At 43.0% G+C, this 57671-nt stretch carries 43 protein-coding genes and 1 pseudogene (1 of these 44 running past the window's edge); 24 read left to right on the top strand and 20 right to left on the bottom strand.

Translation table 11 applies throughout. From position 1 onward, the window contains the following. Window positions 1-506 carry the end of a pentapeptide repeat-containing protein gene (locus tag HWQ39_RS05100; RefSeq protein ID WP_292842267.1) on the top strand. It extends 1267 nt beyond the left edge of the window, so only the last 506 of its 1773 coding nucleotides appear in the window; its start codon lies off the left edge, out of view; its stop codon occupies window positions 504-506. Here HWQ39_RS05100 and HWQ39_RS05095 read toward each other — a convergent pair. After that, entirely contained in the window at window positions 480-824 is a 345-nt protein-coding gene (locus HWQ39_RS05095; RefSeq protein ID WP_292842265.1) for a hypothetical protein, read from the bottom strand. The genes HWQ39_RS05100 and HWQ39_RS05095 overlap by 27 nt on opposite strands. A 258-nt stretch (window positions 825-1082) precedes the next feature. Here HWQ39_RS05095 and HWQ39_RS05090 point away from each other — a divergent pair, with 258 nt between their 5' ends. The 5 genes from HWQ39_RS05090 (at window position 1083) to HWQ39_RS05070 (ending at window position 9196) form a co-directional block, all read left to right on the top strand. After that, entirely contained in the window at window positions 1083-3245 is a 2163-nt protein-coding gene (locus tag HWQ39_RS05090; RefSeq protein WP_292842263.1) for an NACHT domain-containing protein, read from the top strand. Continuing rightward, window positions 3214-4224, top strand: coding sequence for a pentapeptide repeat-containing protein (locus HWQ39_RS05085; protein WP_292842261.1), 1011 nt, complete (start codon window positions 3214-3216; stop codon window positions 4222-4224). The genes HWQ39_RS05090 and HWQ39_RS05085 overlap by 32 nt, the downstream gene beginning before the upstream one ends. Window positions 4225-4754: 530 nt before the next feature. Beyond that, the gene (locus HWQ39_RS05080) at window positions 4755-5825 is read left to right on the top strand and encodes an LOG family protein (protein ID WP_292842259.1); all 1071 of its coding nucleotides are present in this window, start codon (window positions 4755-4757) and stop codon (window positions 5823-5825) included. Between the two features lie 562 nt (window positions 5826-6387). Further along, entirely contained in the window at window positions 6388-7710 is a 1323-nt protein-coding gene (locus tag HWQ39_RS05075; protein ID WP_292842257.1) for a D-alanyl-D-alanine carboxypeptidase, read from the top strand. Window positions 7711-7981: 271 nt separating this feature from the next. Beyond that, complete coding sequence (locus tag HWQ39_RS05070) at window positions 7982-9196, top strand: HhoA/HhoB/HtrA family serine endopeptidase (RefSeq protein WP_292842255.1); 1215 nt, start codon at window positions 7982-7984, stop codon at window positions 9194-9196. Between the two features lie 251 nt (window positions 9197-9447). Here the strand turns inward: HWQ39_RS05070 and HWQ39_RS05065 are convergent, their stop codons facing one another. From HWQ39_RS05065 to HWQ39_RS05035, 7 genes are all read right to left on the bottom strand, one after another. Then, window positions 9448-9585 (bottom strand): hypothetical protein, encoded by a 138-nt coding sequence (locus HWQ39_RS05065; protein WP_292842253.1) that lies wholly within the window; start codon window positions 9583-9585, stop codon window positions 9448-9450. A gap of 150 nt (window positions 9586-9735) precedes the next feature. Beyond that, window positions 9736-10638: an MBL fold metallo-hydrolase gene (locus tag HWQ39_RS05060; protein WP_292842251.1), complete on the bottom strand. Its 903-nt coding sequence runs from the start codon at window positions 10636-10638 to the stop codon at window positions 9736-9738. A 12-nt stretch (window positions 10639-10650) separates the two neighbouring features. Beyond that, a complete protein-coding gene (gene panD / locus HWQ39_RS05055) occupies window positions 10651-11034 on the bottom strand; it encodes an aspartate 1-decarboxylase (protein ID WP_292842249.1) in 384 nt (127 codons plus the stop codon). Between the two features lie 139 nt (window positions 11035-11173). Then, window positions 11174-11686 carry an inorganic diphosphatase gene (locus HWQ39_RS05050; RefSeq protein WP_292842247.1) on the bottom strand — a complete coding sequence of 171 codons (513 nt, stop codon included), beginning with the start codon at window positions 11684-11686 and terminating at the stop codon, window positions 11174-11176. 440 nt (window positions 11687-12126) lie between these two features. Next, window positions 12127-12315, bottom strand: a complete 189-nt coding sequence (locus HWQ39_RS05045) for a hypothetical protein (protein WP_292842245.1) — start codon at window positions 12313-12315, stop codon at window positions 12127-12129. 991 nt (window positions 12316-13306) lie between these two features. Next, a complete protein-coding gene (locus tag HWQ39_RS05040; RefSeq protein ID WP_292842243.1) occupies window positions 13307-14278 on the bottom strand; it encodes a DUF362 domain-containing protein in 972 nt (323 codons plus the stop codon). A gap of 168 nt (window positions 14279-14446) precedes the next feature. Next, a complete protein-coding gene (locus tag HWQ39_RS05035) occupies window positions 14447-15862 on the bottom strand; it encodes an aspartate ammonia-lyase (RefSeq protein ID WP_292842241.1) in 1416 nt (471 codons plus the stop codon). A gap of 180 nt (window positions 15863-16042) precedes the next feature. Here HWQ39_RS05035 and pgsA point away from each other — a divergent pair, with 180 nt between their 5' ends. Together pgsA and HWQ39_RS05025 are read left to right on the top strand one after the other, a co-directional pair. Beyond that, window positions 16043-16561 carry a CDP-diacylglycerol--glycerol-3-phosphate 3-phosphatidyltransferase gene (pgsA, locus tag HWQ39_RS05030; protein ID WP_292842239.1) on the top strand — a complete coding sequence of 173 codons (519 nt, stop codon included), beginning with the start codon at window positions 16043-16045 and terminating at the stop codon, window positions 16559-16561. A gap of 102 nt (window positions 16562-16663) precedes the next feature. After that, window positions 16664-16888, top strand: a complete 225-nt coding sequence (locus tag HWQ39_RS05025; protein WP_292842237.1) for a type II toxin-antitoxin system HicB family antitoxin — start codon at window positions 16664-16666, stop codon at window positions 16886-16888. A 199-nt stretch (window positions 16889-17087) separates the two neighbouring features. Here HWQ39_RS05025 and HWQ39_RS05020 read toward each other — a convergent pair whose 3' ends face one another. From HWQ39_RS05020 to HWQ39_RS04990, 7 genes are all read right to left on the bottom strand, one after another. After that, window positions 17088-20222, bottom strand: a complete 3135-nt coding sequence (locus tag HWQ39_RS05020) for an efflux RND transporter permease subunit (RefSeq protein ID WP_292842235.1) — start codon at window positions 20220-20222, stop codon at window positions 17088-17090. A gap of 229 nt (window positions 20223-20451) precedes the next feature. Then, window positions 20452-23574, bottom strand: a complete 3123-nt coding sequence (locus HWQ39_RS05015; RefSeq protein ID WP_292842233.1) for an efflux RND transporter permease subunit — start codon at window positions 23572-23574, stop codon at window positions 20452-20454. Continuing rightward, on the bottom strand, window positions 23571-25148 hold the full coding sequence (locus tag HWQ39_RS05010; protein ID WP_292842230.1) for an efflux RND transporter periplasmic adaptor subunit: 1578 nt from the start codon (window positions 25146-25148) through the stop codon (window positions 23571-23573). Before HWQ39_RS05010 ends, HWQ39_RS05015 begins: the two co-directional genes overlap by 4 nt. 191 nt (window positions 25149-25339) lie before the next feature. Beyond that, window positions 25340-26317: an RNA polymerase sigma factor, RpoD/SigA family gene (locus HWQ39_RS05005; protein ID WP_292842228.1), complete on the bottom strand. Its 978-nt coding sequence runs from the start codon at window positions 26315-26317 to the stop codon at window positions 25340-25342. Between the two features lie 20 nt (window positions 26318-26337). After that, complete coding sequence (locus HWQ39_RS05000; protein ID WP_292842226.1) at window positions 26338-27246, bottom strand: hypothetical protein; 909 nt, start codon at window positions 27244-27246, stop codon at window positions 26338-26340. A 195-nt stretch (window positions 27247-27441) separates the two neighbouring features. Beyond that, window positions 27442-28722 (bottom strand): S41 family peptidase, encoded by a 1281-nt coding sequence (locus tag HWQ39_RS04995; RefSeq protein ID WP_292842224.1) that lies wholly within the window; start codon window positions 28720-28722, stop codon window positions 27442-27444. 124 nt (window positions 28723-28846) lie between these two features. Further along, window positions 28847-29227, bottom strand: coding sequence for a hypothetical protein (locus HWQ39_RS04990; RefSeq protein WP_292842222.1), 381 nt, complete (start codon window positions 29225-29227; stop codon window positions 28847-28849). A gap of 455 nt (window positions 29228-29682) precedes the next feature. On the opposite strand from HWQ39_RS04990, the gene HWQ39_RS04985 reads away from it, so the two are divergent. The 8 genes from HWQ39_RS04985 (at window position 29683) to HWQ39_RS04950 (ending at window position 39665) form a co-directional block, all read left to right on the top strand. Then, window positions 29683-30903, top strand: coding sequence for a sensor histidine kinase (locus HWQ39_RS04985; RefSeq protein WP_292842220.1), 1221 nt, complete (start codon window positions 29683-29685; stop codon window positions 30901-30903). Window positions 30904-30906: 3 nt separating this feature from the next. After that, entirely contained in the window at window positions 30907-31554 is a 648-nt protein-coding gene (locus tag HWQ39_RS04980; RefSeq protein ID WP_292842218.1) for a response regulator transcription factor, read from the top strand. Between the two features lie 263 nt (window positions 31555-31817). After that, the gene (locus HWQ39_RS04975) at window positions 31818-32738 is read left to right on the top strand and encodes a polysaccharide deacetylase family protein (protein WP_292842216.1); all 921 of its coding nucleotides are present in this window, start codon (window positions 31818-31820) and stop codon (window positions 32736-32738) included. A 125-nt stretch (window positions 32739-32863) separates the two neighbouring features. Then, window positions 32864-33805 (top strand): XdhC family protein, encoded by a 942-nt coding sequence (locus HWQ39_RS04970; protein WP_292842214.1) that lies wholly within the window; start codon window positions 32864-32866, stop codon window positions 33803-33805. Between the two features lie 200 nt (window positions 33806-34005). After that, the gene (locus HWQ39_RS04965) at window positions 34006-34287 is read left to right on the top strand and encodes a hypothetical protein (RefSeq protein WP_292842212.1); all 282 of its coding nucleotides are present in this window, start codon (window positions 34006-34008) and stop codon (window positions 34285-34287) included. A gap of 105 nt (window positions 34288-34392) precedes the next feature. Then, complete coding sequence (locus HWQ39_RS04960; protein WP_292842210.1) at window positions 34393-35580, top strand: TRC40/GET3/ArsA family transport-energizing ATPase; 1188 nt, start codon at window positions 34393-34395, stop codon at window positions 35578-35580. A 256-nt stretch (window positions 35581-35836) separates the two neighbouring features. Further along, window positions 35837-39139 (top strand): GAF domain-containing protein, encoded by a 3303-nt coding sequence (locus HWQ39_RS04955; RefSeq protein ID WP_292842208.1) that lies wholly within the window; start codon window positions 35837-35839, stop codon window positions 39137-39139. A gap of 202 nt (window positions 39140-39341) precedes the next feature. Further along, a complete protein-coding gene (locus HWQ39_RS04950; protein WP_292842206.1) occupies window positions 39342-39665 on the top strand; it encodes a hypothetical protein in 324 nt (107 codons plus the stop codon). A gap of 72 nt (window positions 39666-39737) precedes the next feature. On the opposite strand, the gene dnaN is transcribed toward HWQ39_RS04950, so the two are convergent. Then, window positions 39738-40901 carry a DNA polymerase III subunit beta gene (gene dnaN / locus HWQ39_RS04945; protein WP_292842204.1) on the bottom strand — a complete coding sequence of 388 codons (1164 nt, stop codon included), beginning with the start codon at window positions 40899-40901 and terminating at the stop codon, window positions 39738-39740. Between the two features lie 397 nt (window positions 40902-41298). Here dnaN and ada point away from each other — a divergent pair, with 397 nt between their 5' ends. Then, window positions 41299-42366, top strand: a complete 1068-nt coding sequence (ada, locus tag HWQ39_RS04940) for a bifunctional DNA-binding transcriptional regulator/O6-methylguanine-DNA methyltransferase Ada (RefSeq protein WP_292842202.1) — start codon at window positions 41299-41301, stop codon at window positions 42364-42366. 213 nt (window positions 42367-42579) lie between these two features. Continuing rightward, the gene (locus HWQ39_RS04935) at window positions 42580-43263 is read left to right on the top strand and encodes a DNA-3-methyladenine glycosylase 2 family protein (protein ID WP_292842200.1); all 684 of its coding nucleotides are present in this window, start codon (window positions 42580-42582) and stop codon (window positions 43261-43263) included. A gap of 84 nt (window positions 43264-43347) precedes the next feature. Here the strand turns inward: HWQ39_RS04935 and HWQ39_RS04930 are convergent, their stop codons facing one another. After that, entirely contained in the window at window positions 43348-43599 is a 252-nt protein-coding gene (locus HWQ39_RS04930; RefSeq protein WP_292842198.1) for a hypothetical protein, read from the bottom strand. Window positions 43600-43784: 185 nt separating this feature from the next. Between HWQ39_RS04930 and HWQ39_RS04925 the strand changes: the two genes are divergently transcribed. The 5 genes and pseudogenes from HWQ39_RS04925 (at window position 43785) to HWQ39_RS04905 (ending at window position 48223) form a co-directional block, all read left to right on the top strand. Then, complete coding sequence (locus HWQ39_RS04925) at window positions 43785-44381, top strand: sigma-70 family RNA polymerase sigma factor (RefSeq protein WP_292842196.1); 597 nt, start codon at window positions 43785-43787, stop codon at window positions 44379-44381. 90 nt (window positions 44382-44471) lie between these two features. After that, window positions 44472-44819, top strand: a complete 348-nt coding sequence (locus tag HWQ39_RS04920; protein WP_292842194.1) for a hypothetical protein — start codon at window positions 44472-44474, stop codon at window positions 44817-44819. A gap of 12 nt (window positions 44820-44831) precedes the next feature. Further along, window positions 44832-45296, top strand: coding sequence for a Spy/CpxP family protein refolding chaperone (locus HWQ39_RS04915; RefSeq protein WP_292842192.1), 465 nt, complete (start codon window positions 44832-44834; stop codon window positions 45294-45296). Window positions 45297-45300: 4 nt separating this feature from the next. Further along, a pseudogene (locus tag HWQ39_RS04910) lies at window positions 45301-46836 on the top strand (DUF1800 domain-containing protein). A gap of 154 nt (window positions 46837-46990) precedes the next feature. Further along, window positions 46991-48223 carry a DUF1501 domain-containing protein gene (locus tag HWQ39_RS04905; protein ID WP_292842190.1) on the top strand — a complete coding sequence of 411 codons (1233 nt, stop codon included), beginning with the start codon at window positions 46991-46993 and terminating at the stop codon, window positions 48221-48223. Between the two features lie 238 nt (window positions 48224-48461). Here the strand turns inward: HWQ39_RS04905 and HWQ39_RS04900 are convergent, their stop codons facing one another. Continuing rightward, complete coding sequence (locus HWQ39_RS04900) at window positions 48462-50618, bottom strand: polyribonucleotide nucleotidyltransferase (RefSeq protein ID WP_292842188.1); 2157 nt, start codon at window positions 50616-50618, stop codon at window positions 48462-48464. A gap of 101 nt (window positions 50619-50719) precedes the next feature. Next, complete coding sequence (locus HWQ39_RS04895) at window positions 50720-51265, bottom strand: N-acetyltransferase (protein WP_292842186.1); 546 nt, start codon at window positions 51263-51265, stop codon at window positions 50720-50722. A 146-nt stretch (window positions 51266-51411) separates the two neighbouring features. Between HWQ39_RS04895 and HWQ39_RS04890 the strand changes: the two genes are divergently transcribed. Further along, window positions 51412-54672, top strand: coding sequence for a DEAD/DEAH box helicase (locus HWQ39_RS04890; protein WP_292842184.1), 3261 nt, complete (start codon window positions 51412-51414; stop codon window positions 54670-54672). A gap of 156 nt (window positions 54673-54828) precedes the next feature. Here HWQ39_RS04890 and HWQ39_RS04885 read toward each other — a convergent pair whose 3' ends face one another. Further along, on the bottom strand, window positions 54829-56979 hold the full coding sequence (locus tag HWQ39_RS04885) for a calcium-binding protein (protein WP_292842182.1): 2151 nt from the start codon (window positions 56977-56979) through the stop codon (window positions 54829-54831). Window positions 56980-57671: the final 692 nt, after the last annotated feature.

The following is a 57671-nucleotide window of genomic DNA, read 5'->3' as shown; positions in this document are numbered from 1 at the left end:
GTAGTAACCTCAGCGACACAATTCTTTTCAGTACCAACCTGAGTGATGCCATCCTTGTTGCAGCAGACCTCAGCTACGCCAAACTTAACGGTGCCAAACTTAACAATGCCAGACTTAACGGGGCAATGTTCTTAGGCGCTGACCTCAGCGGTGTAGACCTCAGTCGGGTAATTCTCAACGAAGCCGACCTCAGCGGCGTGATTCTTAACGACGCCGACCTCAGTGGTGCCGACCTCACCGACGCCATCCTGTTCGGTACAGACCTTAGCTATGCCAACCTTAAGAGTGCTAACCTCAGTGGCAGTAACCTCAGTGGTGCTATTCTCAACGGCGCGGATCTTAGCCATAGCAATCTCAGCTATGCCATTCTGGGTGGTGCAGACCTCAGCGACGCCAATATGGAACAAATGAACTGGGGTAAAAAGCAGCAGTGGGAAGGTGTACGGGGATTAGAGACAGCAGTGAATGTGCCAGAGGCATTAAAAGAAGAACTGGGACTGAATTGAGATGAAGGGGACGTTGCAGAACAGTGGGATGAATTGGAGCAAGCTCTGGAGGTTCTTGAGGCTCTTGAAGCAGGGGGGAATGAAAGGAAGTTGCCAAATCACCCCGCAATTATGCAATGCCACGAGGGGAAAAGTAAAACCCAAGCTTTGAACACCAACTTCCGAGTTCAAAGGTGCAACTTCCGAGTTCAAAAGTGCAACTTCCAAGTTCAAAGGTGCAACTTCCGAGTTCAAAGGTGCAACTTCCGAGTTCAAAGGTGCAACTTCCGAGTTCAAAAGTGCAACTTCCGAGTTCAAAGGTGCAACTTCCGAGTTCAAAGGTGCAACTTCCGAGTTCTGAACACGACTTTCCGAGTTCCGAAGACCATCTTCCGAGTTCTGAACACCATCTATGGATATCTTAGCTTGAATGATGAACTCAGAAATAGCTAATGCCTAATTATTAGCACGATGCGATCGCCTTTTCTCTTCCTCCGTGTCCTCTGCGCCTTTGCGGTTCGTCATTCTTTCTACACCCATCAACCCCAAATTTTACACTAGACTCTAAATAATCAGTAATTACAAGAGTCCCAGCGAATGAACAAGCGTTTATCGCAAACCTGGCAGAAATTTCGGCAATCCTTCTCAGTCGGAGAGACTTTAACCACCACAGTTGAGACTGGCAAAGCAGTTTTAGAAGCTGCAAACACCTTTAAAGAACAAGGTGCCAGCCTAGAACTATTGAAACCTCTGTTACAAAACTCATCTTCACTGCTAGATGTGTTGTGTTCGCCCTTAGCGCAGGTAGTGGGTGCGGGTTTGCCATTCGTGCCGCTTGGAATAGCCTTGCTGAAGTATTCCCGCGACATAACTAAACAAGATCCTTCTCTAGAAGACTGTGTATTTATAGTTAGTCAAGCTGCTTATTTAGAAAGTATCAAAGAAATTTTATCCTTATATCCATCTATTAACTGGGATGCTGATCCCAATATTAAGAAAACACTAACCAAACAACTACAAAAGCTCAATGATCTTGAATTAGATTATGAAAGTGCCAGCAATGTTATAGCCTGTTTCCACGATTCAGAATTAGCGAAAGTATTTAATCAAGTTTTATTAGCGCAGTTAGCAGCAGCAAACATCCCTAAGGCTAATGCTAATATTTTGACGCAACGAGTAGCTTGGAATACTCACCGCTACATAATTAAAGCCTGGATAGAATCAGGCGATGCTATCAAAAATATAATTCAACCTTCCTTTGGAGACTGGCAGAAAGAACAGCAAAAATTCTCCAGCATTGATGAATATCTAAAAACTCATATTTCTAGCAAGCCTTTAGACTTAGTTTTTGACGAAAGTTTCTCATTTCAAGATATTTACGTACCTTTAAAAGCCAAACCTGTAGATAAAAATGGTGAGATAGATCAAAAATCAGACTCCTTAGATTTAGAAACATGGGCTAAGGAAAATCTACTAAATCCAAATAATCTAGAACAAGTGATATTTGTTCAAGGAGGCCCAGGAAGAGGCAAAAGTGTCTTCTGTCGGATGTTTTCTGATTGGGTGCGGCAGCATTTGCATCCCATCTGGACACCGATTTTAATTCGTTTAAGGGATTTAGACTCCTTTGAATCGCGTTTAGAAAACACTTTAGAAGCAGAACTAAAAATTAGTTTTATTCAAAGCGATAAAAACTGGTTGACAAATAAAAACACCCGTTTCTTGTTTATCCTTGATGGATTTGATGAACTGCATATTGAGGCTAGAACTAACCTCAACCTGGAAGCATTTATCAAACAAGTCTCTGGATTTCAACAGGAATGTAAAAGTTACCGCGAAATGGGACATCGGGTGATCATCACTGGTAGGTCGATGTCTTTACAAGGTATCCCTCACTTGCCTCGCAATTTAGAGCGAGTGGAAATTGTCGAAATGGATGGACAACTCCAACAAAAATGGTTGGATAAGTGGGAAGAATTACCAGCTAATAAAGGCAAAACCGCGGCATTTTGGCAGTTTTTACAAAGTGATAAATGTCCATCTGAGGTGACAAAATTAGCCCAAGAGCCGCTCTTGCTTTATTTGTTAGCGGCAATGTATCGAGATGGTAAATTGGCAATTGATAAATTAGAGCAAGCCAGCCATAGCACAGCCAAAATTGTGATTTACCAGGAGGCTTTAAACTGGGTACTGACAAAACAGCGATCGGAAGCGGATGGGACTAATTTAAATATTGAATTAACCCAACAAAAACCCGAAGATTTAAAACGTATTCTCACAGAAGCGGCTGTTTGTGTTGTGCAGTCGGGAGGTGAATTTGCTTCCATGTCAATGTTAGAAGCACGTTTGCAAGACGACGAAACAGCAAAAGCCTTAATTGAAAAAGCTAAAGAAAAACTGGGTAACGAAGCGCTCAAGACAGCTTTAGCTGCTTTTTACATTCGTCCTGCTGATAAACAGGAGGGTGGGGTTGAGTTTTTTCATAAGAGTTTTGGCGAATTTCTCTTTGCTGAACGCCTGAAAACCCGTCTGAAAGCTTGGACACAATACTACGAAGCAGAAGACGGAAAACAACTAATTATTCCTGAAGCTCAAATGAATTGGCAAATTTATGATTTGCTAGGTTTTGGCAGACTCACATCAGAAATTGTGGAATATTTGATGGGGTTGTTGACTGAAAGTCAAGATTTTCCTTGGGAGCAGTTATTTAAGCGCTTAGAAAAGTTTTATGGTAACTGGTGTAAAGGGAAAATTTATTGACTCTGCTGAAGAGACTTTGCCCCAGAAAAAGCTGCGACAGTTGCAAAACTATGGAATTCAAGGGCTAGGTCAGCGTCAGGTGGATATTTATGCTGGGTTGAATGTGATGATTTTGCTTTTGGAGTTGCACCGCTTTGCTAAAGGGCGAGATGATCTTAAACAACAAATTATTTTCTATCCATCTGGTCAACCAGAAAGAAATTCTTGGACAGTCCAACTGCTTCGCATCATTAACTACAGTGATTGCGTTCAGTTTGGAACTTTTAATAGTGTAGTTGGACAATTCCTCAGCAGCGCAAACCTCAGCGGCGCAGACCTCAACCGCGCAGACCTCAGCCGCGCAAACCTCAGCCGCGCAAACCTCAGCCGCGCAAACCTCGGCGGCGCATACCTCAGAGACGCATACCTCAGGGGCGTAAACCTCAGCCGCGCAGACCTCAGGGGCACAGACTTCAGGGGCACAGACTTCAAGGGTACAGACCTCAGGGGCACAGACCTCAGGGGCGCAAACCTCAGTGACACAGACCTCAGGAGCGCAAACCTCAGGGGCACAGACCTCAGTGGCGCAGATCTTAGGGGCACAGACCTCGACGGCGCAGACCTCAGGGGCACAGACCTCAGCCGCGCATACCTCAGCGGCACAGACCTCAGGGGCGCAAACCTCAGCCACGCAAACCTCAGCCACGCAAACCTCAGCCACGCAAACCTCAGGGGTACAGACCTCAGCGGCACAGACCTCAGCGGCGCAGACCTCAGCCACGCAAACCTCAGCCACGCAAACCTCAGCGGCGCAGACCTCAGCCACGCAAACCTCAGCCACGCAAACCTCAGCCACGCAAACCTCAGCCACGCAAACCTCAGCGATGAATTTTTTGGAAATATCCGCTGGGATGAAAATACAAATTGGGAAAATGTGAAAGGGCTGGATACAGCAAAGAATGTGCCAAAAGCCTTAAAGCAACAGTTGGGGTTGAGTTAAGAACAGGTGGGAGCAAAGGAGCAGGAGAGAATCGTTATATAACTGTATTGAACGTGATTCGACGGCTCATATAGTGTCCGCCTAATTAGCTCAATGAAAGAAAAGACCTCTCCCTGGTTTTACTACGCAAAACCGTCCCTCTCCGACTCGGAGAGGGACAGACTTGAACTAAAGTTCAAGACAGGGAGAGGTTCGTCAAACTCACGGTGAATATCATCTTCCGAGTTCCGAACACGACTTTCCGAGTTCCGAACACCAACTTCCGAGTTCCGAACACCAACTTCCGAGTTCTGAACACCAACTGCCGAGTTCCGAACACGACTTTCCGAGTTCTGAACACCAACTGCCGAGTTCCGAACACCAACTGCCAAGTTCCAATCTCAAAAGATGGGCATCTCAGCTTGATTAATGAGCAATACTACCTCAAAGCCAGTTCTGAGCTTGCTAACTCTACATCAGAGGGTTATATCGCGCTTGCTAGAGTGTGAGTAGTTCACGTAGAATATAGTGCCATTGTTGTAGCAGTTCTCATGACCTCATCTGCGTCGTTTGACACATTAGAGTCTTTACAGGCGGATATCGCTGAATTAATCGCTCGTTTACCGACATTAAAAAATCGGCAATTTATTCAGCAAGCACTTGCTACTATTATTCGTCTTGCTGATACCGAAATTGAGCGTCTCGATTGGAAAATCTTGTCGGCTGCATTAGCAGATATGGAGCGCGGTTTCCAGCTTTTTTACGATTACCGACACGTTCGCAAAGTCACCATTTTCGGCTCTGCTCGTCTAGCGCCAGATACACCAGAGTACCAAATGGCCCTTGAGTTTGCTCGTGCTATTTCGCAATTAGGATTTATGGTGATGACTGGCGGCGGTGCTGGAATCATGCAGGCGGGTCATGAAGGGGCTGGGCGAGAAAATTCCTTTGGATTAAACATTCAACTACCCTTTGAACAGGAAGCAAACCCTTTTATAGAAGGTGATCCCAAGCTAATTAACTTCAAATATTTCTTTACCCGCAAGCTGTTTCTCCTCAAAGAAAGTGATGCTGTCGCCTTGTTTCCAGGAGGCTTTGGCACTCAAGATGAAGCTTTTGAATGTATGACATTGACCCAGAATGGTAAATTTGGCCCAGTACCTCTAGTTTTAATCGATCGCCCTGGTGGTGATTACTGGCGCTCTTGGAGCGAATATATCGATAAGCAACTAGTAAAAAACCGCCTTGTCAGTCCTGAAGATCCCAGCCTTTACACGGTGACAGACAAACTGGATGTGGCTTGCGACGCTATCACCCGTTTTTACCAGGTTTATCACTCCTCTAGATATGTCGGCAATAAGTTAGTCATCCGCTTGAAGACAGATATATCAGACGCACTTGTAGAGCGACTCAATGCTGATTTTAGCGACATTATTGTTCAAGGACGAATTGAAAAAAGTCAGGCATTACCTCAAGAAGCCCAAGATGAAACTGTTGGACTACCCCGCCTGATTTTGCACTTCAATCAACGCGACTTAGGGCGCTTGTATCAAATGATTGCCATAATTAACCAGATGGGTACTCCTTCATCAGAGGATGCAGCGCATCCAGAAAGAAAGTAGTAGTCTGTCCCAAAAGTTTTGAGAGGTTAGTGGTGTTCAGATCCCCGACTTCTTGAAGAAGTCGGGGATCTAGCAGCCCCGAAAAATTAATCTTAAGAGGATGTTTTAAAAGTTTTTCACTGTGATTTTAGGCACGTTTAGATCCCCCCTAACCCCCCTTAAAAAGGGGGGAACCGGAATCAAAGTCCCCCTTAAAAAGGGGGATTTAGGGGGATCTAGAATGTTTTGTTACCGACAAAAGGACTTTTCAAACATCCTCTAAGTATTTTTTTGAAAAATCTCATGCGGATAGGTTCATGAGCAATGGACACTTTGGCATTTTCCAAAGAGCCACAAAAACAATATTATTCACCTTACTGGTCTGTCAAGAACTAATTTACGGATAAATTACCTGTAGAGACGGCGATAAATCGCGTCTCTCTAACCGTCAAAATGAATTTGACAGACCACTACTTACAGATGGGAAAAACACCAGTTATTATGACTCAATACTGATTGTCTTAAAAAAACTTGTATATTAGCACAGTAAACAACGTTTCAAATCCTGACAGAGGAATAAAAGATGCTGGAATTATTGGGTTCAGGTTTGGTGTCGCTTTGGCTGGAAATGGCTGGGGTACAAATCAAGCCTCTAGATGCCTTAGATGCACTAACTTGGCAAAGTAGCCCTGGCTTGGTTCTTGCCCCCGATCCAAATCCAGCTGGTGCGACTACGGTGCAGGAATATCTGAAAAAGCTCATAACCTCAAAGGTGGTGGCGCAAAATCTGGCTGAGAGTCAGGGCATTTGGATGCAGTCGGGGCCGATGCTGATGGCGAATCACCAAGGTACGACTCCTCTACCGGCTGCTTCTTTAACCAAAATTGCCACTTCACTAGTTGCTTTGAAAACTTGGGGGCCAGATTACCAATTTGATACTTTGGTAAGCGTAACTGGGCCTGTGGTAAATGGAGTTGTGCAGGGCGATTTGGTCGTTGCTGGCCGTGGCGATCCTTTGTTTGTTTGGGAAGAAGCGATCGCTCTTGGTAATACTCTCAATAAAATGGGCATTAAGCAGGTAAAGGGGAATTTGATCATTAGTGGCAATTTTGCCATGAATTTCCAACGTCAGCCGATGCTGGCGGGTTTAATGCTCAAGCAAACCCTAAATCGCGCGACTTGGGGTCGTCCCGCTCTTTATACATACTCAATCATGCCCAAGGGAACGCCCAAGCCTCAAGTTGTGATTTCCGGCGGCGTGAAAGTTGAGGCACAACCAAACCCTCAACAAACTTTGTTACTGCGTCATCGCTCATTGCCCTTAAAGCAACTGCTTAAGGAAATGAATGTTTACAGTAATAACGATATGGCAGAGATGCTGGCCGACTCAGTAGGAGGAGCAGCTGTAGTGCAATCAACTGCTGCTAACCTGGCTAGAGTGCCACAGGTGGAAATTCAGTTAATCAATGGTTCTGGACTGGGCCCCGAAAATCGCATTTCTCCCAGGGCTGTTTGTGCCATGTTTATGGCTATTCAAGCTGAGGCATCTGCCCATCAATTGAATCTAGCTGATTTGTTCCCCATGTCTGGATTCGATCACCGAGGGACATTACACACTAGACATATTCCCCTGGCGACTGTGATCAAAACTGGTACTCTCCGGGATGTAAGCGCCTTAGCAGGAGTGATGCCTACACGCGATCGCGGTTTGGTTTGGTTTGCGATTATCAACCGTGGGACAAATGTTTGGGGTTTCCGTACTGGACAAGACCAACTACTGCAAAGTGTTGTCAAACAATTACAACAACCTCCCACCGTTCCTATTGCCCTGACTCCCCACTCAGTCATCAATACTTTACCCCAGCTAGGTGCAGCTAATCGGAATGAAATCTTATACAAAAGTTAGTTCATTCATAGTCCACAGTTAGGATAGACAGTGAGTCCGTCTTGTAGCAATCCAAAAGTTTTATTGATGGGTAAAAACCGAACTTGTAAAGGGGAAATGTCCATAATAGCTTTTGGGTGAAATTTTCTATTAAGTTGATTACAGGTAACTCGCAAAATGCCCTAACCTAACCCCAGTCTTGGAAAGAGCAAGCGAGGCCTGAAGTAAAAATAACTGTAAATAGATTTGTCACAACTAAGCAACAATTAGGCTTATAAATTAGGTTCTGATTATGCGATTTCCCAAATTATCTCGGTCTTTACGTAAACTCAGTACTCATGTTTTAGCGATCGCGCTAGGAGTTCTGCTAACCGTTAGCACATTGCAGGTATTACCCTCCCAAGCCGAGCCAGCACCCACAGGAACTAGTGGAGATACTTCAAACCTCATTGCTCAACGGCAATCACCAGCTAGTGCTGCCATCGGTAGCACTAGCTTTGTGACCGCAGCAGTAAACCGTGTTGGTTCAGCAGTTGTCCGTATTGATACTGAGCGAACAATTACTCGCCGCGTCGATCCATTTTCAGAAGATCCCTTTTTCCGTCGGTTTTTTGGTGAAGGTTTTTCTCAACAGGTTCCTTCTGAGCAGTTACGCGGTTTAGGCTCAGGTTTCATTATCGACAAAAGCGGGTTAGTTCTGACTAATGCTCATGTGGTTGATAAAGCTGATAAAGTAACAGTCCGACTCAAAGATGGCCGCACCTTTGAAGGGAAAGTTCAAGGTATTGATGAAGTCACAGATTTGGCAGTAGTCAAGATTAACGCTGGTAACGATTTACCAGTGGCGCCCTTAGGTTCTTCTAGTAATGTACAAGTAGGAGACTGGGCGATCGCAGTTGGTAATCCTTTAGGATTTGATAATACCGTTACTTTGGGAATTGTCAGTACCCTGAAACGTTCTAGCGCCCAAGTCGGCATTAGTGACAAACGCTTAGACTTCATTCAGACAGACGCCGCTATTAACCCTGGTAACTCTGGCGGGCCATTATTAAATGGTCTAGGTGAAGTGATTGGCATTAACACAGCCATTCGCCCTGACGCAATGGGTATTGGGTTTGCCATTCCTATTGATAAAGCTAAAGCGATCGCTGCCCAACTGCAACGTGATGGCAAAGTTGCTCACCCTTATCTAGGTGTGCAAATGCTAACTTTAACACCCGATCTCGCCAAGCAAAATAACATCGATCCCAACTCTCCGATTCAGATACCAGAAATTAATGGTGTTTTTGTCATGCGAGTTGTCCCCAATTCTCCAGCGGCATCTGCGGGTATCCGGCGCGGGGATGTCATTCTGCAAGTTGATGGTAAAGCAATTACCAGTGCTGAACAATTGCAGAATCTTGTGGAAGACAGTCGCCTTGGTCAAATATTACAGGTGAAACTGCAACGAGGTAATCAGACACAGCAGCTTTCAGTCCGCACAGCTGAGTTGCAAAATGCTTCTTAGTTAAAAGGGCGGTTACAAACCGCGTCTACACAAACAAAACCCACCTCCGTGGGTTTCAAACCCTTAATTTTTTCCTAGTCCGCGGAGGCGGAGAATGCCAATGTAGCTGCGAATTCTATGAGACTGTTGGCGAATTAATAGGAGGTCTAACCCATCATTCCTGATTACTCTGATTTCAGTCCGTTGAAACGGACTTGAGCTATTAGCCCGAAATTTATTTCAGGGCGGGAAAGCAACGCCAAACCAATGTTTTAGGGGTGAGGAGTCAAACCCACCGTGAATTGAGCAACAGTCTCATTCCATTCGCTTAAGGCTGGGGCAAATACATCTGCTTCCATTTGTTGAAGAGTGTCTTCAATGCGTTGCTGGAGTTCAGTATTTCGCTTCACAAACCTACGAAATGCTCGTTTGAGACAATCCGCCTTTATACACCAGATCGCGCGATCTCAACAGAAAAGTGAATTGACAAATCAGTGCTTGTGGGTAGCTTGCCACCGTAAGCATCACTCTACCACTGATTAAAAAATGCCAATAAATAATCACTTACCAACAACTAATACTAGACCTTCACGGGCTATTATGGCTTGAGGAAAAGCAGATTTAACATCTACTTGAACCTGGTCAAGAAAATCATCATGGTCATCTGGGTGATGATGAGAAATGGCTAGCCGTTTAACGCCAGCATTCAGAGCTGCATTCACCGCAGCTTGCCAGAGTAAATCAGCAGAGTCATGGTTGTGAGATGTCGGTGGAGTATAAGTAGCATTGGCAATCAGCAAGTCAACACCTTTAATAAACTCTAAAATCCGCTCTCGCTCCACTTGATCGGCATTCTGGTGCAAATCCGTGATGTAAGCAACATTACATTCTTGCCAAGTAACTCGGTAGCCAACTGACCGCTGAGTTTGATTAATTAATGCAGTTGTAATAGTGATATCATCTAACTTCACATCACTGTCTGGAGTCAAATTGTAAAACTGCAATTCTGACTGCATTACCTGTAAAGGGTAAGGAAAGTGTGGCTGGAGCATCTGATCGTACAGGCATTGTTTGATTGAGGCTCCATTTGAGGCAGCTGTGCCGTAAATATGGAAGCAATTTTCTCCAATAAATGCAGGCGCAAAAAAGGGAAACCCTTGAATTCGGTTTGATTGGCAGTTGGTAAAAAATAAATAGGCTTCTAATGGCTGTTGTAGTTCTTGCCAAGTTTTACCCAGTATCCGTAAACCAGTGCCGCCATCAAAAATTAAGCGTTTTCCAGCTACCTGCATTTCTACACAAGCAGTATTACCACCATAACGGTTAGTGTCGCTACTTGGGGTGGGAATCAAGCCTCTTACACCCCAGAATTGCACGAGAAATTCACCTGCTTGACTACTCGACAGGGTAGCAGACTTTTCAGGTATGTAGCTTTGGGAACCCAACAACTCAAAATTTGACATTTTTCTTGAAAATTAGACCTTACTGAGCAGGTCATCGTAGCGCCGTACTTCCAATAACCTGTTTTTTTCGTCCACAATGACTACCGTAGGAGAGTAACTTTTTACCTCTTCTGGAGGGAACTGCCCGTAAGTCATTATAATCAAGCGATCGCCAATAATGCCTAGACGTGCCGCACCCCCATTTAACTCAATTACTCCTGAATGGGCTGGAGCCGGGATCGCATAGGTAATAAAGCGCTGACCGTTGGCACTATTAACTACTTGCACCTGTTCATAAGGTAAAATACCAGCTTTTTCTAAAAGGATTTCATCAATGCTGATACTACCCACGTAGTTGATATTCGCCCCTGTGAGGGTGCAATTATGAATTTTTGCCAAAAGGAGAGTACGCTGCATTCTGGTTTGGGGTTGGTGGCAGATTTTAAAATCCGTAACAAGGGAAAGTTATCAAAGTGAAGTGAGGAGTGAACAGTGAGAAGTTAGGAGTTAGGAATAAAAATTTATAACTCTTAACTCCTAACTCCTAACTCCTCTATTATCCTCTATAAGCTTTGACGGATTTTTCTACTAAAGCTGCAACCTTGTCCACATCTTGCCAACCGAGAATTTCAGTCACCTTTTTTTCCAAATTTTTATAACTACGGAAAAATTCAGCAATTTCATCTAAGCGGTGTGGTGCTACGTCTTTCAGGGATTTTACTTGAGTGTAGCGCGGATCTTTGTCAGGAACACAAAGGATTTTTTCATCGCGATCGCCACCGTCAATCATCTCCAAAAAGCCAATCGGTCGCGCGGCAATAACACAACCTGGAAAGGTCGGCTCGTCAATTATGACTATACCATCTAGGGGATCGCCATCATCAGCCAAAGTATTGGGTACAAAGCCGTAGTCATAAGGATATTGTACCGAGGAATAAAGTACTCGGTCTAGAGCAAAAGCTTGTAGTTCCTTATCGTATTCGTATTTATTTTTACTTCCGCCAGCAATTTCAATCAGAACGTTGATTAGACCAGGTTTCGGTTGGGCAGGAATACGAGATAAATCCACAAAAAACTCCTCTGATAACAGTGAATCATGGGGGCACTCAGTCAGCTTCGCTCCCCGTGTAGAATTTTAGGGCAATATGGCTTTCTTCCCAAGGTATTTATTTCTGGGGGCTGGGGAATGAAACTTTGGGAGCATCCAGTTTTGAAGCTGTAACCTATTCTCTTGAATTAGCCAAAAGATGGAAAAAGCGTTGCGAGGAAAGTTCGCAACGCTTTTTCCAAGAGGGTATTTATGGATATCCTCCGCCTTTGATTACTGTTAGAGGACGAAAGCCCTCTATTCTGTCAAGATTTCTGAAATCTGGAGTTACACAATACAGATTCAGCTTATTGGTTCAGCTTATTTCTGATGAACTACATTCACATCTACAGAGGTCGTCTCAAAATCAGTGTTCTGCTTTTTGTAGCTCTCCTGCTGGGAAAAGCTACTAGAAAGCTTTATCAATCTTTACTTCCTTGTAGGTTTTGGATCAGTGGTTGCGGGTTATTTTGAACATTAGTTGAAGAATAGTGGGCGATGACAAATACGGGTAGGGTAAGAGTCAACAGAGCGATGGCAGTTCCCACAATGTCTGCCAAACGTTGGGAATATGTGTCGGCAGAATTGGCAGACTGGCTATTTGAATTCATACAAAATTGAAGTTATTTCGTAACACTATGTAGGTCTACTCTCTGAGTGAGAGTCTTGATGCTATTGTAGCTATTTTTAAACGGTAAAATGTGTAGCATTTTACAAGCTAAACCAGTTTTACAATTGTCATAATAGCGTTTTTATACATGAAATTCTTAATACCAAGTTACAAGTCAACAAATCATGTTTTCTTTTGTGATTAATATTTTCAGATGTTTCCCTGTATGGTGTAAGGGTTCGCATACCTAAAGCTAACTTTAACAGCATTATAAACTACATTTTTTCGCTGCTTAAAGATTAATTAGCAAAATGTATTTGTCTGATACTTCATAATTATAACATCTCTGTAAAGGCTTTGATAAGGTCATTTTACTGGAATTACTAATTTGTGATACAGGATACAAAACCGCAAAGATACTGATAAATATTCAGTATTCTCGATTGTTATACGGTAGTTATACACAACAATATTTGAAGCTAGAGAAGAAATGGGCAGGAATGATTTTTGTAACCAATCATGACTACCGAATAAATACAGATACATTAACTGTGTTGTGTAGCATGGATTAAGTGATAATACTAAACAAATATTTCAAAAATATTTCAGATTTAAATTTTCAAATCTGCGTAATATCACAGTATTTTTGTCAATCTATATATAGGTAGAGTAAAAAATGTTTTAGAAAGTGGTCTAGAGGGTTATCCCCAGACTTTGCTCATATTTGAACAAAATACCCAATTCCAATTTCTAGATCCTAAATCTGTATAACTTTTTAGATAAATCAAAATCTCAAAAGATAACCTGCATAACAAATTAATCAACTAAAAAAACCGCCACTAACTATCATAGGGCGGTCTGGTTAAGCAATCGGAGGGTAATTACAGATTACTCTGCTAATAAATGGAATTGCTGTAACGAAGTTTGCATTAGATTGGGCATGGTGCATGGGCAGAGGGGAAAACTCTTTTCCCTCTGCCTCTTCCCATTCCCTACTCCCTTCCATAAACACTCATAGGTTCCTTGATAAATCGGGTGTAAAGATGCTTAAATGTAGATTTAATGACGCGGGGCATACCAAAATCGATGGGCATTAAATTGTCTGGTAGCCGCCAATCTTGTATTTTTAATAAGTCAGGATTTAAATGCGGAAACTCGATGGCAGCAAGTTCTGGACAAACTCCTAGTCTTTGGGAAGCTGCAACTGTAGGCACTTGTTCTGGAAGAACATTGAGGATTTCTACCATTGCCCGATCTAAGGCAAAGATATCTGATGCGGCTGCTAAAATGCCTAGTTGGCGAGGTTCTCCATTACTGGGGCCATTTCCTTCATGACCAATGATCCCATCTAATATGGTTAAGTTAGGGTTAATTGCCCTGGCAGTTTCTACTAACATTTCACCAAATCTATCCGCGTCTTTTCCAGCTTCCATGTGCCACCAAGCTTTCATTTTGCCGGGGACACAACCAAATAAGTTTTTTACGCCCAGTGTTAATGTCAATTGGGCATGAGATTTCACTTTCGGTAGGTTAATTACTACGTCTGCTTCCATTGCTTCTTTAGACAGCCGCAGATGGTTAAAATTCTCACTAACGGTTTGGTAGCGCTGACCATGAAAATCGATAATGGGAAGATTGAGTTCTTCTAAAATAGGTAGATAGCCATTTGCCACTGCTACGCCCTTGGCACTGCCAAAAGCAGGACTATCGCCCAAAAATGGCTTACCACCAACCTCAATTACCATCTGGGCAACTTCGTAAACTAGTTCGGCACGGGTGATACACTCTTTACCAGGACGCGAGCCTGTAAGTAGATTTGGTTTGAGTAAAACGCGATCGCCTTTTTTCACAAACGCCGCCATACCTCCAAAAGGTTCTAGCAGTGTAACTAAGGATTCTCGTAAAGCCTCTTGTTCGTAAGATGTAGCCCGAATTAGACTAACAGATGGTTTTTGAGTCTGCATAGATGGATGGGGATAAGGGATTGGGGGAGCAGGGAGCAGGGAGCAGGGAGCAGGGAGCAGGGAGCAGGGAGCGGGGAGCAGGGAGCAGAGGAGAAGGAGGTAATTTTTCATTCTTCCCCTTGCCCCCTGCACCCCGCCCCTCTGCCTCTTCCCAATGCCCCATAAATATTATTCTGTTTTAAGCGGTAAGATACCACTCATTTGTTCTAGATTTAAGACTGTGGCTAAGTCTGTTTCACTCATCAATCCTCGTTCTAAAACAATCTGCCGTAAAGATTTACCAGTTTCTAAAGATTCTTTGGCCACAGCTGCGGCATTTAAATAACCGATGTGGGTATTTAGTGCGGTTACTAAGGCTAAACTACCTTCGGCATAAGCTAAACAACGTTCCTGGTTCGCAGAAATTCCCTCAATGCAACGTTCTGTAAGGACAGCGATGGTATTACCCAGAATTTCGATGCTGTGAATTAGGTTATAAGCAATCAGTGGCATCATCACATTTAATTCTAATTGTCCGGCTTGGGCGGCTAATGCGATCGCACTGTCATAACCCATCACCTGAAAACACACCATTGATGTCATCTCTGCCATGACTGGGTTATATTTACCTGGCATAATCGAGGAACCAGGTTGCACTGGAGGCAGTTGAATTTCTTTCAAGCCCGTTTTTGGCCCCGAATCCATCAGCCGCAAGTCGTGAGATATTTTGACTAAATCCTGCGCTAAGTTGCGTAAAGCACCAGAAACGTTCACAAATGGGGCCATACTCTGCATAGCTGCCATGAGATGGGGCGCAGGTTCTAAAGGAGTATCAATCAATTCTGAGAGAACTTCTACCACACGGGCGCGATATAAGGGATGAGTATTTAAACCCGTTCCGGCTGCACTACCTCCTAAACCCAGCACCATTAAATCACCAGAGGCGGTGTAAATCCGGTTTTGGTGCTCTGTAAGAATGTGCGCCCATGCGCGAAAATTTTCACCCAAACGCACGGGTACAGCGTCTTGCAAGTGGGTTCTGCCAGATTTGACGATATCTTGAAATTCTACAGCTTTGTTTTCTAAAGATGCGATCGCCTTCTCTAAAGCTGGGTGTAATGTCTTAGATAATGCTAATAATCCACCAATGCGAATTGCCGTAGGGATCACATCATTGGTAGACTGTCCATAATTAACATGATCATTGGGACTAACATGTTTGTAATTGCCCTTTTCTTCACCAAGAATTTCTAAGGCGCGATTTGCCAGAACTTCATTGACATTCATGTGGTGGGATGTTCCAGCACCAGCCTGATAAACATCCACAACAAATTGATCCCGGAACTTCCCAGCTAAGATTTCATCAGTTGCTTGGACAATTGCCTGACTAATATCTTGGGGAATGCAATTTAGTTCTCCATTCACAATTGCTGTAGCTTTTTTAATTATCAATCCCGCATCTACGTAAGTAGGTAAAGGTTTGATGCCGCTAATGGGGAAGTTTTCGATAGCCCGCAGCGTTTGAATACCGTAATAAACGCTACTAGCAATTTGGCGATCGCCCATCGAATCGCGTTCGATGCGGAATTCTGTGTGTTCAGTCATAGTATTCTTTTAAAAGAGCTTCAGAAAACAGATTTTCCCACGCTTAGGGGGAAAGTGGGGAGAGAAAGAGAAGTTGTAGTAAGTTTGTCCCCCTGCCTCTTTCTGATAACAGGGCAACTAAATTTATTTTTGGAGATTATTAATTTTTAATTTTTAATTTTTAATTCGGAGCGAAGCGACGTGACTTTACCCAACTGGATTACTTTCTCTCGCCTTCTGGGTGTACCATTTCTGCTTTACGGTTTATATAATCCCACACCCGAAGCTAGATGGATCTGTTTGGCGATTTTTATCGTTGCTGCATTGACTGATTGGTTAGACGGCTATTTGGCGCGAAAACTCAACCAAATTAGTGAATTGGGTAAATTTCTTGATCCCTTAGTAGATAAATTTCTGGTACTTGCGCCATTGCTGGTTTTTATTGAACTAGGAAAAGTGCCAGCTTGGGGAGTGTTTTTGATTTTAGCGCGGGAACTAGCGATCGCAGGTTGGCGGGTGAATCAAACGACAATTACCGGGGCGAATATTTGGGGTAAACTCAAAACTGTTAGTCAAATAGTGGCGATCGCACTTCTGATCGCACCCCTACCTGAAGTTTGGCAATTTCCCTCTTTGATTGCTTTTTGGATTTCTGTTGGCTTGACTTTAATTTCTGGAGTCATTTATCTTTTGCCACAAAAAGCTAGCATGGCTGATTGAAAACATCTACTGTATCGTTCCTAATAGGTCTGGGATTTTTCCAGATAATCAGCTTATAGAAATAAAACAATTAGAGGAAGAAGACATCAAAGGAGAACAGGAGTGAAACCACAATATAGTGTTCTAATTCAGTGGTCGATAGAAGATAAAAAATACATCGTCAGCCTACCTGAGTTTGGCCCTTATGCACACACTCATGGAGATACCTACGCAGATGCTCTCAATAATGGTGAGGAAATACTAGAACTTTTGATTGAAGATTACCAAGCACAAGGAAAACCACTGCCAGAGCCTTTGACTGCAAATGTTTCCTTTCAGTTTGTGTAATCCTCATCCTATAGCGTCTCCCCTTGGGAGAAGGCAGGAGGCAGGAAGGAGAAGAATAATTTGATTTGTGAATTCTTGGTTCTGTACCTCATTTAGTTGCAAACTGCTGTAATCTCTGGGGGTATTTATCTTTTGCCCCAAAAAGCTAGCAGTGAACAAAAATGAAACCACAATATAAGTTTTCGTTCAAAATTCATTCTTAATTTTGGTTTCTGATTCCTGAATTCTTTTTCGAGAAAGAGCGGTAAAACTTCGGTTGTCCGAGCTTCTTCCGTAATGCCTCCATGTAAATGTAAAAAACTGGAGTCAAATAGAGAGTCAATATCTGAGAGAACAGCAACCCACCAACGATCGCAATTCCTAAAGGACGACGCGCTTCTGAACCGACTCCTGTCCCCAGAGCAATGGGGAGTGTGCCAATTAAAGCTGCCATCGTGGTCATCATAATTGGGCGGAAACGAATCAAGCAAGCGGCATAAATGGCATCAAAGGAATTTTTACCTTCTTTTCGCTGCGCTTCAATAGCGAAGTCCACCAGCATAATCCCGTTTTTCTTGACGATGCCCACTAGCAGGATGATGCCGATGAAAGAATAAAGATTTAAATCAACCTGGAAAATCAGCAGCGTCAGTAATGCACCAAAACCCGCCGAAGGTAGACCGGAAAGAATGGTGATTGGGTGAATAAAATCCTCATAGAGGATACCGAGAATTAGATAGATGACTAAGATGGACACCAACAACAGTGCCCCTAAATCATTGAAGGACTGTTGGAAGGTTTGGGCTGAACCCTGAAAGCTGGGGGTAATTGTTGATGGTAGCAACTCACTGGCTGCTTGCTTGATAGCATCTGTAGCCTGACTTAGAGACGTTCCTGGGAGGGTGTCAAAAGAGATAGTCGCAGAGGGGAGTTGAGCAACGTGAGTAACCGTGAGAGGGCCGACATTCTGAGTAATATTAGCGATCGCACTCAGGGGAACAAGTTTCCCAGTACTCGATTGCACATAGAGCATCGATAGGGCGCTGGGATCTCGCTGAAACTCCGGTTTCACTTCTAAGATTACATAAAATTGGTCATTTGGAGTATAGATAGTGGAAACCTGGCTAGAACCATAGGCAGCGCTGAGGGTTTGTTCAACTTGTTGAGCAGTAATCCCAAGAGTGGCAGCTTTGTTATGGTCAATTTGGACTTGAATTTGGGGAGTGCTGAGTTGTAAATCGCTGTCAACGTCCCGGAGTCCTGGTAGGGTTTTGACTTTATCTACAAGTTTAGGAACGTATTGGCGCAGGTCTTGTAAATTCAAGCTCTGCAAGGTGAACTGATAAGTAGAATTAGTTTGTTGTCCACCGATAGGAATGGCTGGTGGAGAACGGAGGAATGTCTTAACCCCAACTACACGTCTTAACTTGGGGGTTAACTCTTGGATGATTTCATCAGCACTGAGTTGACGTTGATCGCGCGGCTTGAGCCGAATTGTAATTCGCCCGGAGTTGACTGAGGCATTCGGCCCACTTGCACCCACAATCGAGTCAACGGCTTCAATATTAGGGTCTTTACGAATAATATCAACAACTTTTTGCTGGTGACGGCGCATATCATCAAAAGAAATATCTTGCGCTCCTTTGGTGTTGGCCATCAGTTGTCCGGTGTCTTCTGTAGGGATAAATCCTTTGGGAACGATTGTGAACAAATAGACGGTCATTACCAGCAGAATGCCAGAACCAATGAGTGTCATCAGGCGGTATTTTAAAATCGGCTTGAGCGTCCAATCATATCCTTGCAGTAGTAAATCAAATCCCCCTTCTAAAAATTGATAGAGCCGATTTGGTCTTTGCTGATGGGGTGAACTTAAGAAACGACTGCACAACATGGGGGTGAGACTGAGGGAAACAAAACCCGAAACCAAAATTGCCACTGCGATCGTCACGGCAAATTCATGAAATAATTTACCGATGATTCCACTCATAAACATGATGGGAATGAACACCGCCACTAGGGAAAGGGTCATTGACAAAATGGTGAAGCTGATTTCCCTCGATCCCTTCAATGCTGCATCTAAGGGAGATTCGCCCATTTCCCGATAACGGACGATATTTTCCAACACCACGATCGCATCATCCACCACAAAACCCACGGAAAGGGTCAATGCCATTAATGAAAGGTTGTCTAGGGAAAAGCCCGACAGATACATCACCGCAAAAGTGCCAATGATCGCTACAGGTAGCGCCAAACTGGGAATCAGCGTCGCCGTGATGTCACGCAAGAATAAGAAAATCACCAAGACAACTAGACATATTGAGAGAACCAAGGTAAATTTTACATCGCTGACAGAAGCTCGAATTGTTTGGGAGCGGTCGTACATAATCCCCATCTCAATGGATTTGGGAACTTGTTCGCGGAGTGTAGGTAAAAGTTCTTGGATGGAATCAACAATATTTACCGTGTTTGCACCTGGCTGTGGCTGCACAGCGAGAACAACAGAATGGCGGTTTGTTACCTTGCGATCGCTATACAAATTTGAGACTTTGACGTTTTGTGCGCTGTCAATTACCTGCCCCAAATCCTGGAGCCGCACAGGCGCGCCATTTTTATAAGTTACAATCAGCTGGCGATAGCTGGCAGCATCGGTAAGTTGACCATTTGCCTGAATCGTATAAGTTTTGTAAGTGTTAGAAAGACTGCCGGTTGGCAAGTTGACATTTCCCTGTTGAATTGCAGTTTTTACCTGACTTAGACCAATTCCCCGCGATGCCAACTCTCGCGGGTCAACCTGAACGCGGACTGCATATTGCTGTTGACCAAAAACCTGTACCTGAGCAACACCATCAATCATCGAAATTGGTTGACCAACTGTTACCTCTGCGTATTCATCTACTGTCGAGATTGGCTGTGTCTCAGAATACATATAGAGGTATATAACAGGCGAGACAGAAGGGTTAACTTTGCGGTAAGTAGGCGGGTGAGGCATTCCGGCGGGCAGTTGTCCGGCTGCGGCTGAGATGGCTGCCTGGACATCTTTGGCGGCATCTTCCACTCGGCGGCTAAAGTCAAATTGTAGAGAGATGTTGGTGCTACCAGTTGAACTGGTGGAATTAAATGAATTGAGTCCGGCAATTTCGGTAAATTGTCTTTCTAATGGTGCGGCGACTGAAGATGCCATTGTTTCTGGGGTGGCACCAGGGAGACTAGCAGAGACAGATATAAAAGGATATTCAACGTTAGGTAGGGCGCTGATGGGTAACAGTAGATAACTCATGAGACCGAAAATGAGGATACCCATCATCACCAAAGTGGTCATGACTGGACGACGGATGAAGAGTTCTGAAAGGTTCATGAGTTTTGTTATCCCAGAAATGTGATGGGGATGTGCAATGAAATCGCTCAGTCTGTATTGTTTTGGGTTGATATAGCGGTTCTCGACCCAGTGAAGTACAATTTTGAACAAAAAGAGAGAGGCTTTGAATTGTTTCCCCTTCCGGCTTCTATTAGGGTGTTAGGGGGTTAGGTCTATTTGCATACCTATACCTCACCGGATTAAAAATGGCTATATTGCTTGTTGAACATCACGATCGCTCCCCTGTAAATGAGAACACCCGCCGCAACTTAACTTGACTGAGCTTTTTCCGCCACGATTCCATATAAATATAGAACACGGGTGTTAAATACAAGGTCAATATTTGAGAAAACACTAGTCCGCCCACAACTGCAATCCCTAGAGGACGGCGAGATTCGGAACCAGCCCCAAATCCGATCGCAATCGGCAAGGTTCCCATTAATGCTGCCATTGTCGTCATCATAATCGGACGGAAGCGCACCAAACAGGCTTGATAAATCGCCTCAGACGGTTTTTTCCCTTCTTCTCGCTGGGCAACAATAGCAAAATCCACCATCATAATCCCGTTTTTCTTGACGATGCCCACTAAGAGAATTATGCCGATGAAGGAGTAAACATTGAGTTCGACATGGAATATTATCAGCGTTAACAATGCCCCAAAACCTGCTGACGGCAAACCAGAAAGAATCGTAATCGGGTGAATGAAATCTTCATAGAGGACACCCAAAATCAGATAAATTACGAGGATAGCGATCGCTAACAATAAACCCAAACTCGGCAGTGAACTTTGAAATACCTGGCTTGCACCCTGAAAGCTGGTGCTAATGCTCTTAGGAATTACCTGATTAATCACTTTTTCAATCTCTTCGTTGGCATTTCCCAAGGCCACGCCGGGAGCGAGGTTAAAGGAAATAGTCGCGGCGTTCATCCGACCGTTATGATTAACCATTAATGGGCTGACTCCCTGAGATAGTTTGGCGAATGTCTTCAGAGGTACTGCCACTCCTGTGCTGGAGTTAATGTATAATGCCAACAAAGCATTGATATCTTGCTGAAACTGGGGTGCTAATTCCAAAATCACCTGATACTCATTAGTCGCTGCATAGATAGTTGATACTTGATAAGAACCGTAGGCACTTCTCAGGGTATTTTCGATTTGCTCGACGGTGATCCCATAAGTTGAAGCTTTATCGCGGTCAATGTCAATTTGAATCTGGGAAGCAAACTGTAAATCGCTGTTGACATCCTGGAGTTCTGTCATCTCCTTCATGTTGGTAACAAGCTGAGGAACATATTCCTGTAAGGGTTTGACATCAGAACTCTGGAGTGCCACCTGATAAAGTCCTGTGCTTTGTTGAGCGCCAATAGGTATCGCTGGCGGATTTTGCAAGAATACTTGAATACCTGGAACAGTGGCGAGTTTGGTTCGCAAATTTTGCACAATTTCGTCAGCCCCAAGTTGACGTTGCGATCGCGGTTTTAACCGAATAAACAAACTCCCAGAATTGGCTGCAACTGCCGCCCCACCGCCACTAGCACTAGCTCCCGCCCCAATATTAGAGTTGACTGCATCTACATTTGGATCTTGGCGAATCAGGTTAGCAACTGTCTGCTGATGCTGGACAAGATTATCGAAGGATGCATCTTCTGCTGCTTGGGTAATACCTGTAATTTGTCCGGTATCTTCGCTAGGAATAAAGCCTTTGGGAACTACCATCAACAGCCCAACTGTCACCGCAAAGAGAAACACAGATAAAATCATCGTGGTGCGATGATATTTTAAGACTTTTTTGAGACTCCAATCGTACAAACCGAGGAAGCGATCGAATACATATTCCGAAGCTTGGTATAACCGACTTTGATTAGCATGATTTACAGGACGCAGAAAACGGCTGCACAACATGGGAGTCAGAGTCAAAGACACAAAACCAGAGACGAGAATTGCCACTGCGATCGTTACAGCAAATTCATGAAATAATCGTCCCAGCACTTCACTCATGAACAACATAGGGATGAAGACTGCAACTAAGGAAAGTGTCATCGATAAGATGGTAAAACCAATTTCTCTCGACCCATTCAACGCCGCTTCTAGGGGACGTTCCCCCATTTCGATATGACGGACGATATTTTCTAACATGACGATCGCATCATCCACGACGAAGCCCACTGAAAGGGTCAACGCCATCAGTGATAGGTTATCTAGTGAGTAGTGCAGCAAATACATCACTGCAAAGGTTCCAATCAGCGAAACGGGTAACGCCAAGCTGGGAATCACCGTCGCTGAGAGATTTCGCAAAAAGATGAAAATCACTAATATCACTAGAGCGATCGTCAAAATCAACGTAAATCTGACATCATCTACTGAATCTCGAATTGATTGAGAGGCATCATAGAGAATCCCAATTTCCACGGATGCCGGAATCTGGTCGCGCAAATTCGGGAGTAATTTCTTAATCGTGTCTACGACTTCTACCGTATTGGTTCCAGGTTGTCTTTGAATGGTGAGAATAATAGCGCGGGTATTGTTGTACCAACTTGCTACCTTGTCATTTTCTACACTGTCAACAATCCTACCCAGTTGATTGAGATAGATGGGCATTCCATCTTTATAAGACACAATCAATTGACGATAAGCAGCCGCATCCTCAAGTTGACCGTTAGTTTGAACTGTAAAATTCTTGTGATTTCCTGAAAGACTGCCAGTAGGCAAATTCACGTTACCTTGTTGAATCGCCGTCGCCACCTGATCTAGCCCAATTTGCCGCGTAGCCAATTGTTGCGGATCGAGTTGAATTCGAGCCGCATACTTTTGCGAACCGTAGACAGCTACCTGTGCCACCCCATTGATTGTAGATAGCTTTTGCGCCAGATAAGTCTCGGCATAATTATCTACTTGGGAAAGCGGCAGTGTGGGAGAATCCAGATAAAGGTAGAGAATCGGTTGGTCTGCGGGGTTAACTTTACTGTAGGTAGGAGGATTAGGTAAATCCGTCGCAATTTGCCCCGATGCCCCCGATATCGCTGCTTGCACATCCTGCGCCGCGTCATCAATGTTGCGACTCAAGTTAAATTGCAGGGTAATTTGAGTCTGCCCCAGAGTGCTAGTTGAGTTGAGCGAATCGAGTCCCGCAATACTGGAAAACTGCTTTTCTAAAGGACGGGCAACCGATGCTGCCATCGTTTCGGGGCTGGCTCCCGGTCGAGAAGCACTTACCTGAATTGTGGGATAATCCACACTTGGTAAATCGCTGATGGGCAGCAACCGATAACTCATGAAACCGAAGATCAAAATCGCCGTCATCACCAAAGTCGTCATGATCGGGCGACGGATAAATGGTTCCGAAAGGTTCATGATTCACCTCCGCCAGACTTAGGAGATTCTCCCCCCTGCTGCCTGCTCCCTGCCCCCCTTCCTCTTCTTGGGGAATTTCCACCTGTATTTGAGTCATTGCCGGCTGTTTTGATGCGGATTTTGCTACCCGAAACGAGATTCGCTTGACCATCGGTGACAATTTTATCGCCTGGTTGCGGCCCTTTCTGAATCACATCTAATCCATCAATGGTGCTGCTAACTGTAACTGGCACATTTTCCACCGTCATATCTGGCTTAACTACAAATACAAACTGCCCATCGGGGCCATTCTGCACAGCTTGGGAGGGAACAACTGTTGCATTAGGTTCTTCCGTCAGCGTTAGGGTGGCGTTGACAAATTGACCGGGAAACAAATGTCCCTGAGTATTATCAAAGTCGCCAATTAGTTGAATTGTCCCCGTAGTGTTATCGACTGTGTTATTGACAAATGTCAAATTCCCTGGTATTGAACGAGATGGATTATCCGGGAACGTCACATCTACCTTCAGCTTGCCATTCTGCATATACTTTTGTACCTGCGGTAGATTTGTTTCAGGAATGGAAAAAGCAACTTGAATCGGGCGAATTTGGGTGATATTTACCAATGGAGTCGTGCTGTTAGCTTGCACCACATTCCCCTGAGTCACCAGAATATTGCCAGCTAGACCATCAATCGGCGCATAAATTTTGGAGTAAGATAATTGCACTTTGGTATTGTCTAATGCTCCTTGGTCGGAAGTGACAACGGCTTGAGCATTAGCGATCGCAGCCTGATCCCCTTTGACAACTGCACCAGCATTAGTCAGCGCCACGCGATCGCTTTTCAAAACTGCTTCAGCATTAGCGATCGCTTCTCGATCTGCCTGAAGTGTTGCTGTAGCCGATTTGCTATTGGAAACGTATTGCTGTGCTTGATCTAAACTAATCGCGCCTTTCTTATATAACGAAGTATAGCGATCGCTCTGTCCCTGAGCAAATTCTGCTTGTGCTTGATCCTTGGCTAAATTCGCCTGGGCTTGTCGCACTAAGGCTTGGTCTTTGACTAAAGTGGCTCTAGCTTGGTCTACCTGACCCAAATCTCTAGTTAATCCATCTCTTGCTTGTTGTACCGAGGCTTGGTCTTTTGCTACAGTACCTTGAGCTTGCTGGATTGCGGCAGCTTGCGATCGGTCATCTAGGGTAAATAAAAGTTGTCCCTTTTTCACCTCTTGACCTTTCTTGAAATAAACTCCAATAATCCGTCCGCTAGCTTGGGGTGTAATCGCAACCGTAGACCCAGATTGGACATTACCGATCGCCTGCAATTGCACCGGAACCGTTTTTTGTGTCACCATTGCCACGGTTACAGGTGCTATTTGCTGTTTATTACGCCCAGATTTTCCAGTTTTATCTGTCTTGGCTGCACCCGCATGGATACCCAAAATAACTAGCCCACCCAGCAATATCACCCCTAAAATTACCCAAGTAATCTTTTTCTTTTTTGGCGATCGCGGTAGCTTCGGTTCCACACTATTTTCAGTCAAATTCTCGTTACTATTTTCAGTTAAACTCTCGTTAGAAATTTCATGGTTCATCAGAACCTCCAGTGGATTGTAGTTTGATTACCCCGCCTATGAGGTAATGGAATATTCTGAATTCTATTTTATGAAAAAAGTAAAGGTTCCGAATGTCCCTGGTGGGCAAAAAAATTCTTGTATCGCAAGCTAGGTCTAAACCCCAGCCTCTAGCGGGTGGGTTATTTACTTATTTTCTATTCCCTTTCATATTACTTACTTAGCTGCCGATTTAGAAGGCTGAGAGCTTGTTTCTCTATCTGCCTAACTCGTTCTCGACTAATACCCATACGTTGAGCAATCTGTTCTAGAGAAAGTCCATTTCCGTCTATCAATCCAAAGTGTAAAGTTAATATTTCTTGTTGCTGCTGAGGCAGATTTGACAATAAGCTTTCGATATCTTGACTAATGTATTCTCCAGTGGTATAAGCATTATCAGAATATCTGCAATCTTCTATTAAATCTTGTAATTGTATATCTCTATCCGATCCAACTCGAATATCGAGAGAGATAGTTTGGCGAGACAAAATTAGAAACTCTCGAATCTGACTAGGCTTTAAAGAAAGTGCATTAGCAATTTCTGTAGTAGTGGGAATGCGACCTAGCTTTTGAGATAATTCTCGCTGAACACGCTTAATTTTATTTAACTTTTCATTGATGTGAATGGGTAATCTAATCGCGCGTCCTTGCTGCGCGATCGCTCTGGTAATTCCTTGACGAATCCACCAGTAAACGTAGGTTGAAAATCTGTATCCTAAAGCCGGATTAAATTTTTCAACCCCTCTTTCCAAACCCAAAGTACCTTCTTGAATTAAGTCCATAAGCTCTAAGTTGCGTCTCTGATATTGCTTGGCAATTGACACCACAAGCCGGAGATTAGACGCGATCATTTTCTGCTTGGCTTTTTTCCCTTGATTTAGCTGCTGGAGTAGTTCTTGTTCACTTAACTGCATCTGGTCAGCCCATTCTGCCAGTGTGGGTGTACGCTCTAATTCAACAGTAAGTTTTTCTGATTCAGCAAGTATTTTTATCATCTGCTGAACTTGTTTGGCAAAAGAAATTTCTTGTTCGTGGGTTAATAGAGGTATCCGACCAATTTCTTTAAGATAACTACGTACTGTATCAGTTGTAGATTGAGATGCTTTATCTGTGTTACTAAATTTGGTGTGTGTGAATGTTAAGTTACTCATGGTGAATTGGCTTCTGCCTATTAATTAGGGTACTTTTTATTTGGAAAAAAGCGCAAATAGTGACTCGAAGAGCCATAGAGGCTTTTATAAAAAAACCAGGTGTCAAGTACTAACTCTAAAAGAGCAATCAATACCCAAATTGCTAAAGAAACAATTACAGGTAAGCTGAGATCGGGAAACTTCCTTTGCAAATCGATAATGCCAAATAACAGCAAAAAAAGGAGTGAAACTCCCAGGAGAAAAGACAACTTTACAATCGCCAGAATGAAACGGCTCATCTCTAAAATGCGATTATAAAGCCGAGAAAATCTCTCCAGTATTTCTTCCATGTTATTGATGACAAGGGAAATTTGTTGTTGGTGTAAATGGGTAGATAAGGAAAATTCTTGCTGCACCCGCACCAATTCATGTTCATTCTTGAAATTATCTAAAAGCTCGTCCCAAGGTAATACTTGAGAGGTCGTTGACCAAATTGGAAAATCCTTTAAATGCAAGGGAACTAAATAGTTAATCAGGGCTATCAAAGTTTCATCAAAATTACTAAGTTCGGGAGGAAGAGACTGAGTTAGACGAATGAGTTGGTCAATCTGAAGCTGAAGTGTATAATAGTCTTCATATCTCCTTTGAGCAATCAACTGACTAGTAAAGGTGAGGAAAACAATTAACACTCCCAATAAAGCGGCTAGGGATTGGGATACAGCAGAAAAAAATTCAATCGCTACCTGTTTCGGTACTGTCAGCCAGGGGGCATTTTCCCGCATAGAAAAAACTAGAGTGGCAAAAAATACAACCCCAATGATTGCTAGCTGATGGTGGGTAACAGTAGTTATGATTGTCCGCACTAAAGGAGTGTTACTGAGTTTAACCAGAATTTGCAGACCTGGGACTGGTTCACAAATTTGAAGTCGTTGGGCTTTGCGGGTTGACATGATCGAAAGATACGATTCCTGACTTGTTCACGACAGTGTTTATTAAGGAAGGCAGGAGGGAGAGGCAGGGCGCAGGAGGCAGGGCGCAGGAGGCAGGGCGCAGGGGAGGAAAGACAGTTATTATTAAGCAATTTCTCTCCCCCTGCTCGCCTTAACAGATAACTTTGTTAACCGAACCGTATTGTTCTGCCTCCTTCATTTCCCACTCTGTAAACTCACATGAGCGGCCTCAGACTGAATCAATTTGCTCAGGTCAGCAACGGCGCTAGCATACTGAGGATCGGCTAATGTCCCCAAGGTTTGCTTTTGTAGTAATGCTTTCTGTTGTGCCTCGGTTAATTCCACAGTAATATCTGGTTCAATGCCGATATGATTGATATCTCGACCTTTTGGTGTGTAGTATTTAGCGATCGTTAGTTTCAGCCCCGAACCATCCTCTAGTGGCTCAACGGCTTGAACTAAACCTTTTCCGAAGGTGCGAGTCCCGATTAATCTGGCGCGATGATCGTCTTGCAACGCTCCTGACAGAATTTCGCTGGCGCTAGCAGATCCCTTATTGACCAGTATCACTAAAGGTTTGTTGGTGAGAGGATGTCCTGAAGCATTGTAGCTATCTTTAACTTGGTCTCGATTTACCAAAGATACGATCGCTCCTTGCTTCAACCACATACTGGCAATTTGCAAACTTGCATCCAGCAGTCCACCTGGATCGGAACGCAGATCCAAAACGTAGCCCTGCACCTGTTGTTGTTCTAATGCTTCAATTGCTCGATGCATCTCTGCGGCAGCAGTTTCCGTAAACTCTGGTAAACGAATGTAACCAATTTTACCTGCTGGTGTTGTTTGCGTGTTGTAAGTTACAGGATAGATGGCAATATTTGCACGGGTAAGGTTGAAAGTTTGCGATTGGCTACCCCGTTGAATTGTGAGTACTACCTTAGTTCCCACCGGGCCGAGAATTCGCTTCACGGCATCCTCAATTTTCATCCCCTGAGTTATTTGACCATTAATCTGGACAATTACATCGTCCGGTAAAATACCTGCTTTAAAAGCAGGCGTTCCAGCAATGGGGGCGACAACGGTTAAGGCTTTGGTTTTTTCATTTTGTGCCAGTTCCAGCCCTACACCACTGAGGTTGCCAGAAAGGTCGTTATTTAGAGCTTTAAATTCCTGGGGGTCGAAAAACTCGGTATAGCGATCGCCTAATTTTGCCACCATTTCTTGAATCGCCCCATAAGCCTGCTGATTAGAACTATAGGAACGGCCAAGATACTGCTGTCGAATTGCTTTCCAATCTTGATGGTTAAAGCTGACATCAACATAATTTTTATCTAGGATTTGCCACACTTCATCTACGAGCTTTTGAGGGCTAGGTTCGGCTTTACCGAAAGCTTTAGAAGTGTAGAGACTAGTTCCTAAAAGCATTATTGCCATAACAGCTAGCTCTATCTTGACGAGAAACTTTTGTTTAAACATACTTTAAATCTAGAAGAATACAGAATTAAGAATACAGAATTAAGAATGCAATCAATGAAGGGTTGAATATCCTCAGTCGCAGATGATAATAACTTTAATTCTGAATTCGGTTTTACTCAAACTATTAGGAATTATCTTGAGATTTACCTTTGCGGTGCGAATAGGCAGTCTTAAAAATATCCTGAATTTTAGTCTTTTGATCGGCCGTTAGATTTAGGCTCAACACTGCTTTACGCATTTTTTCACCTTGTTGTAATTTCCCTGACAATTCCTTTACCTGATCTGGGGTCAGAACTGCTTCGATTTGTTTGCGAATTTCCTCACGCTTTTGAGCGCGTTCTGGCGTATTCGATGCCGGAGAGTTTGTTGTAGAAGTATCAGATACCTTTGTGCCATCATCCCCTTGGGACACATCTGGAGACTTAGAATTGCTGCAACCTGTCATTCCCCCAATGAGGATAGTCGCAAGTAGCATGGTTGGTAAAATTATCTGTTTTTTAATCATTTACTTCTCTTGTTTTGATTGTGTGTAATCCCATTGTTATGAGTAAATTTCAGCTTATAACTGTTTAGAAGATGTATGAAAACTTGCTGATTTACTCATACCAGCTAATCTTAAAAGCTGTGATGGGTTTGCACATGAGCTAGAATTCCTAACCTGACCAGTAAAAAAGTACTCAAGTGATTGTGACTTTTTTCCTAATTTAGAAATAATTAATCAGTCGGAACGGCTCTACCAATACCAGAGATAGATTCGTTATTTATATAGAGGAGTAATAGGTACTGGGGACTGGGAAAAAAATTATGAGTAAGAGTTGATTGAGGTCTGAATTTCCATTCAAATTTTCCCAATTCCCAGTTCCTAGTCGCCAATACCCAGTCCCCAGTTCAATATTTCCCTCTAAAATTGTGAAAATACCTATGGTTTTATCACAAAGGCCATTAAGTTGGAATAATTCTATGGTTAGCTTGACCTACCCATCGTTTCGTTTATTGCTTTACCTAGAGTGGCTGTTATTGGCTACGGCAGCGTTCATGGAAATTCTGTTGCCGTTTGAGTTGTCTTGGTCGTTGCTGCTACGAGTTATAGCGATCGCCACTTTTAGCTTGATGGGCTTGAGACTACCAATGGTGAAGCTGGAAACAAAATTACTTTATACAGCCCTGGAATTAGTTTTAATTTGGCTGCCAGCGACTCAACATAGCTTATCTCCTCGCTCAGTTTTGCTGCTGTGTCTAGTACTGGTAATGCGGAGTTGTCTGATATTTAAGCGATCGGGACAGTTGGTTGTCTTAGGTTTATCTCTGCTTTCTCATGGAACGCTGCTTTTGTTAAGACCCATTGTACCTGAGAATTTTATGCGAGATAAGCTGATCGCTATGTCTTGGGATTGGCGATTAAGTAATATATTATTGTTTAGTTTAACGTTAGTATTCGCTTTATTGTTAATAAATGCCCTGCTTGCAGAGCGTCAAAGTCGAGAGCAGTTAGAAATTGCCCATCAGCAATTAGAGATTATCAATCAACAACTGTGCCAGTATGCACTAAGAATTGAAGATCAGGCAACCTTGCAAGAACGCAACCGCATTGCCCGCGAAATTCATGATGGGTTAGGACATACTCTGGCTGCCCAAACTATTCAAATAAATAATACTCTGTTGTTCTGGCAATCAAATAATGATAAAGCATTGACATTTCTCAAACAGGCGAAAGAATTGGGGGCTGAGGCGCTGCTAGAAATTCGGCGATCGCTTTCTGTTTTACGTTCAAATCCTTTGCAAGGGCAATCTCTCAAATCAGCCATTGAAAAGCTGCTGACAGATTTTCAGCAAACCACAGGTATTGAACCTTCCTGTAAATTTGATCTACCGCACACTTTGCCAACAGAAGTAAACACGGCTTTATTCCGCATTGTGCAAGAATCGCTGACAAATATTTGCAAACACGCCGAGGCGACGAGTGTCACTGTTAAACTTCTGGTTCACGCTGGAATGATTCATCTGTCAATCGAAGATAATGGAAAAGGTTTTAACCCCACTCAAAATACAACCGGGTTTGGATTACAAGGGATGCGAGAACGGACGGTTGCATTGGGCGGCCAGTTGAATCTTCACAGTCAACTAGGAACAGGTTGCTGTATTTCTGTTTCTTTGCCACTCTCAAAGCTGTTGGTGTTTTAGCTTATGATTCGGATTTTATTAGTTGACGATCAGCATCTTATTCGCCAGGGACTTAAGAGTATGCTTGAGTCGAATGCAGAGATGCAGGTAATTGGTGAGGCAGAAAATGGGCAACGGGCACTCGAACAAATTGCCGCGCTGCAACCCGATATTGTGCTAATGGATATCCGAATGCCTGTAATGGATGGAGTTGCCGCCACAAAAGCGATCGCTCAACAATATCCCAACGTTAAGGTTCTCGTTCTCACCACCTTCGATGATGATGAGTATGTTTTTCAGGCGATGCGGTTGGGTGCAAAGGGCTATTTGCTCAAGGACACCGAACCAGATGAATTAATGTTGGCAATTAGATCCGTCTACAAGGGACAAACTCTACTGGGCCCAGGATTATTTGAGAAAGCACTCACACCGATGGCCGCCCCTGTCTCGTCTGTGCAACCCCCTCCAGAATTGGCGCAACTCACACCTAGAGAATTAGATGTATTACGGTTAATTGCTAGTGGAGCCAATAACCGTGAAATTGCTGAATCGCTGTTTCTTTCAGAAAATACTGTTAAGAATTATGTTACCAATATTCTGAGCCGATTGAGTTTACGCGATCGCACTCAGGCCGCTTTGTTTGCCCATTCGTTGTTTGGTGGACTTAAATAAATAATTAAGAATCAGAAAATCGCCGGGAATCCCACCCCTGCAAGAGGTGTCCGGGATAGCTGGCAGTGTATGCTGGGATAAAGAGCGATCGCATAATTTGACTAACTTTCTATAATTAGCTGATAGTACTTTTATACGTAAGCTGGGGACTAGGGAAGAAGCAAGGAGCAAGGGAGAAAAGTTTCCCCCTCTGCCCCCTGTTCCGCGCCCCTGTGCCTCTTTTCAATGCCCAATGCCCAATGCCTAATAGAGGAATATTTAATGTGTCTAGCCAGAAATTATCTTTGTTACCGAAACTAATCATCATTACATTGATTACTGGTGCTAGTAGTTTGGGTATCAGTTTGCTTTTAACTAGCAGCGGATTTGAGCATTTATTGGGAATTGTAAAGCCAAAAAGCGAGAGTGCTAAAGCAAGTCAGAACAAGCTGATCAGTGCATCGGCACAACAGAATATCAGTCCAGCTACAGACCAGATGAATGAAATTCCCAAGCCTTTTCAGGGAACAATCGTTTATCAAGGGAAACTAAAAGCAAATGAGAAAGTCATCGCTTTAACCTTTGATGATGGCCCAGGCCCCAAAAATACGGCACAGATTTTAGAAATTTTGAAGAAAAATAATATCAAAGCCACATTCTTCATGATTGGGGAAATGGTGAAATATTTTCCTCAAGTTGCCAAGCAAGTGGCTGCTGATGGTCACATAATTGGTAATCATACATGGCATCATTGGTATCGCCGTATGGACGTAGCTACTGCGGCTAATGAAATTGATCGTACAGCAGAGATCATCTACAAAACTACTGGAGAGAAAACTACTCTATTTCGTCCCCCTGGCGGGTTTCTGAATAATGGATTAGTCGAATATGCCGAAAATGAGAAGTACGCTGTCATGATGTGGTCAGAAGAATCGGGAGATGCCGAACGTCGTTCGCCTCAAGTGCCAATGCTAATCAAAAATGTGCTGAAATATGCAAAACCAGGTGCAATTGTACTGATGCACGATGGCGGTGGCAACCGTTCTAAATCTGTCAAGGCTTTGCCAGAAATGATCGCAGGTTTAAAGGCCCAAGGTTATAGATTTGTGACGATTCCTCAATTACTGGAAATGCAAGCCCAAGAAAAACATTTGGCGGAAGTAGCTTCACCTATGGTTACAAAGGATGAACATCCAAACAATTAGCTTAATCATCAGTGATAATCTAAGGGGAGCTACACATGTAATGGCAACACTAGGTAAATTAACCGAAAAATATGGGGTGTTAAACCTGGGCGTTGAGGAATGTCCTTTGCGATTCTTTATCATGGATGCTTGACTTCTACCAACAACTAGCAAAAACCTTAAAAAACAGTGCTGTAGTTTTAGCCACTGTCACCAGCACCAAAGGTTCCACACCCAGAGAAGTAGGCGCGAAAATGTTTATTGACGCCGATGGTAAAACCTTTGGAACAATTGGCGGTGGTGCTGGAGAAGCAAGAGTTTATCAGCAAGCTTTACAAGTACTACAAACAGGTAAAAAACAATTTGTAGAAATTGATTTATCTGGTGCGCCGCAACGAGAAACTCAAGGCGTTTGTGGTGGCACAATGCAGGTATTGTTAGAGCTATGGTCAGGTAGTGAAAACTTAAATTTAGTTCATCAAATTATAGATAGTTTAACTTCTGGGCGTTCTGGAACCATGCTCACGCCCTTTAATACAGATGAAAAACCCTATTTAATATTAGAAACACAAGTAATTCCATCTTTACACACTACTGCATTAATTGAACCTTTGCTACCACCACCAACACTTTTGATTATTGGTGCAGGACATATTGCTGTTTCTCTAGCGCAGGTTGGAAAAATAGCAGGTTTTCAAGTTATTGTACAAGATGATCGCTCAGACTTTGCCACAAAAGAAAGATTTCCTGAAGCCTCGCTGCTAGCACAACCTATTACTTCAATTCAAGAAATATTAAATAAAAATACTAATTTATATGTCGCTTTAGTTACTAGAGGTTATTTGCAAGATTTAGAAGCTTTACGCCTGTTATGCAAATATGAAACAAAATATATGGGCATGGTTGGCAGTAATAAACGGGTAAGCACTGTGTACAATATATTGCAAAATGAAGGTTACAATCCAGAGTTTTTTCATCAAATATATGCACCAATTGGTTTAGATATTGGCGCTTTAACACCAGAAGAAATTGCAGTTAGTATCTGTGCTGAGTTAATCAAAGTTCGCCGTAGTGGTACATCGCCTTGAACTTGACTTGTTGAGATGATAATTTTTTGATTACTAACTTCCCAAAAATTATCACCTATGGAGAACTGGTATCAATATTTGGTATACTAAATCAATCCGCTAAAAAGCTGAAAATCCTGTTGGGAGAAAGAGTTAATAATGCGGATGTTAATTAATTTTTTTATGATTGATCATAAACTCAACTCCAAAGTGCGATCGCAATGACTGATAAAGAACTCAAGCATCTAATTGAGAGTAACGCTAAAACAGTCCAAGCTATCTTAGATGAAATGGCGGAAGCACGTCAGGAACGCCAAGAACTCCGAGAAGGAATGCTCCAAATTCAGAATGCAGTAGCACAATTAGCGAACATCCAAGAGAGAATCACCAATTTACTAATTTCTCTTGATGGCGATCGCCCCACAATTCTCAAAAAACTCTCAGCACTGGAAACTAAGCTGGATCGGTTATTGCAGCAAAACCCAACGGATGATTTAGGTTAAATACTTAATATTAATCCCTAGATGCACTGAAACAACATTTATTTTCCTTAAACAGTCGATAATGTAAATAAATGTAAAAAATCCTCAGGCAGGATAGAAGCATCTATGCGTGTAATTTTAATGACCGGTAAAGGCGGCGTGGGCAAAACTTCCGTCGCTGCTGCAACTGGACTCCGTTGTGCGGAACTAGGCTATCAGACATTGGTTTTAAGTACCGATCCCGCCCACTCCCTGGCAGATAGTTTTGATATGGAACTGGGACATGCACCCCAAAAAATTCGCCCAAATCTCTGGGGTGCTGAACTAGATGCGCTGCAAGAACTGGAGGGAAACTGGGGTGCTGTGAAACGTTATATTACCCAAGTTTTACAGGCAAGGGGGTTAGACGGCGTACAGGCGGAAGAATTGGCGATTTTACCAGGGATGGATGAGATTTTTGGCTTGGTAAGGATGAAGCGCCATTACGATGAAGGTGAGTTTGATGTCTTAATTATCGACTCAGCCCCCACCGGCACAGCACTACGCTTGCTGAGTTTACCTGAAGTCGGTGGCTGGTATATGCGGCGTTTTTACAAGCCATTTCAAAACATCTCGGTAGCGCTTAGACCCCTGGTTGAACCTTTTTTTAGACCAATTGCTGGTTTTTCGCTACCCGATAAAGAAGTGATGGATGCACCTTATGAATTTTATGAACAAATTGAAGCTCTGGAAAAAGTATTAACAGATAATACTCAAACTTCAGTGCGTCTAGTAACTAATCCCGAAAAGATGGTGATTAAAGAATCTCTCCGTGCCCATGCTTATCTGAGTTTGTATAATGTTGCAACAGATTTAGTAGTAGCGAATCGGATTATTCCAAGCGAAGTCCAAGACCCATTTTTCCAACGTTGGAAGGAAAGTCAGGAGCAATATCGCCGAGAAATTCATGATGATTTTCACCCTCTGCCTGTAAAAGAAGTTCCCCTATTTTCTGAGGAAATGTGTGGATTGGCTTCCTTAGAACGCCTGAAAGAAACTCTTTATAAAGATGAAGATCCTACTCAGGTTTATTACAAAGAAACAACTCTTAAAGTAGTGCAAGAGGAAAACCAATACAGCTTAGAAATTTACTTACCTGGTATCCCTAAAGACCAAGTTCAACTCAGTAAAACCGGAGACGAATTAAACATTACTATTGGCAACCATCGTCGTAACTTAGTTTTGCCACAAGCCTTAGCAGCACTGCAACCAGCCGGAGCAAAGATGGAAGATGACTATCTAAAAATCCGCTTTGCTGACAACACAAGAGTTTAATTTTGTTGAACATTAGTCTGTCAACAAAAAGTTAAAACTAAAAAGCAAGAATTTTCTCTTATAGCTAGTGCAGACGCAACTTTTTTAGCGTCTGTTTTTATGATTTTTTGGTGAAATTTGATAAAAGGCAAAAAAATATTTTTATTAATGATTTGACCGTAGTTTTACTGAAGACAAATTGATGAAAAAAAATTCAGAATGTCTTTAGATTTAATTATGTCAGTTTTTAAATTATTAATTTATTTTGCTATAAACAATGACCTCCAATTCTGAACAAGATTTTCCGTTATATCACGATGAAGAAAGTTTTCTACGCCGCATTACAAACCGTATCCGACGCAGCTTAGAGTTAGAAGAAATTATCACAGTCACAACGGCAGAAGTGCGATCGCTATTAAAAACCGATCGAGTGATGATTTACAAATTTCATCCCGATGGTAGTGGTCAAGTGATTGCTGAATCAATTAATAAAAATTGTTTGCCGTCGCTATTGGGACTAAATTTTCCCTCCGATGACATTCCATCCGATGCCCGTGAACTATTTCTCAAATCACGGGTACGTTCGGTTGTCAATGTTGATACTCAAGAGATTGGTCAAATTCATCTGCATGACTTGGATAATGGAGAAACTATCTCAGAGGAGATCCGTTACCGCCCTGTAGACCCCTGCCATATTGAATATTTGACGGCAATGGGGGTAAAGTCTTCTGTAGTAGCACCTATTCTCTATCAAGATCGACTTTGGGGGCTGCTAGTGTCTCACAATTCTGAAGCGCGTTCAATTTCAGAATATGAGCTAGAAGCAATACAAATGGTAGTCGAGCAGCTGTCAATAGCGATCGCTCAAAGTACCCTTCACACTCAAGTTCGCCAAACAGCCGAACGAGAAGCGATCGTTAACCGCATTGCTACCCTACTACATTCACTGCCGACGATTGTCTTACAGCCAGCCCTAGAAGCGGCTGTTGCTGCTTTTGATGGCGTTGGTGGCAGGCTTTGTATTAGAAATGAAGCTTTTGATTTGCACAATGGCAACGTCACCAGCTTAACAGAATGCTTAATACCAGGAAATACTTGTATCAAGCTTTATATCTGTGGGCAGCAACCTGTAATGCCACAAACTATATATCCACTAATCGAGCAGTATAGTGTCTGGCAAGAACACTACAAGTCTAGTAGATACGATGTTTGGGCAATTTCAGATATATATAAAATTTCTGAGTTGCGAACTTTGCAAGCTGCTTTTCAACCAACTAAAATTCGCAGCATATTGATGATCCCACTCCAGTATCGCCAGCAGTTGCTAGGCTATTTAAGTATTTTCCGCAACGAAATAGATACAGAAACTTTATGGGCGGGGCAGTATGACAGCGATAAAAGGCAGCTTTATCCCCGTTTATCGTTTGAGGTTTGGCGCGAATCTAAAAAAGCACAAGCTCAAAAATGGACGGTTGAAGAGATTGAACTGGCTAGAAACTTTGGTAAACACTTTGCTTCAGCAATTCAGCAGTATGAATTATATCAACAAGTGCAAACCTTTAATGAAAATTTAGAAAAACAAGTTAAAAGACGCACAGTTGAGTTAAAACGGACAGCTGAACAAGAACAGGCTGTGTTTAAAGTTATTGCCGAGATTCGAGAATCTTTGGACACAAATACTATTTTTCAGACGACAACTAAAGAAGTTTGTCAATTAATTAAAGCCGATCGCGTTTCTGTTTATCGTTTCGATGCTAATTGGGGTGGTGAATTTGTCGGGGATTTCGAGGCTGCTAGCCCATACTGGTCGAATGAGTCGGAACTAGGTATTAACACAATTTGGAATGATACCTACTTACAAGAGACACAGGGAGGACGTTACCGCCACAATGAAACATTTGCAGTCGATGACATTTACAAGATGGGGTTTGCTCAGTGTCATATCGATAATCTAGAACAGTTTCAAATTCACGCTTTTGTGCTTGCGCCGATTTTTGTGGGGCAAAAACTTTGGGGTTTGCTGGCAACTTATCAACACACTGGCCCCCGACAATGGAAAACTTCTGAAGTTAACTTCCTCAGTCAGATTGCGGCTCAAATGGGCGTAGCACTCCAGCAAGCTGATTTACTCACTCAGACACGACAACAGACATTAGATTTGCAACAAGCAGCAGAACAGCAACGAGTATTGTTTGAAGTTGTGGCGAAAGTTAGAGAATCTTTAGATTTAGATGCGATTTTTCAAGCAACCACCCAAGAAATCTGTAAATCACTAGAAGCAGATCGAGTTGCCGTCTACCGCTTCCAGGCTGATTGGAGTGGTGAATATATCGCCGAGTTTGTAGGTGATAACTGGTTAAAGTTAGTAGACAATCATAGCAAGACGGTTTGGCAAGATAGCTATTTACAAGAAACGCAAGGTGGGCGATATCGTCACAATGAAACCTTTACAGTCGATGATATCTATGAAGCTGGCCACTCTCAATGTCACATTGCAGTTCTAGAACAAATTCAAGCTAGGGCTTATGCGATCGCACCCATATTTATTGGGCAACAGCTATGGGGTTTACTAGCAGCTTACCAGAATTCTGCACCCCGCCATTGGGAAGCCTCAGAAATTAAGTTTATTACTCAAATTGCTAATCAGCTTGGGGTTGCACTCCAACAAGCCCAATTACATAATCAAACCAAAGAACAGACAGAAAGACTGGCTCAAGCTTTGCATGATTTACAGCAAACTCAAACCCAACTGATCCAAACTGAGAAAATGTCCTCATTAGGTCAACTGGTAGCTGGTATTGCTCACGAAATTAACAACCCTGTAAACTTTATTTATGGGAACATTAATCATGTCAACGATTACGCCCAAGATTTACTTGGTATATTAGACCTCTATTTGCAAAATGCTCCCAACCCTAACCCAGAGATTCGCGATCGCGCGCTCGAAATCGACTTAGAATTTCTCATGGAGGATTTGCCCAAAACTCTATCTTCCATGAGAGTTGGGGTCGATCGCATCCGGCAGATTGTCTTGGGTTTACGGAATTTTTCTCGCCTTGACGAGGCAGAAAAAAAGCCGGTTGATATTCATGAGGGTATTGATAGCACCTTGCTAATTTTGCAGCATCGCTTGAAAGCAAAACCAGAAAGTCAGGCGATTAAATTAGTCAAAGAATACGGCAACCTTCCTTTAGTAGAGTGCTATGCCGGGCCATTAAATCAAGTATTTATGAATGTTTTAAGCAATGCGATAGATGCTTTAGAAGATTATGGGGAATCTCAATCAACAATTCATAGCAGTCAAATTACTATCCATACTGCTCTTGGAGAACTTGAAGGCAATATCAAGAGTGTAGTAATTCGCGTAAGAGACAATGGCCCAGGAATACCGGAGCCTCTGAAGGCTAGGATTTGCGATCCCTTTTTCACAACAAAGCCAGTAGGAAAAGGCACTGGTTTAGGGTTATCAATTAGTTATCAGATTGTCGTAGATAAACACGGTGGTGTGTTGAAATGTGATTCTCAGCCGGGGTTAGGTACAGAATTCTGGATTGAAATTCCCATTAGACAAATCAACTAATCATAGAAACAAAAAATCAACTTGCATAGTGCAGCTTATCCCTGGTTTTAAAATGAAGAATGCAAAGTTATGTAATAATTTTGATTTTCTGCAAAATTTGAGTTTTGGGGTGAAAGCATAGTAAATTGATTGATAAGTGATAGATAGCTAGTAACCTGATTTATACTTGGCTAGGGTTTAACGCTTAGGAGCATACGTAATTATGAATTCGATAAATCCCTCTGAAAACGTCATCAGTTGTTTGCAGACTATCTTGGATACCACTGCTACGGGAAATTACGACCTTTTCCTTACAGTAGGTGATTCAGACTACAAAGCAGATATTACCAAAGAAATTTTTGACCAAGTTAGCTCCCCGCTAATTCCACGTATGTCTGAGGGTTATACAACTACTTACTTCGGTCATCTCAAACAAGGAGGAACTCAGACCTATTTGTGGAAGCTGAGTTTTGCTGATGATGGACATGAATTTATAGTACGTATGGGGATGAAGGGGGACAAAGTTAATCTGATATGGATTACTTAATATAGATGCATATCTGCTGTGAAAACAAAAATACGCTGTAGGTAGCACAGATATGCTACCTACAGCGTATTTTTAACTTCTAAGTTGCACCGGCATAGCTAAATAAGTCATTTTCAAACCACCTAATGGTGTAAAAATCACTGGCGTTAGGCTTTGATTTAAATGCATTTGAATTTCGGAAGATGGTAACTCTTTCAAACCTTCCATCAAATATTTAATGTTAAAGGCAATGTCAATATTTTCACCAGAAATCTGTGCCGGCATTGACTCTCGACCACTGCCTACATCTTGAGCTTCACATGATAAGGTAATTTCTTGGGCTTCGCTATCAATACTCAGTTTGACAATATTATTTTTCTGATCGGCTAGCACCGCAATCCGTTCTAAAGTGCTGACAAATTGTCGCCGTTCAATTGTCACTTGTCGCTCAAATTGGCGGGGGATTAGTTGTCTATAAGCAGGATATTGCCCTTCTAATGTGCGACTAGTCAAGCGTTGATTTTGCCATGCAAACACAACTTGACCTTGATCGAAATATAAAGCTACAGGTTCATCTGATGAGGCGCTATGAGCTAGCATTCGTTGGAGTTCGCGTAATGCTCTAGCTGGTACTGTTACTTCTAGTTGAGTCGTTCCACCCAAAGGGCGCTCGTTGCTAGTTTCTACAACTGCGAGGCGATGTCCGTCGGTAGCTGCAAATTCTAAAGTATCTTGTTTAACTGTTAAATGCACACCAGTGAGTACTTGCTTGGTTTCATCAGCACTGGTAGCAAATAATGAACCTCGTAATCCCTCAATTAATGCAGTAGTGGTGAGATGGATTACCTCTGTATTTTCAATTACAGGTAGTTCGGGAAATTCTTCTGGCCCCATTGCTCGGACTTGGTAATGTCCACTTTTGGGCGTGAGTGTAACAATTAAGCCTTCTCCACCGGATGTTGCGCCTGTAAGGGCTGATTCATCATCGAGAGTGATTTCGCCTTCTGGAAGACGAGAGGTGATGTCTACAAGTAATTTAGCAGGAAGTGCGATCGCGCCACTTTGCCATACCTCAGCATTAAAGCTGGTGCGGATTCCCAAGCTGAGATCGAAGGCTGTTAAGCTTACTTGGTTAGTTTGGGCATCCGCTTGTAGCAGCACATTGGCAAGTACAGGATGAGTCGGTCGTGAAGGTACTGCACGACTAACGAGTGAGAGGTTTGTACTGAGATCGCTTTGGGAGCAAACTAATTTCATAAGTCAGATTCAGCTGGTGAAAGATATCGTAACACCCTTATTGTTCATAGACATATTACATGTTTAAAAACGATAGACATCTTGCCTATCTCAGGATATTTTTTATTTGGAAGTCCCTGATCGTAAATTATTCTCGGAAATTAAATGCGATCGCAACGATAACACCACAGGCATCGGATGTAATATCGTTTAACCGTAGTTACACCAAACTGAGCCGACTTTGATCGCAACAATCAGATAGAAAGTAGTTTTTCAATAGACTTAATCTAGTGTTATGGCGTTTTTTGAGGCAGGAGATAGAAACTCTTTTGTACCTCAGTTACTTGCAAACTGCTGTATCAAGTTTAGTACGTAGCGATCGCCAGATGATTTACCAGAAATGGCAGCAGAGGCATCAATGCAATTACAACAGACACAACTTTTAGAGAAAACCCTCTGGGAAGCAGTTCTCAATCGAGATCCCAGTTTTGCAGGTAAGCTGTTCTATGGTGTTCGCTCTACAGGCATTTATTGTCGGTCTATTTGCCCTAGTCGCCGACCAAATCGCAATCAAGTTTGTTTCTTTCAATCAGCACAAGAGGCTGAAATTGCAGGTTTTCGACCTTGTAAGCGCTGTCAACCACAATCTGAAACAGTTCCAAGCACAGCCAAAGTCTTAGCAGTATGTCGATATATTGAAGCACAAGGCGATCGCATCCCAACCCTTTCGGAACTATGTTCTCAAGTGGGAATGAGTACTAGTTACTTACAAAGGAGATTCAAGCAAATAATTGGTGTATCGCCTTTTCAATATGCAGATGCGCTGCGTAGCCAACGATTGAAACAGCGTCTTCAGTCAGGGGAAGAAATTGCTCACGCCGTTTACGACACAGGGTATGGTTCAAGTAGTCAACTCTATGAGAAAGCACCTAAACAACTGGGAATGACACCAAAGACTTACCAACAAGCTGGAAAGACAATTAGTATTGTCTATGCGATCGCTCCGTGTCCACTAGGATATTTGCTTGTGGCAACAACAGAAAAGGGTATCTGTGCCGTTAAACTAGGTGATGAAGCAGACAAGCTTGAACATATCTTGAATCAGGAATTTCATCAAGCGCACATCATCCATGATGACCACACACACAAAGAATGGATACAAGCAATCCTCGACTTTATTGCAGGAAGTGAGGTACATCTCGATTTACCACTTGATGTCCGTGGTACAGCATTTCAGAAACAGGTTTGGCAAGCATTACAAAAAATTCCTTATGGTGAAACGCGTACATACACTGATATCGCCTGTGATATTGCCAAACCCCAAGCAGTCCGTGCGGTGGGAAATGCTTGTGGGGCTAATCCGATAGCGTTGATTGTACCGTGTCACCGTGTACTGCGGAGTGATGGCAGTCTTGGTGGTTATCACTGGGGAATAGAACGCAAACAAATACTGCTCACACAAGAATCAACCTCCAAGGGGAATTAAAAATTAAAAATTAAAAATTAAAAATTAAAAATGACAATTCTCTTGAAGAGTAAGTCAGAATTCAGGGGCAAAGACTCCGAAAGCTCCGGTGAGAATAGTCATACATAATTCATTCTAAATTCTGACTCCTGAATTCTGACTCCTGAATTCTGTTTGATAAATCAATTAACTTGCTCTGTATCCTAATTTTTTTTAGGTTGAAATTTCTCAAAGATGACATTAGAAGAAACAGCCGCACAAACACCTGAACTAGAATCATTGACTGAAGAAAGTCTGACCCGTGGTCTAATGGTGCTTGCCAATCTTGACAGTGATTTGGCTTGGATTTTAGAGACACTGGGGCCTCCACCAATATGGTCAAGAGAACCGGGTTTTGCAACGCTTCTGTGCATAATTCTGGAACAGCAAGTTTCCTTAGCAGCAGCAAAGGCCGTATTTACCCGACTCTGTAGGGTTGTTGTAACTCTGACCCCAGAAAACTTTCTGACATTGGATGATCCTCAATTAAAAGGGATTGGATTTAGTCGGCAAAAGATTCTATACTGTCGTGGGTTGGCGAATGCGGTTGCAACTGGTCAACTTGACCTAACCAAGCTGGAAAGAATGGATGAAACTACTATTAGAACTGAGTTAAAGCGCCTCAAAGGCATAGGAGACTGGACAGTCGATATTTATTTACTGATGGCGCTGCAACGTCCTGATGTCTTTCCCAAAGGTGATTTAGCGATCGCGATCGCTTTACAGCGACTCAAAAAATTGGCGACGCGTCCAACACCAGCACAACTAGAAGCAATGACACAGCACTGGCAACCGTGGCGAGCGGTTGCGGCAAGACTTCTATGGCACTACTATCTGAGTAATGCCAATTCTGCCTATAGCGGTTCTCGTTTACGTTAGGTACACACGTAGGGGCAATTCATAAATTGCCCCTACACCTTGCGATATAACGTTGTACCCCATCTGAATGAGAAAGTCTATTTATTAGCGATAGTCATACTCATGTCTTAAGCGCCATTCACGTTTTTCATGTTGTCTATGTTCCCATTCACGGCGCTCACGTTGTTCACGCTCTCTACGTAACCAAGCCAGCCTCGCTTGTTCTCGTTCGCGCCACTCATGTCGGTGATTGTTTCCTAGAATAACTTCTACTTGAGCAGATGCACGGTCTGCTAAAACACTCGAAGTTAGCAAAACACCTAACAAACAAGATGAGAGAATTCTTTTCATGTTCATAAAGACATACCTTTGATTGAACCAGAAATCTATAGCTTTAGACTTCTTCCTTTTACAAAAGGTTCAATTAGGGCAGACCAATTCTTAATTGCTCATTGTGTGGCGTCGATCTGATTTGAACCTTTTTCCCATTCATCCGGTCTAATAAATACAAGCAACGAAACGGATAGAGGAGAACGCCTCAGGTGTTAGTTGTGCCAGCCAAGGTTTCAAAAGCAAATCAATTGATTGGTGAATTAGAAAGCGAATCTGACAGTTATCTAGTACAGCAATGCCTACGAGGTGATACCCAAAGCTATGGTCAGCTTTACCGTCGCCATCAGCAAAGAGTCAGGTCAATCCTCTATAAACTCTGTACTCCTGCCAGCCTCGACGATGTGGTGCAGGAAGTGTTTCTGCAAGCCTGGAAAGGATTGCCCAAGTTTCGCCAAACAGCAAAATTTTCTACCTGGCTGTACCGAATCGCTTGGAACGTCGCTTATGACCAGCGACAAGTAGATGTTCAAAGGCGAACTCAATTACAGATTCTCAGTCAAAAAACTCCTACCCAACAGGAAGCACCAGAGTTAATGAATCTGCATTATCAAGACCTTGTGCAACGAGGACTTGCAAACCTAAGTTTTGACCATCGCACGATATTGGTTTTGCATGATTTGGAAGAAGTACCTCAAAAAGAGGTAGCACAAATCCTGGACATTCCCCTGGGAACAGTCAAGTCACGCCTATTTCATGCTCGTGCTGCGATGCGTCAATTTCTCCAAAACCAAGGGGTGCAGCTATGACCGAAAACGACTTATGATACAAGCCTCTAAATTTATTTATGGGGATCAATAATGCAAGAATTTTGAATTTTGAATTCGGAGCGAAGCAACGTGACTCAGTTACCCAATGATGATCCTGACCTAGTTAATTTTCTCTGCCAACATCGCCCAGATGTTCCGCCAGCCTCGCCTGATTTAGAACAACAAATTTTACAACAGGTGAAAGCTTACACTCAGCCACCCTTACGCCACTATTCAAGACCGAGGTTAGTTCTACCTACTCTTGCAGCTGGATTAGTCGCTGCGATCGTTGGCTACCGTGCCTTCATCCCGACTCAACCAAATCCGGCTGAAATTGCCACATTGGAAGGTTTTATTGAAAGCAATTGGCAAGGTACAGTCAGTAATGAACATCTAGAAAGTGATGTATGGCATTTTACAGACTTAGATACTGAATAGGAGATCGCTTTAATGTTAATCCGTCGTGTTTCCATTTTGGCGGCGGCGATGATTGCCCTTGGTAGCACTATTGCTCTGGCCAAGCCAACTTTAATTTCACAGCAAGTCATTGCCCAAAACCCCACAGGTGTAACTCGTCCAAACCGTGCTAAATCAGAGGGATGGCTCAAAGATTTGAATTTGACATCCCAGCAACTACAACAGATTAAGCAAATTCGTAATCAATCCAAACAGCAGATAGCCCAAAAATCACAGGAAATCCGTCAAGGGCAACAGGAATTACATGACCTGATCGCAGGGACAGCTACTAAAGAGCAAGTGCGAGGTAAATATAACCAAATTAAGCTTCTAAAGCAGCAGCTTAGTGATACCCAGTTTGAAAATACCCTTGCGATTCGGGAAATCTTGAACCCAGAGCAACGGCAGAAATTTGCCGATCGCATGTATAAGAAAAATCCTCCCGCACAACACAATTAACTCTATGACTGTAAAGCCTAAATTTTGGGGGTTGTTGCTGTTGATCTTACTGGGGTCAATTCCTCCTAGTGATGCAGCTTCCACACCTGTTGACCCAAAAGTATTACATATAATTAATCGCCTCAGCTTTGGCCCTCGTCCGGGAGATGTGCAAAGAGTGGAGTCTTTGGGTGTAGAGCGATACATTCAGGAGCAACTCTCACCGGAATCGATTCCCGAACCGCAAAGTCTCACCAGCCAACTCAAGCAGCTAAATACTCTCTACTTGAATCCGGTGGAACTTTCAGAACATGGCACAACTAATCTTCCAGGGCAAAAACCCACCCCATTAGAAAGAAAAGCTGCCAATAAGTGGGCGAAACAAGTGCTAGATGAGTCAGTGCAGGGGCGATTATTAGAAGCAACTAGTAGTCCCCGATAACTCCAGGAAGTGATGGTGGACTTTTGGTATAACCATTTTAATGTGGATGCTGCTAAAGGACGCGATCGCCTCTGGGTGGGAGCTTATGAACAACAAGCAATTCGACCTTATGCTTTGGGTCGCTTTCGTGACCTGTTAGGGGCAACAGCTCATCATCCAGCTATGCAATATTATCTAGATAACTTCCAAAATCGGGCTGACAACCACCCCGATGCTCAAGGTAATATCCGCGGCTTGAATGAGAACTATGCCCGCGAACTTATGGAATTACACACTCTCGGCGTAGATGGAGGTTATACTCAGCAAGATGTACTTGTTCTGGCGCGGATTTTAAGTGGTTGGGGTTTCAGTCGTCCTGGTCAGCAGACAGATAATACTTTCGGATTTTACTTCAATCCAAAGCGTCATGATTTTAGCGACAAAGTTTTCCTGGGACACACAATTAAAAGTGGTGGTGAATCTCAAGGGGAGGAAGCTTTAGATATTTTGGCTCACAGTCCGGCAACTGCACGTCACATCAGCTATCAAATAGCTCAATATTTTGTCAGCGATCTTCCCCCAACGACTCTGGTAAACAATCTCACACACCGTTATCTGGCCACTGATGGCAATATTCGTGAGGTTCTCAACACCCTATTCCACAGTCAGGAATTCTGGGATGCCAAAAATTTTAATGCCAAGTTTAAAACACCCTATCAATATGCTATCTCTGCGGTGAGGGCCACAGGCGTGGAAGTAGAGAACACAAGACCAATCTCCAATCTGCTGCAACAGTTGGGAATGCCTTTATACGGTTGTCAAACCCCAGATGGTTACAAAAACACAGCAGATGTGTGGTTAAATCCTGATGCAATGAACCGCCGCCTCAGTTTTGCTGCGGCGATCGCTAATGGAAATTTACCCTTATCAGCCATCCCTACAAATATAGAACAGAGGGAGCAAATCGGCACAGGGCAAAAACCTTTACAAAAGTCTCCCAGTATTCCTGTTGATGCTTGGCAACTAACCAATACATTGGGCAATTCTTTGTCAATGAAAACGCAGAATGCGATCGCCTCTAGTTCCCCTCAAATCCATAGTGCTTTAATTTTGGGCAGTCCAGAATTTATGCATCATTAGTTACAGTTTTTGCCAGTTTTGTCAAAAATTAATTATCAAGGCTCTTTTTTTGGCTAAGGTATTGGTCTTTAGAACTAGGTTGTTGACATAGCAGTTCTAGCCGAGACACAGAAGCGAATTTGAAATAGCCATAACTCAGTAATTTTAATTATATATGAAAAGACGTGACTTCCTAATCCAAGGTGGAATTTTTTCAGCTTCCGCGATCGCAGCAGTAAGCAGCAATCCTTGGATAGCTAGATCGGCTACCCCAAACAGCGATCAGAAGCGCTTGATTGTAATTTTCCTCCGGGGGGCAGTAGACGGTTTAAACATCGTAGTTCCTTACTCAGAGACAGCTTACTATCAAGCCCGACCGCAAATTGCTATTCCCCAACCAGGGAAGGAAGGGGGAGTAATAGATTTAGATGGACGCTTTGGCTTACATCCAGTATTAGATTTTTTGATGCCTTTCTGGCAACAGAAGAGTTTGGCCTTTGTTCATGCCTGTGGTTCACCCGATCCAACTCGTTCTCACTTTGATGCCCAAGAATACATGGAAAGCGCTACCCCTGGTAATAAACATACTCAGGATGGTTGGATGAATCGTTTATTAGGTGTGATTTCTCAAAAAACACCCATCCAAGCGGTAAGTGTCGGAGAAACAACACCCTGGATTTTATCTGGACGGATGCCTGTAGCTAACATAGCATCAGGAAGAAATGCTAACAGACCTCTGCCAATAGATCGTCCTCAATTAGCAGCAGTATTTGACCAACTTTATGGCGGTAATGATGCCTTAAGTCAGACCTATCAACAGGGACGGATGGCGCGTCAGGCGATCATGAATGACCTAGATAGTGAAATGAAAATGGCGAATAATGGCGCGCCTTCACCTGATGGCTTCGCCAGCGATGCCCAACGATTGGCACAACTAATGCTAAAAGACCCCAGAATTGAGTTAGGGTTTATAGCTTTGGGAGGTTGGGATACCCATGTCAATCAAGGTAGCACTCAAGGACTATTAGCTCGAAATCTCAAAAAATTGGGTTCGGGTTTGGCCACTTTAGTCGAAGGTTTAGGGAGCGTTTATCAGAATACGACAATTGTCGTGATGTCTGAGTTTGGTCGTACAGTCAAGCAAAATGATAATGGTGGTACTGACCACGGTCACGGGAATGTTATGTGGGTTTTGGGTGGTAATATTCGCGGTGGTAAAGTTTATGGTGAATGGCCTGGTCTATCTACAACCCAACTTTACCAAGGTAGGGACTTGGCTATTACTACTGATTTTCGGGATGTAATCTCTGCTGTGTTGTCAGATCATCTGCATCTCAACGAAGCAAAATTGAATCACGTGTTGCCAAATTACGTTTCTGCTGAGAAAGTAGCATTAATCATCAAGTAAATTTACTTATGTTGCAATGATTCGTTTAATGCTCAAGCAATTTTTTCAGAGATTTTCTGATAAAAAGATTATATTCATAGTGGTTGAGAAAATTTACAGACATGAGTTTCATCAATTTGATCCTGATTACTTTCTCTTAATAAATTTTGTGCAACTAATTTAGAGAAGCATACGGCGATGCCTTCACAGTAGGCATCGCGGATTTTAGATTTAATCTAATCTAAAACCCCAAATCGAGTTACCGATTCACCGCCGCAGCTTCTCTTGCTGCTGCTGCTTGATCTGGGTGGATACCCAAGCGGGTAAGATTAATCCGACCTTTGTTATCAATTTCGCGCACTTTGATAATCACTTCATCGCCCACCGCTACTTCATCTTCAACTTTGCCAACGCGGTAGTCAGCTAGTTGAGATATGTGAATCATGCCTTCTTTTCCAGGCAAAAATTCCACAAATGCACCTATCGGTATAATCCGAGTAATGCGTCCTGCGTAGACATCCCCTTCGTGCAACTTGCGAGTCATGCCTTGGATGATATTTCTGGCTCTCTTCGCTTTGTTCTCATCCACAGCAGAAATTGTCACAGTGCCATCATCTTCGATGTCAATTTTTGCACCAGTTTCCTCTGTGATTCCCTTAATAGTCTTGCCTCCGGGCCCGATGACCAAACCAATCATGTCTGAATCAATCTTGATTGTTAACAGACGTGGGGCATAAGCTGAGGTTTCAGTCCGTGGCGTGTCAATGCAGGCGAGCATTTTCTCTAGAATATGCAATCGGGCTGCTTTGGCTTGGTGGACGGCTTGGGCTATCACCTCCAAAGACAAACCGGAGATTTTCATATCCATTTGCAAGGCAGTAATCCCGGTATCCGTCCCGGCAACTTTGAAGTCCATGTCACCCAAAAAGTCTTCAATACCTTGGATGTCGGTCAGGACTCGTACTTCGTCCCCTTCCTTAATCAGACCCATTGCCGCGCCACTAACGGGTTTGAGAATTGGTACACCAGCATCCATCAGGGCGAGGGTGGAACCGCAGACTGAACCCATTGAGGTGGAACCGTTGGAAGAAAGTACTTCCGATACGATACGAATCACGTAGGGGAATTGTTCTTTGGACGGTAGCACAGGGATTAGCGCTCGTTCTGCCAATGCCCCGTGACCAATTTCGCGCCTTCCTGGGGCCCGCATTGGCTTGGTTTCACCGACTGAGAAGGGCGGAAAGTTGTAATGATGCAGGTAACGCTTGTGCTGATCTAGCTGCATGTCATCGTTGAGGTTTTGAGCATCCCCAGGTGTACCCAAAGTACAAGTGGATAATACTTGAGTTAGTTCGCGGTTAAATAAACCGCTACCGTGGACTCGCTTTGGTAAGACATCAACTAAACAAGAAACCGGACGCACTTGATCGAGTTTACGACCATCAACGCGGACGTTATCTTCGATGATTTGTCGCCGCATGAAGTGTTTGGTAATATCTTTAAAAGTGTTACCAAGTGCCTTCTTATTTGCAGTTGCAGCAACTCGAATTGGGTCTTCTTCTGACAGTTCAGTAATCGTCGCGGCAATTTCATCCTTGACGACATCTAAAGCTGCATCGCGTTCGGGTTTGGTCAAACTAAATTGAGACAGGATTTTCTTAATCTGACCGTTGGCGCGATCGCGGATATAATTTTCTAACGTTTGGTCTACTTCTGGTGGTGCTTCTTGCACTATTACTAGACCCAGTTCTGCAATTAAATCTTGCTGCGCTTTGATTAAGTCTCGCACCGCTTCATAACCAAAATCAATCGCTTCGAGAATATCTCGCTCTGGCAACTGATTGGCTCCCGCTTCCACCATGATCACGCCATGTGGTGAACCTGCTACTATCAGATCCAAATCTCCCGCTTCGGTTTCTGCATAAGTGGGGTTAATAATAAAATCATCTCCCACTAAACCAACCCGCACTGCTGCCATTGGCCCATTAAAAGGAATCTGGGCAATCAGGGTAGCAATGGAAGCGCCTGTAACTGCTAACACATCGGGTGGAACTAACTCGTCCATCGACAGCGTTAAGGCAATAATTTGCAAGTCATCCCGCAACCATGACGGGAACAAAGGACGCATGGGACGGTCTATAAGACGGCTGGTGAGAATTGTTTTTTCTGGTGGACGACCTTCGCGCCGCATGATCCCGCCGGGAATCCTACCAGCAGCATATAGCCTTTCTTCATAATCTACTGTGAGCGGAAGAAAATCAATGCCTTCTCTGGCTTGCGATCGCGTAGCCGTCACTAAAACGGATGTGTCCCCTGATTCTATCAAAACCGACCCACCTGCCTGGGGAGCTAGTAGGCCTACTTTCAGTCGAATATCCCTTCCATCGAAGGATATTGACTTATCAACTTCTGCCATTCAGTTTTTTTTCCTTCTCTTTCGCTATTCTCTTTCTGTGGCAATGCTAACATTTATGCCCTATGGCTGACTTCTAGTACATACAAAGATAGACAAGTCGTTTAACGCAAAGTGTGATATAAGATTAGCGCATCTACCACCTGCCCATTCTCTAGCTTCGCCGCACCCGGAATTCGCCCAATAATCTCAAATCCTAACGACTGCCAAAGTGTAATTGAAGGTATATTAGTCTCAAAGACCAAATTAAACATCACTGCTTCGTAGCCCAGGTTTGCTGCGATCGAAAGCATAGCCTCTCCCATGAACCGTCCTAAACCCTGACCGCGTAACTCAGGTTGTACAATAAAACCAGCGTTGCAAATATGGTTACACTGACCGGGAAAGTTTGGCTTTAAATAAAATGCCCCTAATATTTCTTTTGACTTGTGTGTAGGATCTACAACAGATGTCCTGACAACAAAGGCATCCTTACTTAACCAGTAAGCTGAAAATTCTGTAGGAGAGAGAGGTTGCTTTTGGGGATAAGTTCTACCTTCAATAATTACAACATTGAGTAATGCTCTGACAATCTCCTGTTCTTGAGGATGCATATAATCCAGTTCAACTAATATGCCATTTTTTAAGACTTTAATTAGGGGAAAATTCATTATTAACAATCTTTATATGGAATAATTACTTAAATATTATTTATTGTATGCAAATATTGGTCAATAAATCTTCTTGAGAAGATGCAAAGAGTAGAATAGTTGCGATTTTAATTCTTGAGTTTTGGGAAAATCTGAGTAGTTAGCAAATGGCGATTTTACACTGTAATTGGTTACTAAAAAATCAAAATGGTTGTTTATTTATTTGGGGGGAAACTTGGCGATCGCCACGAGTAAATTCCGAGTCTAATGGATCTGGAGAGATAGCACTACATCCATTAGCAATGACATCAGTTGAGTTGAGTGAGTGGTTGCGTTCCCAGAACATGGCAATTACCAACTTCATCCAAAAACCCCAAGTTGCGATCGCAACTACTGGGCGAACACGCAAAGCCGCCAGTGCGCCTGAGATAAGTTTGCCAACCCACTCTCAAATCATTGCCCTACCAACTTATATAGAAGGTAGCGATAAAGGAATAACAGCGATTTTCCCTCTACATTCTGCCAGCTTGGGGGAAAATACAGATTCCCCCCAATATTTGCAACCGTGGCGAGTTGAAGGTTTTTTTCTCAACTCCAGTGAAGCAGTAAAATTTCTCGCTGCTGTTCCCTTAAATGCTGCTAAAGGGGAAGATGCCTTTTTAGGTGGAGATTTACGCTTTTGGTCGCAAGTTGCCCGTTGGAATTTAGATTTAATCTCACGCTGTAAGTTTTTACCAACAATTGACCGAGAATCAAATGGTGCATTTGCTGCCGAATGGCAAGTACTTTTAGACAGTGCTGTAGATGGAACCCGCCTAGAAAAATTTTCTGCAACCATGCCGTTGGTTTGTCGTACTTATCAAGAGGGACTGGAGACTGGAGAAGAGTTTTCCCAATCGCCAATCCCTAATCCCCAATCCCTATTTTATGTAGACTTTCCAGCCGAACCTCAAGAATTACTTTTGGGATTTCTTAACAGTACAATAGATGCCCAAGTGCGAGAAATGGTGGGTTCTCAACCTCCAATTGAAGCTAAGGCAATCGCATCTTTACCAGGTGGAGTGCGACAGTGGTTGCCAGCCTTAACTAGTGCATCTCATACAGTTAATGCAGATGCCATTGAAGTGGAACGATTGGAAGCGGCACTGAAGGCCTGGACTATGCCGCTACAATACCAATTAACTATTAAAACTCTATTTCGTACCTGTTTTCAACTGCGTTCTCCTGAATCTGGCGAAACAGATTGGACATTGGCATATTTTCTGCAAGCAGCTGATGATCCTGAGTTTTTAGTGGATGCGGCGACTATTTGGAACAATCCAGTTGAACGATTGGTTTATCAAAATCGCACAATTGACCAACCACAAGAAACCTTTTTGCGAGGTTTGGGTGTAGCTTCTCGATTATATCCAGCGATCGCACCCAGCTTTGAAACGGAATATCCCCAATCTTCTCGTATCACGCCCATACAAGCTTATGAGTTTATCAAAGCTGTAGCTTGGAGGTTGGAAGACAGTGGTTTGGGAGTAATTTTGCCTCCCAGTTTAGCGAACCGTGAAGGATGGGCAAATCGTTTGGGTTTGAAAATTACAGCCGAAACCCCAAAAGGAAAGCAGGGACGTTTAGGGTTACAGAGTCTACTAAATTTCCAATGGCAATTGGCAATTGGTGGACAAACTATTTCCAAAGCTGAGTTTGATAAACTTGTGGCTTTAAATAGTCCGCTAGTGGAAATTAATGGCGAGTGGGTAGAATTGCGACCCCAAGATATCAAAACAGCCCAAACATTTTTTACCACTCGCAAAGACCAAATGACCCTTTCCTTGGAAGATGCCTTGCGTTTCAGTACAGGAGATACCCAGGTAATTGAGAAATTACCAGTAGTAAGCTTTGACGCATCTGGCGCATTGCAAGAGTTGATTGGGGCGTTAAATAATAATCAAGCGATCGCACCTTTACCTACACCAGCAGGCTTTAAAGGGCAGTTGCGACCTTATCAAGAACGTGGTGCTGCTTGGCTGTCATTCTTAGAACGTTGGGGCTTAGGCGCGTGTCTCGCCGACGATATGGGACTCGGTAAAACCGTGCAGTTCATAGCTTTTTTGCTACATCTCAAAGAACAGGATGCACTAGAAAATCCAACACTACTAGTTTGTCCAACTTCAGTGTTAGGCAATTGGGAAAGAGAAGTTAATAAATTTGCACCAAGCCTGAAAATTTTGCAATATCACGGTGACAAACGTCCCAAAGGAAAAGCGTTTTTAGAAGCCGTAAAAAAACACGATTTAATCGTTACCAGCTATTCACTTCTTCATCGAGATATCAAGTCATTGCAAAGTGTCTCTTGGCAGATAATTGTTTTAGACGAAGCCCAGAATGTGAAAAATCCAGAGGCGAAGCAGTCAAAAGCTGTCCGGGAATTAGAAGCTACATTTCGCATTGCGTTAACGGGGACACCAGTAGAAAATAGATTGCAAGAATTATGGTCTATTTTAGATTTTCTCAATCCCGGATATTTAGGCAATAAGCAATTTTTCCAGCGTCGGTTTGCGATGCCAATTGAAAAGTATGGTGATACGGCTTCGTTAACTCAATTACGTTCATTAGTACAACCATTTATACTGCGGCGATTGAAAAGCGATCGCGACATTATTCAAGATTTACCAGATAAGCAAGAAATGACCGTATTTTGTGGTTTAACTGGTGAACAAGCTGCACTTTATCAACAAGTTGTAGAACAATCTTTAGTAGAGATAGAATCTGCTGAAGGATTGCAACGTCGGGGGATGATTTTAGCTTTATTAATTAAACTCAAACAAATCTGCAATCATCCAGCCCAATACTTGAAACAGGCGACATTAGAACAACATAATTCAGCAAAACTTCTGCGGCTAGAAGAAATGTTAGAAGAAGTTTTAGCAGAAGGCGATCGCGCTTTAATCTTCACACAATTTGCTGAGTGGGGTAAATTACTTAAACCCTATTTAGAAAAACAGCTAGGACGAGAAATATTCTTTTTATATGGCAGCACTACTAAAAAGCAACGAGAGGAAATGATCGACCGTTTCCAACACGATCCTCAAGGGCCACCGATTATGATTCTTTCTCTAAAAGCTGGTGGTGTAGGACTGAATTTAACACGCGCCAATCATGTATTTCACTTTGATAGATGGTGGAATCCAGCCGTAGAAAATCAAGCTACAGATAGAGTATTTCGGATTGGTCAAACCCGGAATGTGCAAGTACATAAATTTGTTTGCACAGGCACTCTAGAAGAAAAAATTCATGACATGATTGAAAGTAAGAAACAACTAGCTGAACAAGTTGTAGGTGCTGGTGAAGAATGGTTAACTGAAATGGATACAGACCAACTCCGCAACTTACTACTACTTGATCGCAGTGCAGTAATTGACGATGATGCAGAATAAGTTATCGAAACAGAATTCAGGAGTCAGGAGCCAGAATACAGGAAAGGTATTCTGTGCGACTGGTAGATAGCGCAGCGGTAGCGAGTATTTTCGAGTCGCGTCAAGATTGCTGACTCCTTACTTCTGAATTCTTCTTCAACGTAAATCAAAGAAGAATTAAACAATCACAAAACTGTCTTTGGTTAGTGACAATCCAGCACTTAGTTGTGCAAATTTTACCTGAGTAAACTCAGATGCACTACCATCAAGGTCAAAGAACAGTCCACCTGTAGCGCTGTTGTAGATAAATCGCTGAGTGCTAGTGGTTGCAGATGTTCCGATGGTAAACTGAGAAGCTGAAAGTGAAGGTGTTGACAACCCGCCACCAAAACCAGCAGCCGATACCTGAATCAATTCATTAGTCGCGTTGAAGTCATAAAGATTATCAAGTCCTTCATTGAAACTATTAAAAGCAAAGGTATCAGTACCATCATTTCCATAGAGGGTGTCATTACCTTTTCCACCTGTGAGGTAGTCATTGCCCAAACCACCATAAAGAGTGTTATTGCTTAATGCCTCATAGGCGGAGAGAGTATCATTGCCATCACCTCCAGAGAGTAGGTTCTTGCCTGTTGAATAATCAACAATTAATTTATCGGCACCAGCGCCACCGTTGAGGGTGTTATTGCCTGACGCTCTGCGATAGCCTCCTTCGCCGACATTATCATACTCGTAGCCAGAGGCGGATAGATAATCATTGCCATTGTCTCCAGAGAGCAGATTATCGCCTGATGAATAGTTAACATTCAAGTAATCGTTACCAGCACCACCCTTAAGGGTGTTATTGCCAGTGGTGTTCTGAGAAGATCCTCCGAACAAGGTACGACCGTAAGTAGAGCCGGAGAGAGAATCATTGCCATCGCCCCCAGAGAGCAGGTTATCCCCTTCTGATTGATCGACATTCAAGTAATCGTCACCAGCGCCACCGTTAAGGGTGTTATCACCAGAAGGATTGCGGCTGAAGCCGCCAGAGGCAAAAAGAGAATCATTGCCATTGCCACCATCGAGTAAGTTATTGCCTCTTGATATATAGCTAGCACTCAAGTAATCGTTACCAGTGCCACCGTTAAGGGTGTTATTACCAGAGGCGCCATAGACGGAGAGAATATCATTTCCATTACCTCCATCCAGTAGGTTCTTGCCTATTGAAAACTCAGCATACAAACTATCGTCACCAGCACCACCGTTGAGGGTGTTATTGCCAGACACCTCATCGCCATAGCCTTCATCGCGTTCAGAGGCGGAGATATAATCATTGCCATCGCCACCATCCAGGAGGTTATCGCTACTTGAAAGGTCAACCCTCAAGCGATCGTCACCAGCGCCACCGTTGAGGGTGTTATTGCCAGATATCACATTTACTTCGTAGTTATAGGTGCCAGAAACTGAGAGAGAATCATTACCATCGCTACCAGAGAGCAGGTTATTGCCTATTGAATTCTCAGCATTCAATGTATCGTTACCAGCGCCACCGTTGAGGGTGCTATTCTCAGATGCCACACCGCTGTAGCTGTAGGTGCCAGAAACTGAGAGAGAATCATTGCCATCGCTACCAGAGAGCAGGTTATTGCCCGCACCACCAATGAGAGTATCATTGCCCGCACCACCAATGAGAGTATCATTGCCTACACCACCGCGTAGCAAGTCGTTGCCACTCTTGCCGTCGATTTTGTCATTACCCCCCTGACCATTGATGACATCATTTGAGTCGTCTAAACCTGTAATGTTGTTGTCGAGGTCATTGAGGAAAGTCACCGTGTTCTTGTTAGACAGACTAGTTTGAGTGGAGTTCGCATCAAAGACATCAAAACTGTCGGTAATACTAGTTTGTCCATTAAATAGAATATTGCCAATGGCTGGTCTTGCCCCAGAAGCTTTCAGGTTCTCCAAATTTTCTAATTTGAAGTTTTGCAGGATAACTTTGGCATCACTCCCTACTCCTTCAAAGGTGATTTCTAGATTGCTGCCATTCTGGGTAAGCAGCATATTTCGGGCAGTGAAGGGATAGCCCTCGAATTTGATGGTATCCACTTCGGCAAGAACTGCTGCTGTCGGGTTAATTCCTTTACCCACGCCACCGAAATCAGTGATGATATCAGTACCATCGCCCACATTGTAAACAAATGTATCTTGTCCGCCGCCACCAGTTAAGGTATCGTCGCCCTGGTTAGCTGTGATGATATCCCTACCTGCAAGACCCTTAATCGTGTCTGCTAACTCGCTGCCCACTAAAGTATCATTCCCGTTGGTTCCAATGATATTTGCCATAACTTTTACCTACCTAAATCGATTTTTTCAGTAAATTGACGTGAGTCTCCAACGGAGGCCCACGTTAATTTAAGTGAACAAGGATGATTAAAAATTCACAATTACCTTTTGTAACGGAGATTCTAATTAGGCATCAAAACCTGAAGCCCATAGGATACTGTTGGCAAATAGGGGGTAAGACCCCTCGATTGAACGATAAAACAAGGCTTTTGTTAGGCGATCGCATTATTAATATTGCGTCGTAAACCCTATAAAATCGTGGGTGTGAGGGGTGATACCTCTGAATCGCCAGTAGCATCGCATAGAGGGAGAGGAATTAAATCTCCAACTTTGTCAAAAAATCTGACAATTGAATACCTAAAATTCACACTCAATATTTGGTTTCTTGTCAGCGTCTCAGTCCTAGTACAAGAGAAAATAGTCAAGTGTTATTCGGAAAATATATTTTCATACCCTCCTTGTAAGTTTTTTACGTAGATGTCTAGCTTGAAAATAGGGAACATCTAAACAAACTTACACAGACTATATATTAGCGTATTTACTTAAATCTTTTTGCTTAAAGATACATCTTTGCATATTCTTTACATTATTTGCTGATAACTTTACGTAAAAATATTTTTTTGATGTATTATTAATCTAGGACTTACGCATTGACAGAATAACAAAATAGTGAATTCATAAATAAGGGTCGT

Origin of the sequence: Nostoc sp. NMS8 (assembly GCF_017115045.1) — a bacterium.
Taxonomy (GTDB): domain Bacteria; phylum Cyanobacteriota; class Cyanobacteriia; order Cyanobacteriales; family Nostocaceae; genus Nostoc.
The sequence above is the reverse complement of the archived record's forward strand: the minus strand, read 5'-3'. Positions and strand labels throughout refer to the sequence as shown.

What these genes read in the sequence shown, in the direction of transcription:
- ada (WP_292842202.1), top strand. Translation starts at nt 41,299, where the DNA reads ATGCAATTACAACAGACACAACTTTTAGAGAAAACCCTCTGGGAAGCA.
- HWQ39_RS05075 (WP_292842257.1), top strand. Translation starts at nt 6,388, where the DNA reads ATGCTGGAATTATTGGGTTCAGGTTTGGTGTCGCTTTGGCTGGAAATG.
- HWQ39_RS05010 (WP_292842230.1), bottom strand. Translation starts at nt 25,148, where the DNA reads ATGAACCATGAAATTTCTAACGAGAGTTTAACTGAAAATAGTAACGAG.
- HWQ39_RS04950 (WP_292842206.1), top strand. Translation starts at nt 39,342, where the DNA reads ATGAATTCGATAAATCCCTCTGAAAACGTCATCAGTTGTTTGCAGACT.
- panD (WP_292842249.1), bottom strand. Translation starts at nt 11,034, where the DNA reads ATGCAGCGTACTCTCCTTTTGGCAAAAATTCATAATTGCACCCTCACA.
- HWQ39_RS04885 (WP_292842182.1), bottom strand. Translation starts at nt 56,979, where the DNA reads ATGGCAAATATCATTGGAACCAACGGGAATGATACTTTAGTGGGCAGC.
- HWQ39_RS04900 (WP_292842188.1), bottom strand. Translation starts at nt 50,618, where the DNA reads ATGGCAGAAGTTGATAAGTCAATATCCTTCGATGGAAGGGATATTCGA.
- HWQ39_RS04960 (WP_292842210.1), top strand. Translation starts at nt 34,393, where the DNA reads ATGCGTGTAATTTTAATGACCGGTAAAGGCGGCGTGGGCAAAACTTCC.
- dnaN (WP_292842204.1), bottom strand. Translation starts at nt 40,901, where the DNA reads ATGAAATTAGTTTGCTCCCAAAGCGATCTCAGTACAAACCTCTCACTC.
- HWQ39_RS05035 (WP_292842241.1), bottom strand. Translation starts at nt 15,862, where the DNA reads ATGACTGAACACACAGAATTCCGCATCGAACGCGATTCGATGGGCGAT.
- HWQ39_RS04915 (WP_292842192.1), top strand. Translation starts at nt 44,832, where the DNA reads ATGTTAATCCGTCGTGTTTCCATTTTGGCGGCGGCGATGATTGCCCTT.
- HWQ39_RS05045 (WP_292842245.1), bottom strand. Translation starts at nt 12,315, where the DNA reads ATGAATTCAAATAGCCAGTCTGCCAATTCTGCCGACACATATTCCCAA.
- HWQ39_RS05085 (WP_292842261.1), top strand. Translation starts at nt 3,214, where the DNA reads ATGGTAACTGGTGTAAAGGGAAAATTTATTGACTCTGCTGAAGAGACT.
- HWQ39_RS05005 (WP_292842228.1), bottom strand. Translation starts at nt 26,317, where the DNA reads ATGAGTAACTTAACATTCACACACACCAAATTTAGTAACACAGATAAA.
- HWQ39_RS04895 (WP_292842186.1), bottom strand. Translation starts at nt 51,265, where the DNA reads ATGAATTTTCCCCTAATTAAAGTCTTAAAAAATGGCATATTAGTTGAA.
- HWQ39_RS04890 (WP_292842184.1), top strand. Translation starts at nt 51,412, where the DNA reads ATGGCGATTTTACACTGTAATTGGTTACTAAAAAATCAAAATGGTTGT.
- HWQ39_RS05000 (WP_292842226.1), bottom strand. Translation starts at nt 27,246, where the DNA reads ATGTCAACCCGCAAAGCCCAACGACTTCAAATTTGTGAACCAGTCCCA.
- HWQ39_RS04990 (WP_292842222.1), bottom strand. Translation starts at nt 29,227, where the DNA reads ATGATTAAAAAACAGATAATTTTACCAACCATGCTACTTGCGACTATC.
- HWQ39_RS04935 (WP_292842200.1), top strand. Translation starts at nt 42,580, where the DNA reads ATGACATTAGAAGAAACAGCCGCACAAACACCTGAACTAGAATCATTG.
- HWQ39_RS05060 (WP_292842251.1), bottom strand. Translation starts at nt 10,638, where the DNA reads ATGTCAAATTTTGAGTTGTTGGGTTCCCAAAGCTACATACCTGAAAAG.
- HWQ39_RS04985 (WP_292842220.1), top strand. Translation starts at nt 29,683, where the DNA reads ATGGTTAGCTTGACCTACCCATCGTTTCGTTTATTGCTTTACCTAGAG.
- HWQ39_RS05070 (WP_292842255.1), top strand. Translation starts at nt 7,982, where the DNA reads ATGCGATTTCCCAAATTATCTCGGTCTTTACGTAAACTCAGTACTCAT.
- HWQ39_RS05040 (WP_292842243.1), bottom strand. Translation starts at nt 14,278, where the DNA reads ATGCAGACTCAAAAACCATCTGTTAGTCTAATTCGGGCTACATCTTAC.
- HWQ39_RS05015 (WP_292842233.1), bottom strand. Translation starts at nt 23,574, where the DNA reads ATGAACCTTTCGGAACCATTTATCCGTCGCCCGATCATGACGACTTTG.
- HWQ39_RS05020 (WP_292842235.1), bottom strand. Translation starts at nt 20,222, where the DNA reads ATGAACCTTTCAGAACTCTTCATCCGTCGTCCAGTCATGACCACTTTG.
- HWQ39_RS04905 (WP_292842190.1), top strand. Translation starts at nt 46,991, where the DNA reads ATGAAAAGACGTGACTTCCTAATCCAAGGTGGAATTTTTTCAGCTTCC.
- HWQ39_RS04970 (WP_292842214.1), top strand. Translation starts at nt 32,864, where the DNA reads ATGCTTGACTTCTACCAACAACTAGCAAAAACCTTAAAAAACAGTGCT.
- HWQ39_RS04930 (WP_292842198.1), bottom strand. Translation starts at nt 43,599, where the DNA reads ATGAACATGAAAAGAATTCTCTCATCTTGTTTGTTAGGTGTTTTGCTA.
- HWQ39_RS04955 (WP_292842208.1), top strand. Translation starts at nt 35,837, where the DNA reads ATGACCTCCAATTCTGAACAAGATTTTCCGTTATATCACGATGAAGAA.
- HWQ39_RS04965 (WP_292842212.1), top strand. Translation starts at nt 34,006, where the DNA reads ATGACTGATAAAGAACTCAAGCATCTAATTGAGAGTAACGCTAAAACA.
- HWQ39_RS05090 (WP_292842263.1), top strand. Translation starts at nt 1,083, where the DNA reads ATGAACAAGCGTTTATCGCAAACCTGGCAGAAATTTCGGCAATCCTTC.
- HWQ39_RS04995 (WP_292842224.1), bottom strand. Translation starts at nt 28,722, where the DNA reads ATGTTTAAACAAAAGTTTCTCGTCAAGATAGAGCTAGCTGTTATGGCA.
- HWQ39_RS05080 (WP_292842259.1), top strand. Translation starts at nt 4,755, where the DNA reads ATGACCTCATCTGCGTCGTTTGACACATTAGAGTCTTTACAGGCGGAT.
- HWQ39_RS04980 (WP_292842218.1), top strand. Translation starts at nt 30,907, where the DNA reads ATGATTCGGATTTTATTAGTTGACGATCAGCATCTTATTCGCCAGGGA.